Raw genomic sequence first — 56432 nt, forward strand, 5'->3', positions numbered from 1 at the left:
GCTCGGCATGCGCTTCGCCGTGTCCGGCGGACGCGAGGGCTGGACCCGTACGGCGCTGACCGCCGTCGGCGTCGGGCTCGGCGTCGCGCTGCTCCTCGCCGCCGCAGCCGTCCCGCATCTCCTCGACGCGCGCGAGAGCCGCGACGCGGCGCGCGCCACCTTGAAAGCCACCTCTCAGGCGGTCGACAAGGGCAGCACGCCCACCACCTTCCTCTGGGCCGAGGCGAGCACCGAGTACCGCGGCGACCCGGTCGGCGGCCGGGTGCTGCGGGCGGAAGGCGCCGACGCGCCCCCGCCGCCGGGGGTCGCGAAGATCCCCGGCCCCGGCGAGATGGTCGTCTCGCCCGCGCTGCGCGACCTGCTCGCCTCCTCGGAAGGCGCGCTGCTGGCGCAGCGGCTCGACGACCGGATCGTCGGCACGATCGGGGACGCCGGTCTGGTCGACCCCGGTGAACTGCTCTTCTACGCGGGCAGTTCGACGCTGAAGGTCGACGGCGTCGGCATCCGGTCGCCCGGCTACGGACTCGACGAGTCCACGCCCCCGCTCGACCCGCTGCTCGTCGCGCTGGTCAGCCTGATGTGCGTGGTGCTTCTCGTACCGGTGGTCATCTTCATCGCCACGGCCGTCCGTTTCGGCGGCGAACGCAGGGACCGCAGACTGGCCGCTCTGCGGCTGGTGGGGGCCGAGGTCAGGACGGTGCGGCGTATCGCGGCGGGGGAGGCCCTGGCCGGGACGGTGGCCGGGCTGGCCGTCGGCGTCGTGTTCTTCCTGATCGTGTGCCAGATCGTGGGCCACGTACGGCTCTGGGGGTACAGCGCCTTCCCGTCCGACATCACCCCGGTGCCGCTGCTGGCGCTGCTCATCGTGCTCGCGGTGCCGGTCGCCGCCGTCCTGGTCACCCAGGTCGCGCTGAGTTCGGTGGCCATCGAACCGCTCGGAGTCGTACGCGACACCGGACCGCGCCGGCGACGGCTGTGGTGGCGGCTGCTGCTGCCCCTGCTCGGCGTCGGCATCCTGTCGACCGCCGGGAGCCTGGACACCATGACGCAGACGGGCGGGGCGCTGCCCATCGCCGTCGGGTCCGCGTGTGTGCTGATCGGGCTCGCCGGGCTGCTGCCCTGGCTCGTCGAACTGGCCGTCTCACGGCTGCGCGGCGGGCCGGTGTCCTGGCAACTTGCCACCCGCAGGCTTCAGTTGAGCAGCGGTACGGCGGCGCGGGCGGTGAGCGGCATCACCGTCGCGGTGGCCGGCGCCATCGCCCTTCAGATGATGTTCGGCGTCATGCAGAAGGACTTCCTGGAGATCACCGGGCAGGACACCGACCGGGCCGACTTCTACGTCACCAGCGACTACGGCGACTCCGCGCTCGCGGAGCGGATGATCCAGGACTTCCGTGACACGAAGGGCGTCGACAAGGTCATCGGCACCGTCGAGGCCTATGTGGCCGGCACCGGCGCTCCCACGGAGCACGGCTGGCAGCCCATCACCACCCTCACGGTGGGCAGTTGCGCGATGCTGCGGGAGATCGCCGAACTGCCCACCTGCCGGGACGGGGACGCCTTCCTGGGGCACCTCGACGCCAGGGCCGCCAAGAAGGTCGGGTCGGACGGGGTGAAGCGGCAGAACGACAACACCGACCAGGCCGCAGCCCCGGGCAGGCCCATCGACCTGACCGGGGACTACGGGGAGGGGAAGGGCAAGCCCGTGCTGTGGACGGTGCCCGAGTCGGCCCGTACCGTCGTCACGTTCCCGGATCCGATGGGCGACGTGCACGACGGCATCCTCGCCACGCCGGGCGCGCTCGGCTCGGTGAAACTGCCCGGTGCCACGGCCAGGGCGTCCATCAAGATCGACCGGTCGGTGCCGGACGCGGCGGAGTACGTACGCGGCACGGCGGCGGCGATCGACCCGACGCTGCGCATCAACCCGCTGATGGACCTGGAGCGCGACAAGCAGTACGAGAGCGTGCAGGGCGGCCTCCTGGTGGGCGGCACCCTCACGATGATGCTGATCGCGGCCAGCCTGCTGGTCTCCCAGATCGAGCAACTGCGTGAGCGCAAGCGTCTGTTGTCCGTCCTGGTGGCGTTCGGTACCCGGCGCCGGACGCTGGTCTGGTCGGTGCTGTGGCAGACGGCGGTGCCGGTGCTGCTGGGCACGGCCCTCGCGGTCGCCGGCGGGCTCGTGCTCGGCAGATTCATGCTGGGCATCATCGACAAGTCGATGGGCGACTGGTGGGTCTTCGTACCGTACGCGGCGGTCGGCGCCTCGGTGATCCTGCTGGTCACGCTGGCGAGCCTGCCACCACTGTGGCGGATGATGCGTACGGAGGGTCTGCGTACGGAGTAGCGGGGGCCTGGGGCCGGGCCGGGTGCGGGCCGGGCCGTACGGACCCGGCCCGCCGCGTAATCCGGTCGACGCGACGGCCGCCGGTTCGGCAGGCTCTCGTCATGGAACCTGCCGTCTGGCCCCTGTACGACCTCCGGATCACCACCCCGCGCCTTGAGCTGCGCCTCCCGGATCTCGACGAGCTGTCGCGACTGGCGGCCGTCGCCGCGGCCGGGGTGCACGACGAGGACCGGATGCCGTTCGTCGCGGCGTGGACCGACGTGAGCCCCGAGGAGCGGGCGCGGGCGACCTTCCAGCATCTGCTCGGCACCGTCGCGGGCTGGACTCCCCGCAAGTGGTCGCTGGGCCTGGCCGTCAGCTGGGAAGGAAAGGTGGTCGGGCGCCAGGACCTGGGGGCGACGGACTTCGCGGTGACCGGTGAGGCGCACACCGGTTCGTGGCTGGGGCAGGCGTACCAGGGGCGCGGCATCGGTACGGAGATGCGGGCGGCGGTGCTGCATCTGGCGTTCGAGGGGCTGGGGGCCCGCTTCATGACATCGGGGGCGATGGCCGACAACGCGCGGTCGCTGCGGGTGTCGGAAAAGCTCGGCTACCGGCCCGACGGGCGGGAGGTGGTGAGCGTACGCGGGGAGGCGCGCGACCACCGGCGGCTGCGCCTGGACCGCGCGGGGTGGGAGGCGCATCGTACGGTGCAGGTCGAACTGCACGGCCTGGAGCCGTCGTTGGCGCTCTTCGGGCTGTAGGGGGAAGGGGCGTCCCCACGGCAGCCCTGCCCATCCGCTCCTTCGAAGACTCACCAAACATTCATGAACGGGCTAATCCATCAGCTTCCGGGTCGAGTTCGTACAACGCGATGGTCCGATACGTCCTTGACACGGCTATTGGTCTAAGCCAACATCCCGATTGGCCTGTACCAAGTTCCAAGGCGGTTCGCTGCGGCCGGCCGCCGAGCGATGCGCCTTCGGAGGACCCGCATGCAGTCGAGCAGCCGGCCGAGCAGCCGTCACCAGCAACTGACGCGTCTCGCGGGGACGGTGCTCCAGCCAGGGTTCGTGGGCACGACCGTGCCCGACTGGGTCCGCCGGGCCATCGCCGACGGTCTCACCTCCGTCGTCCTGTTCGGCCGGAACATCGTCGACCCCGAACAGGTCGCGCGCCTCACCGCCCAGCTACGCGCGGAGAACCGCGACCTGATCATCGCCATCGACGAGGAGGCCGGCGACGTCACCCGGCTCGAAGCCTGGACCGGCGCGTCCCGGCCGGGCAATCTCGCGCTCGGCGCCGTCGACGACATCGACCTGACCGAGTCCGTCGCCCGCGACATCGGCCGCGAACTCCACGCCGCCGGCATCTCCCTCAACTACGCGCCCAGCGCCGACGTCAACTCCAACCCCCTCAACCCCGTCATCGGCGCCCGCTCCTTCGGCGCCCGTACGGACGTCGTCTCCCGGCACACCGCCGCCTGGGTCCGCGGACTCCAGTCGGCCGGTGTCGCCGCCTGCGCCAAGCACTTCCCCGGCCACGGGGACACCGCCGTCGACTCCCACCACGGTCTGCCCCAGGTCTCGGCCAGCGCCGAGGAGATCGCCGCCACCGCCCTGCCGCCGTTCGTCGCCGCGATGGAGGCGGGCGTACGCGTGGTGATGACCGCACACCTCCTCGCGCCCGCGTACGACCCCGAACTGCCCGCCACCCTGAGCCCCCGCATCCTCGTGGACCTGCTCCGCGGCGAACTGGGCTTCGACGGCCTGGTGGTGACGGACGGCATCGAGATGAGCGCGGTCACCGCCCGCTACGGCATCGACGGGGCCACCGTACGGGCGGTCACCGGCGGGGCCGACGCGGTGTGCGTCGGCGGCGAGCACGCCGGTGAGGCCACCTTCCACCAGCTCACCGAAGCCCTCGTGGGGGCCGTGCTCGACGGCACCCTCCCCGAGGCCCGGATCTGCGAAGCGGCGGCGCGGGTCGCGGAGTTCGCCGCCTGGTCGGGCAGCCGGATGCGCGCCGTGGCCGCCGACGATGCCGCGTCCGACATCGGTCTCGTCGCCGCCCGGCGCGCGCTGCGCGTACGGACCGAGCAGGGCCGGGAGTCGGTGCTGCCGCTCGTCGGGGCGCCGCACGTGGTGGAGCTGTCACCGACGATGAACCTGGCCGTCGACGGGCAGACCCCGTGGGGCGTGGCGGCCCCGCTGAGCGATCTGCTGCCCGGCACGACATCCGTACGGCTGACGGAGGCCGACCTCGCCGAGTCCGGGGAACTGTCGGACCTGGCGGACCTCCCGGACCTGCCGGACCGGCCTGACCGGTCGGGTCTGCCGGATCTGCTGGAGCGCAAGGTGCTCGACCCGGCGGCGGAGCGTTCGCTGGTCGTCGTCGTGCGCGACGCGGCGCGCCACGACTGGATGTCGGCGGCGATGAACCGGCTGCTCGGCAGCCGGCCCGACGCGGTGGTCGTGGAGATGGGCGTACCGAACGGCACGGCGCCCGGCGCCGTCCACCTGATTACCCACGGCGCGACGCGCGTCTCGGGTCTCGCGGCGGCCGAGTTCCTGGCGGGGCGCCGCTGACCGCGTGTGGGGGAGCCCGGGCCCCGGGAATCCCCCACACACGCCGGCGGAGTCAGGCCCCGCCCTAGATGCCGCCCTGGATGTCTACTCGGCCGCGTCCGGTACGACGTTGTCGTACGGCTGCGTGATCACTTCCAGGTAGTGACCCGTCGGATCGAGGAAATACACGCCCCGTCCGCCGTGGTTGTGATTGATCTGGCCCGGCAGCTTGCCGTGCGGATCGCCGAAGAAATCGAGTCCGGCGTCCTTGATCCGCCCGAAGATCCCGTCGAAATCCTCTTCGGGCACCAGGAAGGCGTAATGCTGCGGAGTGATGGACTCCTGACCGACAGTCGCGAAGTCGAGAGTGACGCCGTTACCGGTGTCGACCGGAATGAAGGGGCCCCATTCGGTGCCGATCTCCAGATCCAGGATGTGCGCCAGGAATTCGGCGGAAGCCCGGTTGTCCCGGGAGTGAACGATCGTGTGATTCAGCTCTACTGACACAGTGGAATGCCTCCAGAGGCATCTCACGGGAACCTCCACGCTTCACCCAGCCGGTGACCAACGCGCGATGCCCACCGAGGATCGTAAACGCCCGGGGAGTACGGCTCCAACCCCTTTACGGCCAGTGTCCTCGCCTGCCTTCTTCCCTGCCTTCTCACTTGGCTTCCGAGTACCGCTCCACCGTCGCCGTCGTGAACGGAAACCGCACCGGCGTCGGGCCGAACGCGATCCGGCCCGCCAGCTCACCCGCCTCGCGGATCGCCACCGCCACCTCCGCCGCCTCCGCCAGCGGACAGTGCACGATCACCTCGTCGTGCTGGAAGAAGACCAGCTCGGCCCGCATGTCCGCAGTCGCGCTCCGCAGCGCCGCCAGCATCAGCAGCGCCCAGTCCGCCGCGCTGCCCTGCACCACGAAATTCCGGGTGAAGCGCCCCCGCGCGCGGGCGTTCGACGACGCGTACCCGGGGGTGAACCCGCCCCCGCCGGAGGGGACTTCACCGGACGACGGGTCGTCGGCCTCCTGCGGGATGCCCGCCTCGCCGCCGTCCTCCGAACCGGCCGCCGGCGGACTCGTCCGGCCCAGCCACGTCCGTACGAGGCGGCCCTCCTCGCCCGCCCGCGCCGCGTCGTCGACGTACGCGACGGCCCGGGGGAACCGTCTTCGCAGGGCGGCCAGATTCTTCAGGCCGTCGCCCGACGTCTGGCCGTAGATCGCGCCCAGCAGCGCCAGCTTGGCCTGCGCGCGGTCACCGGCGAACGCCCGGTCCGACAGCACCTTGTACAGATCGTCGTCGTGCCCGGCGACCTCCATCAGCCCCCGGTCGCGCGAGATCGCGGCCAGCACCCTCGGCTCCATCTGGTCGGCGTCCGCCACCACCAGCCGCCACCCGTCGTCGGCGACGACCGCTCCCCGTATGACGCGCGGGATCTGCAACGCGCCGCCGCCGTTGGTCGTCCAGCGGCCGGAGACCGTACCGCCCGGCAGATACTCCGGCCGGAAACGCCCGTCCCGCACCCAGTCCTGGAGCCAGCTCCAGCCGTGCGCGGTCCAGATGCGGTACAGCTTCTTGTACTCGATCAGCGGAGCCACCGCCGGATGGTCGATCTCCTCCAGCTCCCACCGCCGCGTCGATCTCACCTTGATGCCCGCCCGCGTGAACGCCTTCACCACGTCCGCCGGGAGGTCGGGCCGTACGCGACGCCCGAACGCCGCCGAGACCTGGTCGGCCAGCTCGGCCAGCCGCCGTGGCTCACCCCCGCCCGCGTACCGCTCGCCCAGCAGCCCGTCCAGCAGCTCACGGTGCACATCCGCCCGCCACGGCAGACCCGCGCCGTGCATCTCGGCGGCCACCAGCATGCCCGCCGACTCCGAGGCCGTCAGCAGCCGCATCCGGTCCGGATGCTCCGCCGCGTCGTGCCGCCGCTGCTGCTCCGCGTACACCTCCAGCAGCCCGTCGAAGGAGATCTCCGCCCCCGCCTGCGGCTCGAAGAGCGAGGACTGCGAACCCGGCTCGGCGGAGCGCGCCGGCGGATCCGGCGGTACGGGCCCCCGCCGCAGCCGCGCCCAGGCCGCCGCCGCCGACCTGGGCTCGCCGAGCCGCCCCTCGTGGCCGAGCAGCAGCAGCTCCGCCGCCTCGATGTCGTAACACCGCTCCACCCGCACCCCCGCGGCCAGCAGCCGGGGCGCCAGCTCGGCGGTGGACCGCCACACCCACCGCGTCACCTCGGGCAGCCGCGCTCTGACGGCCTCGGCGAGATCGGGCTCGCGCAGCACGGGACCGGCGGGGCGCCCGTCAGCGCCCAGCGGCGCGAGCCACGCGCCGCCGCCCTCCGCCGGGGCCAGAGCCCACCGTCCGATCACGGGTCCGAGTCTCCCAGCCGGGTCTGACAACGGGCCGGTGCGCGAGGGCGCCGGACGGACCCGTTTCGAGAGGCGGACGGGGCTGTCGACAGAGACCATCGAAAGGACTCACAAGAAAAAGACCCACCCCGGACACCTGACACCGAACACCGCACACATCGACATTGCTCTACGGAGGCCGACATGCAGGCGATCGTTTTCGAGGAGTACGGCGGTCCTGAGGTGCTTCAGCTCACGGACATCGAGCAGCCGGAACCGGCGCCGGGCCAGATCCGCGCGTCCGTGCGGGCGGCGGGCGTCAACCCGGCCGACTGGAAGATCCGTAAGGGCTGGATGGACGAGGTCTTCCCGACACATTTCCCCGCCGTTCCCGGCACCGAGTTCTCCGGAGTCGTGGACGCCGTCGGCGACGGCGTCATCGGACTCTCCGTAGGAGACGAGGTCCTCGGCTGGTCCGTCGGCGGTGCCTACGCGCAGTACGCGCTGGCCACCCTCGTCGTGCCGAAGCCGGCCGGGCTGAGCTGGGACGTGGCGGCGGCGCTGCCGGTCGCCGGTGAGACGGCCCGGCGGGTCCTCGACGACCTGGCCCTGAAGGAGGGCGAGACCGTTCTCGTGCACGGCGCGGCCGGCTCGGTCGGCTCGATGGCCGTCCAGCTCGCCGCCGCGCGCGGCGCGACGGTCGTCGGCACCGCGTCCCCGGCCAACCACGACTACGTACGGCTGCTCGGCGCCACCCCGGTGACGTACGGCGACGGCCTGGTCGAGCGCGTACGGGCCGTCGCGCCCCAGGGCGTGGACGCGGTCTTCGACGCCGCGGGCAAGGGCGCCCTGCCGGACTCGATCACCCTGCGCGGCGGCACGACCGACCGCATCATCACGATCGCCGACCCGACGGCCGCCGAACACGGCGTGGTGTTCTCCTCGGGCGGCTCGACCCCGGAGGAGAGCCGCGCCGGCCTCACCGAGCAGGCCCGACTGGCGGCGGACGGCACGCTGCGCGTCCTGGTGGCGCAGACGTACCCGCTGGCGGAGGGGGCCAGGGCCCAGTCGGCGAGCGAGTCGGGCCACACGCGCGGCAAGCTGATCATCAAGCCGTGACCTGACGGCCCCCGGGTGCGGGACGGGACGGGCGGAGCTGAGGCCTCGCGGCGTCGATGTCGGGGGTCTGTCAGCCCTCTGTCGGTCGCCGCTGCGAGCCTTGGAGCGGTGGGACGGGGTGCGGGCGCCGTGTGTGGGCGTCCCGCCCCGCCCACCTCCAGCCGGCCCGCCGGACAGCGGGCCGGCCGTTCCGAGTACGAGGAGCCCGCCACCCATGTCTTCCCGATCCGGCCCGTCCCGCTCCGGCGACCACCGCTGGGACGTTCACCGGCCGCCCGCGGCCCGGGGCCGGACCTTCCTGGTCACCGGCGGCAACGCGGGGATCGGCTACTTCGTCGCGGAGCAGCTCGCGGGCACCGGGGCCACGGTCGTGCTCGGCAGCCGCAGCCCCGACAAGGCGGCAGCCGCCCTGGTCTCGATCCGCTCCCGCGTACCCTCCGCCGACGTCCGCCATCTTCCGCTCGATCTCGCCGATCCGGCCTCCATCAAGACCTCGGTGGACAGCCTGGACGTCGACCGTCTCGACGCGGTCGTCCACAACGCCGGGGTGGCGCTCGACGATCCGCCGCGCCGCGAGACCGCGCACGGCGACGAGCTGATGTTCGGCACCAATCACCTCGGCCACTTCCTGCTGACCCAGTGGCTGGCGCCCCTGCTGGCCGCCGCGCCCGCCGGTCGCGTCGTGACGGTCGGCAGCTTCGCGGCGAAGTCCGAGCGGCTGGACCTGGCCGACCTCCAGTCCACCGAGGACTACCGGCCCAAGCGCACCTACGGCCGGTCGAAGCTGGCGCAGATGTACTTCGGCCTCGAACTCGACCGCCGGCTGCGCGCCGCGAACAGCACGGTGCTGAGCGTGCTGGCGCACCCGGGAGGCGCGCTGGACTCCCTCACCCCCTCCCGCCCGCCGGTCCACGTCCGTACCGCCGGTGCGCGCCTGCGCGCGCTGCCCGCCGGTCTCCTCGTCCAGGGCAAGGAGGCCGGCGCCTGGCCCGCCGTGCGTGCCGTCCTGGACCCCGAGGTGAGGGGAGGGCAGCTCTGGGGGCCACGGGTCTTCGGTCTGCGCGGCAGGCCCCGGGCCGAGCCGGTCAAGGGCCATCTGACCGACGCGGCCGTGGCGGCCCGTCTGTGGGACGCCAGTTGCGAACTGACCGGCGCCGACCCGTCCCTCGGATTCGGCCCCGGCCCCGGCCTTCGGTAGAGGTCCGGGCGCCAGGACCTACCCCAGTTCGCGGACCACCCGCGCCGGGTTGCCGACCGCCAGCACCCCGGCCGGGAGGTTCTTCGTGACCACGGATCCCGCGCCCACCACCGTGTTCTCGCCGATCGTCACGCCGGGGCAGACGATCACGCCGGCGCCCAGCCAGACGTTGTCGCCGATGGTCACGGGAGACGCCCGCTCCCAGCCCGCCCGGCGGCGCTCGGTGTCGAGTTCATGGGTGGGCGTGAGGAGTTGGACGTTCGGGCCGATCTGGACGTCGGAGCCGACGGTGATCGGCGCGCAGTCGAGGAAGACCGCGCCGAAGTTGATGAACGTACGGGCGCCGATGCTGATGTACGTCCCGAAGTCGCAGTTGAACGGGGGCCGGATCCGTACGTCCTCGGCCACCGACCCCAGCAGCTCGCCCAGGATCCGCTCGCGCCCCTCCGCGTCGGGCAGCCCCTGGCCGCTGGTGCCGTTGTACGCGGAGCACAGGTCGGCCCGCCGTCGCGACTCGGCCTCCAGCTCCTCGTCGTCCGGCAGATACCACTCGCCGGCCTGCATCAGCTTCTTGTTCTCGCCCATCTGCGTGCGCGTCCTTTCGTCGGGAGTTCCACCACGGTAGGACGAGGCGCCGGATCGCGGGACGGAACCCCCTCACCCTGTGGACAGACGGGCTACCGTGCAGGTCGTGCAGTAGTTCGATATGCACAACCTGTGGATAACTCGTCCTCTGGAACCATGGACGGTGGCCCGTCGCCGCGACGGCCAGGGGCGGCCGGTCAAGCGGCTGATCAGCCCTGACGATCAAGGGACAAGGGGAGACGGTTCTCATGCCAGGCACGGTCGAAGGCGCCTTCGCCGCCGCGCTCTACGCCGACCCGGCGGCGGACGACGGCAGGGGCCTGGACACCGGCGCCTCGCTGCTCGCCGCCGACCCGGCCGCCGACACCGAACTGCGCCGACGGGGTACGGAGTTCCTGCGCCGCGCCTGGGAGCGCGGCTGGCAGCCCGCCGACGTCGTACGGATCGTCCGCCGCGACCTCGACGAGCCGCACACGCGTCTGGTCGCCGAGCTGATCGCGACGGAGGCCGTCCGGTACGAACGGGTGGCCCCCCGCTGGGGCGCCCAGCTCACGGACATCGCGGCCGACCTCGAAGCCGACCGCGGGAGCGGCACCGCGCCCCGGTCCACCGACCGCTTCTCCTCCGCGACCACCGCCCTGGAGCTGTACCGGCTGCTCGTACGACTGCCGGCGATCGAGGCCGTGGGACCGGTGCCCGGCACCCCCGTCCACCTCCCGGCCGCCGACGGCGAGCCGCGCATGCTCACCCGCATCCGCGCCCTGCTCGCCAAGGCGGAGGGCACCGACTTCCCGGAGGAGGCCGAGGCGCTGAGCGCCAAGGCGCAGGAGCTGATGGCCCGGCACAGCATCGACGAGGCCCTGCTCGCCGACCGAGCCCACAGCGCCGACGTACCGGCCGCGTGCCGGATCGGGGTGGACGCTCCGTACGAGAGCGCGAAGGCGATCCTGCTCGACGCCGTGGCGTCCGCCAACCGCTGCCAGGCGGTGTGGAACAGCGGATTCGGCTTCTCCACCGTGGTCGGTTTTGAGCCTGATTTGGAGGTGGTGGAGCTGCTGTACACGTCGCTGCTCGTGCAGGGGACCGGAGCGATGACCCGTGCGGAAGCCGCCCAGCGGGCGTCGGGCCGCAAGCGGACGAAGACTTTCCGGCAGTCGTTCCTCATGGCGTACGCCCACCGGATCGGCGAACGGCTCGCGGCCACCGCCGAGCAGGCCACGGCCGAACAGATCGCCGCCGACGCGGCACGGGCCGCGAACGGCGAGACGGTCGGTCCGAGCACCGGGGACCCCGCTCTGACGGCCGGCGGGGGAGGGCGGTTGCTGCCCGTCCTGGCGGCACGGGACATGGCGGTCACCGATCGCGCGGAGCGGATGTTCCCCGAAACGGTGCGGACGAGGGTGCGTGGTGTGACCGACGGCGAAGGGTGGGCGCACGGCAGGGCGGCGGCCGACCGGGCCCGCGTCACCTCCTCATAAAGAGGGCGCCAGGTTCAGGTGACCCGGCGCCCCTTTCAAGAGAAAGCGGTCTCCGTCAGGGCGCCGGGATGCCGGTCGGCAGCTCATCGGGCAGTTTGCCGGGATCCGTTTTGGCGAGGCTGTCCTTCGTGCCGCCTTCCCACGAAAGCACCAGTGTCTTCCCGTCGTTGGAATCGATCGACCCCATCGTCCGGTCGGTGTTCCCGTCGGCGCACTTGAGCGACAGCATCGGCTCGCCGCCCATGTCCTCGACCGCGCCCTGGCAGATGTGCTCGTCGGCGATGAGAGCGGCCTTGCCCTCCTTGACGGACAGCGCGACGGCCTTGCCCTCCGTCATCCCCGCCCAGCTGCCTTCGAGGCTGTCGGCGGTGGTGGTGGCGTCCGGGGCGGCCTCGTCGCCACCGGCGTCCTCCGACGCGCTCGGGGCCGGTGCGCCACTGCTCTTGTCCTTGCCGGAGTCGTCACCGCTGTCACCGCCGCCACAGCCGCCGAGAGTGAGCGCGACCACGAGTCCGGCAGCCGCGACGCCGCTTCGTACGAGCTTGTGCATGTCTCTGTCCCCCTTCAGTTCCACGACCGCGCCAAGCTACCAGGACGGCCGCCGCGAACTGCGTCGGCGAGTTCCGGACGAGTACCGGAAACACTGGCACCGAAAGGGCTTTCCGTTCGTCTCAACGAATGAGGCAATACGTTCGCAAGCCTGTAGTCAAGGGAACACCCCCCGTGCACGTGCATCTGCTCATGCATTGGCATGTGAACACAGCTATGATCCGAGCTAGTTGACACTTGCACCATGCAACTCGGGGAGCGTCCTGTGCACCACGCGTACAACGGCATGGCGGCCACCGAGCTTCACGGAGTCGTCTGGCAGAAGAGCAGGCACAGCAATTCGCAGGGCTCCTGCGTCGAGTTCGCCAAACTGCCGGGCGGGGGAGTGGCGGTCCGGAATTCACGCCACCCCGAAGGACCCGCCCTCGTGTACACCCGGGCCGAGATCGTGGCCATGCTGGCGGGTGTCAAGGACGGGGAATTCGATCACCTGACGGCCTGAGACCACGCCGTCACGCATCGCGCGTCGCGTCTTCAAGCCGTCCGGTCTTCAAGCCGTCCGGCCGTCGACCGGCAAGCCGCTCGCCGTCACTCGGCCCGTAGCCGGAACAGCGCCCAGACCACCTTGCCGTGCAGCGAGCCGGCGAGCGGATGCCAGCCCCACGTATCGCTGAACGAGTCCACCAGGAACAGCCCCCGGCCGGACTCCGCGGCGAAATCCTCGTCCGACTCGCGCGCCGTGGGGCCTGCGTGACTGGGATCGCGTACCGCGCAGACCAGCCGGGTCGTCCAGCGCATCAGATGCAGCCGTACGGGCGGTTCCTGCGGTTCGCGCGGGGTGTCCGAGGGGAGGGCGTGCCGCAGCGCGTTGGTGACGAGTTCGGAGACGACCAGCGCGACATCGTCGAAACGGTCGTCAAGTTCCCACTGGCAGAGCGTCGTCCGGGTGAACTGCCGCGCGCCGCGCACCGCTTCGTAGCGGGCGGGCAGTGCGCAGGACGCCGAGCTGGAGACGGCTGCGGGATCGATCGGCGGAAGCCCCTGCCTTAACGGCTCGAGCACGGTCGATCCATTCGTCCCCATGCGAGGCACTCCCCGGGATTCGCGGCCGTAGCGATACTGCGGTGGTACAGCGTCACAACACGTCAAACACGAACGAGCACGCAGGTGCGGCGAGGACCATGGTTCCCAATGCGCAGGGCAGATGCAAGGGCAGATGCACGTGCACGCGCCCGACTCGTCCGAGAATGTGGCGTTCAGGATTATTTCTTCTCTTGACTACTTTCCCGCTCTTCCCAAAGGCTTCTCATTTCTGTAATCGAATGAGTACGGGCTGATGCGTTTGATGGCACAATCCGGCTCTCAGGGTTCGGGGGTGCTCCGAGGGCGACGTGGGACAAATAGTGGGAGATGGACCGTATGGGGAGGGTTGGAGACGTGACCGCAGTGGAACCGGGCGGATCCGTGGTGCGGCGCATACTGCTGGGCTCGCAGCTGAGGCGGCTGCGTGAGTCGCGCGGCATCACGCGCGAGGCGGCCGGTTACTCGATCCGCGCGTCCGAGTCCAAGATCAGCCGTATGGAGTTGGGGCGGGTGAGTTTCAAGTCCAGGGACATCGAGGACCTGTTGACGCTCTACGGAGTCGCCGACGAGATGGAGCGAGGGTCCCTGATCGGTCTCGCCCGTGAGGCCAACGTCGCCGGCTGGTGGCAGAGCTTCGGCGACGTCCTGCCCGGCTGGTTCCAGACGTACATCGGACTCGAAGGCGCCGCCTCGTTGATCCGGATCTACGAAGTCCAGTTCGTGCACGGCCTGTTGCAGACGGAGGCGTACGCGCACGCCGTCGTCAAGCGCGGCATCCCCAACGCCCCCCAGGCGGAGATCGACCGCCGTGTGGCGCTGCGCCAGGAGCGCCAGAAGGTGCTCGTCTCCGAGCGCGCCCCGCGCCTCCACGCGGTGCTGGACGAGGCCGCGCTGCGCCGCCCGTACGGCGACCGTGACGTGATGCGCGGCCAGTTGGCCCATCTCATCGAGATCTCCGAGCATCCGACGGTGACCCTCCAGGTGATGCCGTTCAGCTTCGGCGGGCACGCGGGCGAGAGCGGCGCCTTCACGATGCTGCGCTTCCCCGAGTCCGACCTGTCCGACCTCGTCTACCTGGAACAGCTCACGAGCGCGCTGTATCTCGACAAGCGGGAGGAAGTCACCCAGTACGAACGGGTGATGACGCGCCTGCACGAGGACAGCCTCGGGCCCGCCGAGAGCCGTGATCTGCTGCGAGGGCTGCTGCAACTCTCCTGAACGCGCTCCGCACGTGCCCCGAACACACCCTGAACGTGCTCCTGAGCGCGCGCGATCGAACGAGAACGACCGGCGGGCGATCGTGAATGATCACGAACGACCGATGTTGTACGGCCAAGCGAGAGACGGGATTCGGACGTTCTCGAAGACCCTTGACTCTGCTGGGGCGTAAGTATGATGACGTGACATCAGTTTCCGGTTCTGAGGTTAGGGATCACATGTCCTTCTTCGCCGAACTCGACCAGCAGTACATCGACGGCGAGTGGCGGCCCGGCAGTGGCTCGTGGGACATCATCGATTTCAATCCCTACAACGGCGAGAAGCTGGCCTCGATCGCGGTGGCGACGGCCGACGAGGTGGACCAGGCGTACCGGGCGGCCGAGCGCGCGCAGACGACCTGGGCGGCGACCAACCCGTACGCCAGGCGGCAGATCCTCGAACGCGCCCTGCGCGTCGTCGAGGACCGCGAGGAGGAGATCACCGAGGCGATCATCGCCGAACTCGGCGGTACGCGCCTGAAAGCGGCGTTCGAGCTGCGCCAGGCCAAGGAACTCCTTCGCGAGGCCGTACAGCTCACGCTGCACCCCGAAGGCCGGATACTCCCCTCGCCCGTGGACGGCACCGAGAACAGGCTCCACCGCGTGCCCGTCGGCGTGGTCGGTGTCATCAGCCCGTTCAACTTCCCGTTCCTGCTGTCCCTCAAGGCGGTCGCCCCGGCTCTGGCGCTCGGCAACGCCGTCGTACTGAAGCCGCACCAGAACACACCGATCTGCGGCGGGTCGCTGGTGGCCAAGGTGTTCGAGGACGCGGGCCTGCCCGCCGGACTGCTGAACGTCGTCATCACCGATATCGCCGAGATCGACGACGCGCTGATCGAGCATCCGATACCGAAGGTCATCTCCTTCTCCGGCTCCGACCGGGTGGGACGGCACGTCGCCGTCGTCTGCGCGAAGAACTTCAAGCGCTCCGTGCTCGACCTCGGCGGCAACAGCGCGCTGATCGTGCTCGCGGACGCCGACATCGACAACGCGGTCGAAGCGGCGGTCTTCAGCCGGTACGCGTATCAGGGCCCCGTCTGCATGGCGGCCAACCGCATCCTCCTCGACCGCGCGGTGGAGCAGGAGTTCACCGAGAAGTTCGTCGCCAAGGTCAGGACGCTGACCGTCGGGGACCCGGCCGACCCGAAGACGGTCGTCGGCCCGCTCATCAGCTCCCAGCAGGCCGACGCGGTCGGCGCGCTGGTCGACGAGACCGTCGAGGCGGGTGCGACCGCGCTGGTGCGCGGCACCGTCGACGGCAATCTCGTCACCCCGACCGTGCTGACCGATCTGGCGCCCGACTCGCCCGTTCTGACCCAGGAGATACTCGGCCCGGTCGCGATCCTGCTGGCGTTCGACAGCGTGGACGAGGCGGTCAGGATCGCCAACGACACCCGGTGCGGGCTCAGCGGTTCGATCCACACCGGTGACGTCGAGCGGGGCGTCCGGGTCGCGCGGCGGATCAACACCGCCATGCTCCACGTCAACGACGGCACCGGCCACGACGAGCCGGTCGTCCCCTTCGGCGGCGAGAAGTACTCCGGGCCCGAGTGGATGAACACCGACGGCCTGGTCGACGCCTTCACGACCAGGAAGTGGATCTCGGTGCAGCACGGGCGCTCCAGCTTCCCGTTCTGAGCCGGAGGCGGCCGGGCTACCGGTTCTCTTCCGGGACGTCTCGCCGCTCGGGGAGTGATTCCCGCACCTCCGCGGCCCGCCCCCGGTCGTCCCCCACCTCGGCGCGCTCCACCTCCGTCAGCTCGACGGCGGCGGCCCTGTCGAGGAAGCCGCGCGCCTCCTCCGTGTCGTCCAGGCGCTGCGCGATGTCGCCGCGCAGTACGAGCATCCGGTAGAGCTGGACGGGCGTCGGCGACGCGCCCTCCTTACCGAGGCCGTCGTCGCTCACCGCGGCGTCCGTGAGCGCACGGTCGAGGATCTTCACGGCGGCCCCGAGATCCTGCTTCGAATCGGCGAAGGCGACCGCCAGGTGGAGTGCGCGCGCGTACGGCTCCTTGGGAGGGGGCTGGTGGTGCCCGTCGCTCCCGGCGTCGTTCGGCTGCCCGATCCTGAGGGTGTTGCCGGCCGGATCCGTCATGAGGAACTGCCGTACGCCGTACGACATGTCCTTGACCGGCCCGATCCGGGGCAGCCCCCGCGTCGGGATCTTCCCGTACGCCGCCTTGAGCCCGGCCCGGAAGGCGCCGTACATCCCGTCGACGTCGTCGGTCAGCACGTAGCAGCCGCTGATCGACTCGGTGGGCTCGTACTTCTTCATTCCGAAGAACTGGAGCTCCACGTTCCCGCGCTCGACGACCGCGTAGGCGTAGGGGCTCTTCTGTATGAAGGTGATCTCGAAGCCGAGTGCCGAGTAGAAGTCGACTACGGGTTGGATGGTCTGACACGGGAGGAGCGGGATGGTCTTCTCTGTCATGTCGAGTAGTCTAGTCAAAGTTGAATAGAAGGGTACGGCGATGTCAGCGATCCGGCTGCTGGTGCTCGGCGCGGTGCGCCAGCACGGCCGCGCGCACGGCTATCAGATCCGCAACGACCTGGAGTTCTGGGGCGCGCACGAGTGGTCCAACGCCAAGCCCGGCTCGATCTACCACGCGCTGAAGCAGCTGGCGAAGCAGGGGGAGCTGCTCGCGCACGAGGTCGCGCCGAGCACCGCGGGCGGTCCGCCTCGTACGGAGTACGAGCTGACGGAGGCCGGGACGGCGGAGTACTTCCGGCTGCTGCGCGAGTCTCTGGTCGCCTACGACCAGAAGGCGGACGTGCTGACGGCCGGCGTCGGCTTCATCGTCGACCTGCCGCGCGCGGAGGCCGTCGAGCTGCTGAAGGAACGCGTGCGGGCGATCGAGGGCTGGCGGGCGTCCGTGACGGAGCACTACGTGCCCGAGGACGGCCCGGAGCAGCTCGGGCACATCGGCGAGATCATGAACCTCTGGATCAGCCAGGCCGACTCCGGTGTGGAGTGGACGCGCGGATTCATCGCGCGCATCGAGGCCGGCGCGCACGTCTTCTCGGGTGAGGGTGATCCCTTCGTCGGGGTGCTCGCCGACGGCGAGGAGAACCCGTATGCGACGGACGTTCGCGCCGAGGGTGACGACGACTGACGGCCGTCGGCGCGGGTCGGAATCTCCTCTAATCAAGTTTGATTAATCCAGCTCCCTGTGGTTACCCTTCGCCGCGTAGTCAAATTTGACTACGCGGCGAAGGGGCTGGAGGCGAAGACATTGACCGACGCGATCGTCATGGAAGGCGTACGCAAGCGGTACGGGGAGAAGGCGGCGCTCGACGGGTTGGACCTGGTGGTGGCGCGCGGCACCGTGCACGGGGTTCTCGGGCCGAACGGCGCGGGCAAGACGACGGCCGTACGGGTGCTCGCCACGCTCCTGCGGCACGACGAGGGTGTGGCCCGGGTCGCGGGGCACGACCTCCGTACGGAGGCGCAGGAGGTACGCCGGCGGATCGGGCTGCTCGGACAGCACGCGGCGGTGGATGAGGAACTGAGCGGGCGTCAGAACCTCGACATGTTCGGGCGGCTCCACCACCTGGGCGCCCGGCGCGCGGCGGCGCGCGCCGACGAACTGCTGGAGCGCTTCGGGCTCGCCGACACCGGACGCAAGTCGATCAAGCAGTACAGCGGGGGCATGCGGCGCCGCCTCGACCTGGCGGCGTCGCTCATCACCGATCCGGCGGTGCTCTTCCTGGACGAGCCGACGACCGGACTCGATCCGCGCGGGCGGGCCGAGGTGTGGGCCGCCGTGCGCTCACTGGTCGGCGGAGGCACGACCGTCCTGCTGACCACGCAGTATCTGGAGGAGGCGGACCAGTTGGCGGACCGCATATCGGTCGTCGACAACGGGCGCGTGATCGCCGAGGGGACGGCGGACCGGCTCAAGGCGGAGGTCGGCGGCGACCGGATCGACGTCGTCGTGCGCGGCGCGGGCCAACTGGCGGCGGCGGCACGGCTGTTCGGGGACGAGGCGACGGTGGACGCGGACCGCCGGCTGATCGGCGTGCCCGCCGCGGACCGGATGGCGGAGCTGACCAGGGTCGTACAGGCGCTGGAGGCGGCCGGGATCGAGGCGGAGGACATCGTGGTGCGCAGACCGACGCTGGACGAGGTCTTTCTGCGGCTGACCCACCGTACGAAGGAGGCCGTATGAGTACGGCGAACGCCTGGGTGATCACCGACAGCTGGACGATGACCCGGCGCGAACTGGCGCACTGGCGGCGACAGCCGGTCCAGGTGGTCGTCGGGCTGGTGTTCCCGGTGATGCTGCTGCTGATGTTCGGCTATCTGATGGGGGCGGGACGCGGCGTCGAGGGCGAGTACATCGGTTTCCTCGTCCCCGGAATGCTCGCGCTGACCATGGTCTTCGGGCTCGAGTCCACGATGCTGGCCGTCACCCAGGATCTGGGCAAGGGCGTCATCGACCGGTTCCGCTCCCTGCCGATGGCGACCTCGGCGGTGCTGGTGGGCCGGAGCGTCGCGGACATGATGCAGTCGGCGCTGAGCCTGGTGGTGATGATCGGGGTCGGGTTCGCGCTCGGCTGGCGCTGGCACGGCGGCACCGCGGCGCTGCTGGGGGCGGTGGGGCTGCTGCTCCTGCTGCGGTTCGCGATGCTGTGGCTCGGCATTCACCTGGCGATGGTGGCCGGCAAGCCGGAGATGGTGCAGGCGGTGCAGATCCTGGTCTGGCCGATCGGTTTCTTCTCCAACGCGTTCGCGACACCGGAGTCCATGCCGGGCTGGCTGGGGGCCGCGGTCGAGTGGAACCCGCTGTCGGCGACGGCCGCGGCGGTACGTGATCTGGCGGGCGTGCCGGGGCAGTTGAGCGGGTCGTGGGCGGCCGAGCACGCGCATCTGCTCGCGGTGGGGTGGCCGGTGGCGCTGATCGCGCTGTTCTTCCCGCTGGCGGTCGGGCGGTTCCGCAGGCTCAGCCACTGACCCTCCGGCCGTCGGCCCGGTCGCCGCACATCGACCGGCCGGCGGCTGGAACCTTTCCGGGGTTCGCGGTGTATCAGAGGCAGAACCGCACGCGGCGCACGGTGCTCCGCGGACCTCGGGGGGAATCCATGCGCATCATCTCCGCGCTCACGCGCCGCTCAATGGTGGAAGGCCGTGGCCGCCGACTTGTCCCGGCCCAAGGGGTGCGGCTGGCGCCGCAGTTCCGGCAGCAGCAGCCGCAGATCGGCGAGCAGCAGCGCGGCGAGATCGGCCGAGAAGCCGTTGCGGCACACCACGCGCAGGACGGACAGATCCTCGCGGTTGGCCGGGAAGGTGTAGGCGGGCATGAGCCACCCGTGCTCCCGCAGCCGCCGCGAGACGTCGAAGACGTCGAAGTTCGTCACCTGGGGCGCGGTGGTGAAGGCGAAGACGGGCAGTTGGTCGCCGCGGGTGAGCAGCCGGAAGTCGTCCATCGCCCCGATCTGGTCGGCCAGCCCGCAGGCCACGTCCCGCGCCGCCTGCTGGACGGCCCGGAAGCCGTCCCGGCCGAGCCGGAGGAACGTGTAGTACTGGGCGACGACTTGCGCGCCGGGCCGGGAGAAGTTCAGCGCGAAGGTGGGCATCTCCCCGCCCAGGTAGTTCACGCGGAAGACCAGTTCCTCGGGCAGTTCGGCCGACGTGCGCCACAGCGCCCAGCCGACACCCGGGTAGACCAGGCCGTATTTGTGCCCGGAGGTGTTGATCGAGGAGACGCGCGGGAGCCGGAAGTCCCACACGAGGTCCTCGTCGAGGAAGGGCGCGACCATCGCGCCGGACGCGCCGTCGACATGGACGGGGATGTCCAGACCCGTGCGCTCCTGGAGGGAGTCGAGGGCCGCGCAGAGTTCGGCGACGGGTTCGTAGGAGCCGTCGAAGGTGGAGCCGAGGATGGCGACGACGCCGATGGTGTTCTCGTCGCAGAGATCGGCGGCCGCCTGCGGGTCGAGGTGGAAGCGGTCGCCCTCCATGGGAAGGAGGCGGGCCTCGACCTCCCAGAAGTTGCAGAACTTCTCCCAGCAGACCTGGACGTTGACGCCCATGACGAGATTGGGCTTGGCGCTCCCCGGATAGCGGTCCCGGTTCTTCGCCGTCCACCGGCGCTTGAGCGCGAGTCCCGCGAGCATGCAGGCCTCGCTGGAGCCGGTGGTCGAGCAGCCGACGGCGGCGGTCGGGTCGGGGGCGTTCCAGAGGTCGGCGAGCATGGTGACGCACCGCCGCTCCAGCTCGGCGGTCCGTGGGTACTCGTCCTTGTCGATCATGTTCTTGTCCCGGCACTCCGCCATCAGCACCCCGGCCTGGGGCTCCATCCAGGTGGTGACGAAGGTCGCCAGGTTGAGCCGGGAGTTGCCGTCCAGCATCAGCTCGTCATGGACGAGTTGGTAGGCCGTGGACGGGGGCATGGGGCCGTCGGGCAGCCGGTGCGTGGGCGGGGCGGACGACATCCCGTTGGTCGGGTCGGCCTCGCCGAAGAAGGGGTTGAGCGACAGCCGGCGCCGCTCGCTGTGATCGTCCGCCGGATCCTCCGCCGGACCTCTCATATTGCCCTCGGCGCCCTGCGTGCCGCGGTGGAGTGCCATCGCTTTCCCTGCCTCCCGTGGTCTCTCGCCTCAGCCGCCGAGGCCGGCCTTGATGGCGCGGGTGAATCGCACGACCCGCTCCGCCTGGACGCGGGCGGCGGTCAGCGTCTGCTCGTTCACCGGGAGGTCGCCCGATCCGGAGACGTGCGACGTGCCGTACGGATTGCCGTCGACGAACTTCGACTCGTGCGTGTAGCCGGGAGTGACGAGGATGCCGCCGAAGTGGTGGATGGTGTTGTACAGGGCGAGCAGCGTCGTCTCCTGGCCGCCGTGCAGCGTGGCCGACGCGGTGAAGCCGCTGTAGATCTTGTCGGCGAGCTGCCCCTGCTGCCAGAGGCCGCCGAGGGTGTCCAGGAACTGCTTGAGCTGCGCGGTGACATTGCCGTAGCGGGTGGGGCTGCCGAAGATCACGGCGTCCGCCCAGATCATGTCGTCGGGCGTGGCCTCGGGGATGTCGGCGGTCGCCTCGATGTTGGCGACCCAGGCCGGATTGGTGTCGATCGCCGACTGCGGGGCGAGTTCGGCGACCCTGCGGAGCCGTACGGCCGCTCCGGCGGCCTCGGCGTCCCTGGCGATGGCCTTGGCCATCGTGGTGATGGTGCCGGTGGCGGAATAGTAGATGACAGCGACGTTCACGGACGCGGGCATGGTGGCTACCTCGGTGATCGACTAGGGATGTCAGGCGCGACGATACGGACAAAACGGTCCATCGGCTCGTCGGGTGTCCGTTCGGGTTGCCGCGTCGGCGCCCGTCACCGCAGAGCCGCGCCGTCGGCGTCGAGCTGCATCTTCGGGCGCCCGGTCACCAGCAGCCAGGCGGGCAGCGTGGCCACGCACAGCAGGGGGAGCAGATTCGGGTCGGCGGCCAGCACCGCCGCGGTGAACAGGCTCAGCCATCCCTGCCGGGTGATCGCGAGCAGGATCCCGAGCACCCCGCAGATGACCGCGACGGTCGGATGCACGGCCGGTACGAGCGCGTGCGCGCAGAGCCCGAGCGAGACTCCGACGAAGACGCCCGGGAAGATCCGTCCGCCCCGGAAGCCGCAGGCCGCCGCGATCGTCATGGCGACCAGCTTCACCACCGACATCAGCGCGAACTGCCCCGCCGACCAGCCGTCCGGGTCGGAGGCCAGCGTCTTCACCTCGTCCAGCCCCTTGAAGAGGGTGAGGTATCCGCCGAGCGCCCCGAGGAGGCCGAGCAGCAGTCCGCCGAGGGTCAGGGCGAGTACGGGACGCCCGACGCGCCGGAAGACGGCGTGGGCGTACGGGAAGGCGTACACGGCGGCCATACCCAGCGCCGCGGCGGTCGGTGCGATCACCAGCGCGCCCAGGGCGTCGGTCCAGCGGCCCCCCGGATAGTTGGGCAGCGACAGGTCGAAGGTCGGGTGGTCGATCAGTACGGTCATCAGCCCGCCGGCCCCGGCGGCGACCAGCGGTCCGAAGAGCTTGTCCCAGAGCGAGCCCGGCCCGGGCTGGGTCGCGAAGGTCTCCGTGAGGATGAGCGCGGCGGCCACGGGCGTGCCGAAGAGCGCCCCGATCGTGCCGGCGGCGGCCAGCGAGACCCAGAGCGCGGCCGGGGCGTCAGGGGCGATCTTGCGGCCGAGCCAGTAGGCGAGCGCGATGTTGGCCGCGGTGATCGGGTTCTCGGGGCCCAGACTCACCCCGCCCGCCAGGGCCAGTCCGGTGGCCAGCAGCAGACCGGGCACGACGCCGGGCGGCAGCGGGCGGTCGACGAGCCCGGTCGTGGCGGGGTCGGGTCCCGCGTGCCCGTGCACCTGCCGTACGACCAGACCCACCGCGAGCCCGGTCGCGGTGAGCATCACGATCATCCACAGGGAGGAGTGAGGGCCGATGCCGAGCGCGTCGGGCAGCGTCTGCCAGAGCACGTTCTTGAGCAGATCGGCCAGCCCGCTGATCCCGAGCAGGAGAAGGCTCGCGAGCACGCCGACGGCCAGCGAGGGAAGAATCAGCGGAAGGAGCGTGCGCCCGGAAGGGTCCGACGGGGCGGACGGAGTGTCAGTGGCCACGCGCACACCGTAATGGCACAAATGCGGCAAACCGTCCCCATGGGAAGAGGCTTGCACCTCACGTGGCGTGAGGACACAGGCTGATGCCGTACCGAACACCACCGGACGACACGGACCGGTGGACGGCAGGGAGCGAGGAAGGCCATGAGCTACTCCGTGGGACAGGTGGCGGTGTTCGCCGGAATCACGGTGCGCACGCTGCACCACTACGACGAGATCGCCCTGCTCTCCCCGAGCGGCCGCAACCACGCGGGACACCGGCGTTACGACGACGCCGACCTGGACCGCCTGCAACGGATCCTGTTCTACCGGGAGCTCGGCTTCCCGCTCGACGAGGTCGCGGTCCTTCTGGACGACCCCGACGCGGACCCGCAGGAGCACCTGCGCCGCCAGCACGAACTGCTGTCGGCCCGTATCGCCGAACTCCAGAAGATGGCCGAGGCAGTGGAGCACGCCATGGAGGCGAAGAAGATGGGCATCAATCTCTCCCCCGAGGAGAAGTTCGAGGTCTTCGGAGGCAAGGACCCCGAGCGGTACGGCGAGGAGGCCGAGCAGCGCTGGGGCGGGACGCCGGGCTACGAGGAGACCCAGCGGCGCGTCGCCCGCTACACCAAGGACGACTGGAAGCGGATGCAGGACGAGGTCGCCGACTGGGGCGCGCGCTACGACGCGCTCATGGAGGCGGGTGAGCCCCCGACCGGGGAGCGGGCCGTGGCCATGGCCGAGGAGCACCGCCGGCACATCACCAAGTGGTTCTACGACTGCACACCCGAGATCCACCGGGGCCTCGGTGACCTGTATGTGTCCGACGAGCGGTTCCGGGAGTTCTACGACTCGATGCGGCCGGGCCTGGCCGAGCACGTGAGGGCGGCGATACACGCGAACGCCGACCGGGTCGGATAGCCGCCGACGGGGAGCAGCGGCGTGGACCGGGGACGAAACGCGCGCTTCGGACCCGGCCACGCCCATCTCAAGCCGTGCGGCCCGGGTGGAACCTCAATGAGGGGCGGAGCGTTGATAGCTTTGGGCAGCCGACAACCGCTGATGGCGGCTGGACGACGCTGATGCAGCGACGGCCGATTTCGACGATCGACCGACTATCGACTCAGGAGCCCCGGACCTCGTGACAACCCTTGCGCTCGGACCGAGCTGGCTTGACCCGGACTATCTGATCGGGACCTTCGGCCTGATCGGCGTCCTGGTCATCGTGTTCGCCGAATCCGGCCTGCTCATCGGCTTCTTCCTGCCGGGTGACTCGCTGCTCTTCACCACCGGACTCCTGGTGACGTCCGGCACGCTCGACAGGCCGCTGTGGCTCGTCTGTCTGCTGATCGTGCTGGCGGCGATCATCGGCGACCAGGTCGGCTATCTCTTCGGCCGCAAGGTCGGCCCGGCGCTCTTCAAGCGCCCGGACTCCAAGTTCTTCAAACAGGAGAACGTGGAGAAGGCGCACGAGTTCTTCGAGAAGTACGGCCCCAAGTCGCTGGTGCTGGCCCGCTTCGTGCCCATCGTGCGGACGTTCACGCCGATCATCGCGGGCGTCAGCCGCATGAACTACCGGTCGTTCGTCACGTTCAACATCATCGGCGGTGTGCTCTGGGGCGCGGGCGTCACCCTGCTCGGTGCCGCCCTCGGCAAGATCGAGTTCGTGCACAAGAACATCGAGATGATCCTCATCCTGATCGTGCTGCTCTCGGTGCTGCCGATCGTGATCGAGTTCATGCGGGCGCGTTCCAAGTCCAAGAAGGCCGCCGCGTCGGGTGAGCCCACAGCGACCGCGGGGCACGTGCCGCCCGCCGACCACACCCAGGTGCCGCAGGACTTCCAGACCCAGCAGCTGCGGGTCACGCGCGACGAGTACGGGGCGCCCCGGCCGTACGGCCAGCAGGACGACCCCGAGGGCCCGTCGCGCGGGCGTCACGCCAGGCGGTAGGAGACACCGCACCCACGCCGTCAGAAGCCGCGCGTCCGCTTGGCCGCGCGGCGGCTCGAACCGCGTCCCGACCCCGGCACCTTCAGGAACAGCCGGGAGAGCTCGCCGCCGAAGTTGACCCCGATGGCGATCGCCAGGGCCAGCGCGGCGGCCGTGGACAGCGAGGCCAGCCCCACGTTCACGTTGTTCTGCGCGAAACCGAGCAGACCGAAGTACGTCGCGGAGCCCGGCAGCAGCGGCCCGATCGCCGCGGTGACGTACGGCAGCGCCGACGCGAACTGGTAGCGGGAGAACAACTGCCCGAACAGCCCCACCACACCGGCGGCCACCGCCGTCGACGCCACCGGCGAGATCCCGGCGGTGTCGTGCATCGCCCCGTACACGGTCCAGGCCACGCCCCCGTTCAGGGACACCATCAGCACGGTGGATCGTTCCTGCTGGAGCAGGATCGCGAAGGCGAAACTCAGCGCCACGGCGGCGCAGATCTGGAGCACCGGCCGCCCCTCCCCGGCCTGGAGCGGCACGTCGGGGTGGAGCTGGGCGTTCAGCTGGACGCCCAGATACAGCGCGATCAGCACCCCCATCACGATCGCGATGAAGAAGTACATGACTTCGAGCAGCCGGGCGGCGGCGGTGATGTAGTAGCCGGTCAGTCCGTCCTGGACACCCGCGACCAGGGCCCGCCCCGGCAGCAGCGCGAAGAGCCCACCGGTGATCACGGCGGACGGCCGGATGTCCCAGTTCGTGTGGGAGGCGCCCAGTGTCAGCGCGACGCCGATCGCGGCCGGCGGCATCGCGGCGGCCACGAATTGGTAGAACTCCGGAATCCCGCGCCCCGCGCACAGCCAGGCCAGCCGGTCGCCCAGCATCGCGCCGATCATCGCCGCGACGAACACCACCAGACCACCACCGACCAGTACCGACGCCGACCCGGCCAGCAGCCCGCTCGCGGCGGTCAGCGCCCAGCCGGGATACGGATGCCGGTTACGCCGGATCTCGGCCAGCCGCCGGTACGCCTCCTCCAGCGTGATGTCGGTGTCCTCGGTGGTGATGTCATCGACGAGCGTGTAGACGGCGGCGAGCCGGGTGTAGTCGGTGCCCCGTCTGCGTACGGTGCGACTGGCCGTCACCGGGTCGTCCACGAGCGACGGCTGGTAGGAGATCGACAGCAGCGTGAAGGTGACGTTCGGCTCGCAGCGGTCGAGACCGTACGCGCGGCTGACGGCGAACATCGCGGCCTCGACGTCCTCGGCCCCCTCGCCACCCGCCAGCAGCAACTCGCCGATACGCAGCGTCAGGTCGAGCACGCGCGGGACGGCGGGCCCCGCCTCGTCGTGCCGCTGCACGATCTCCGCCACCGGCCGGTCCCCGACCGGCATCCGCAGCAGCGTGCGCATCTGGTCCTGCCAGGGCACCTCCTTGCGCAGCCGGACGACGGGCACGCCCTCCGCGGGGGTGAAGGCGTGGGGCGACTGCCTGGCGCGATAGGTCCGCGGCGGATCGAAGGCCGACCGTTCGGTCTCCTGGGTGCTCTCCGGGCTCAGCCCTTGCGGAACCGCGAATTCCGAGGTGGGACTGTCCTCCTCCGGAACGTGCACCTGGTCCATGCCGGACGGCGGCGTGAACGCGCTGTGCGCCTCGTCGGACGGGGGCTTACGGTCCTCCGCCTCGTCCCGGTCGGCCACCACTGCTCGCCCTCACTCACTCTCGTCGGTGCCGCTCCGGCACGGTTCGCACAGTCATCCGTTCAGTATGGACACGCCCCTTCGTACGGGCGCACGCGAGCGGCGGACGGCGCACCCGTACGGTGCGCTGCCCGCCGCTCGTAGGAGCCTGTTCAGGCGCCTCGGGCCCTCCGGCCCATGTGACGCGCGCTCAGTGCGCGCCGCCCTGCGCCTCAAGGCGCTTGTACGAGGCCTCGATCTCGGCCTCCGCCTCGGCGCGGCCCACCCAGTCCGCGCCCTCGACCGACTTGCCGGGCTCCAGGTCCTTGTAGACCTCGAAGAAGTGCTGGATCTCCAGGCGGTCGAACTCCGACACGTGGTGGATGTCCCTCAGGTGCTCCACGCGCGGGTCCGAGGCGGGGACGCACAGCAGCTTGTCGTCGCCACCGGCCTCGTCCGTCATCCGGAACATGCCGATCGCGCGGCACTTGATGAGACAGCCGGGGAACGTCGGCTCGTCCAGGATGACCAGCGCGTCCAGCGGGTCGCCGTCCTCGCCGAGGGTGTTCTCGACGAAGCCGTAGTCGGCCGGGTAGCTGGTCGAGGTGAAGAGACGACGGTCAAGGCGGATCCGGCCGGTCTCGTGGTCCACCTCGTACTTGTTTCGCGAACCCTTAGGGATCTCGATGGTGACGTCGAACTCCACGGGTGGCTCCTCCATGATCAACACAACTGTCAGTGATGCTGCTGTCGGTGATACCGCACGTCACCGGGGCCGACCCCGGGCCGAGCAGGATCGGCCATCGCTGGCCGGGGCACCGTGCTCGTGGCAACGCGCAGTGATTAAGTGTCCCCCACGCAGCTGTGTGATCGCGAAAGGGGCTGATCAACCGTGCTTGAGCCGAAAGTGTGGCAGCTCACGGCAGGTTCCGCCGTGCTCGGCCTGGTACTGGCGGCCGGGGCGGTGGCCTTGGCCGGCCCCTGGGACTCCGGTCAGCGTAAGGCCGAGCGGGACTGGGCCGCCGCTCAGGGCCGTACAGGTGGCGCACATCACCCGGGTGGACACCCGGGCAAGCCGGCGCCCGCGCCCAGCGCCGCCGGAGTGCTCGACGAACTCGCCCCACCGGTCGAGTCCCTGTCCGCGCCCGCCGATCTGCCGGACGGCCTCAGGAAGACCCTCGGGCCGCTGCTCGAATCCCCCGACCTCGGACCGGCGCCCGCGGCGTCCGTCGTCGATGTGGCGACGGGCAAGCAGCTGTTCGGCGAGCGGGCCGACCGGCCGATGGCACCGGCCTCCACCATCAAGATCGCGACGGCGGTCGCCGCGCTGTCGGCACTCGGCCCCGACCACCGCATCGGCACCACCGTGGTCACGGCCGACGACAAGGCCAAGGGCGACGACCCGACTGAGATCACCCTCGTCGGCGGCGGCGACGCCACCCTCGATCGCAAGCGCCTGCGCGCCCTCGCCGAGGACACCGCCAGGGCGCTGCGCGACCGCGGCGTCCACGAGGTCGCCCTCCGCTTCGACGTCTCCCTGTACTCCGGGCCCCGCGAACACCCGATCGGCCCCAACGACAACATCGCCCCCGTCACCGCCCTGATGAACGGCCAGGGCCGCCTCGACGACTCCGCGCGCGACTCCTTCGGCGGCCCGGCACCGCGCAGCGGCGACCCGGCGGGCGACGCCGCCGACGTCTTCGCCGACCTCCTGCGCGAACGCGGCCTCAAGACCTCCGGGCCTCCGGTCATGCGCAAGGCGCCCAAGGACGCCGACCGTCTCGCGGTGACGTACTCGCGCCCCGTGTCCGCCCTGGTCGAACGGATGCTGACGAACAGCGACAACGACATCGCCGAATCACTCGTCCGGCAGACCGCCATCAAGGCGGGCAGGCCGGCGAGCTTCGCCGGCGCCCAACAGGCCGTGCAGGCCGAGCTGAAGGAGCAGAAACTGCCCGTCGGCGGCGCGCTCCTGCGTGACGGCAGCGGTCTCAACCGCCACGACAGGATCACCAGCGGCCTGCTCACCGCGCTGCTCGCCCGCGCGGCCGACCCCGACCGGCCCGAGCTGCGCCCGGTTCTCACCGGCCTCCCGGTGGCCGGATTCAGCGGCACGCTCCAGGGCCGGTACACCGACGCCGACGCGATCACCGGCAGCGGCATGATCCGGGCCAAGACCGGCACGCTGACCGGCGTGAACTCTCTGGCGGGCACGGTCGTCGGACCCGGCGGACGGCTCCTCGCCTTCGCCTTCCTGGCGGAGAAGGCCCCGGGCCCCGATACGGCCCAACGGGCGCTGGACCACCTCTCGGCGGAACTCACGTCCTGACCGCCCCCGCCCCCGCACGGCGACCGGCGCGGTCGGGGGTACCACCCGGGCGCCGGCCCGGACCGCCCAGGACGGCGAAGGCGCGGCCGACACCCCACCGCCTTTCGGCCCGAGCACGTACGGTTGACGCATGACGAGCATCGGTGGGGCCGAGATGGTGGACTGGAATCTCGCGGTGGCAACCGCGACCCGCCTCGCGCGGCCGGGACCGGAAGTGAGCCGGGACGAGGCCCGCGAGATCGTCGCCGAGCTGCGGCGGCACGCCAAGGCGGCCGAGGAGCACGTGCGCGCCTTCACGCGGATGATCCCCGAGGGCCATGAGCCACCGGACACCCCGGTCCTGGTCGTGGACCGCGCGGGCTGGATCAAGGCGAACGTCGCGGGCTTCCGCGAGCTGCTCAAGCCGCTCCTCGACAAGATGCAGGACCGCCGTTCCGGCACCCCGGGCGGCGCCGTCCTCGGCGCGGTCGGCGGCAAGGTGACCGGCGTCGAGCTGGGCATGCTGCTGTCCTTCCTCTCGTCCCGTGTCCTCGGCCAGTACGAGACGTTCGCGCCGCCGAGCCGCGACCTGCCTTCGAGTGACGGCGGTGGCGGCCGGCTGCTGCTCGTCGCGCCGAACATCGTGCACGTCGAGCGCGAACTGGGCGTCGACCCGCACGACTTCAGGCTCTGGGTCTGTCTGCACGAGGAGACCCACCGCACCCAGTTCACCGGCGTGCCGTGGCTGCGTGACCACCTTGAGGGCGAGATCCAGTCATTCCTGGAGGAGACCGACGTCGACCCCTCCACCGTCGTGGAACGCCTGCGTGAGGCGGCCCAGTCGCTCACCGGCAACCGCCCCGAGGGCGAGGAGGACGACGACGGCCGGAGCCTGGTCGAGCTGGTGCAGACCCCCGGCCAGAAGGAGATCCTCGGCCGTCTCACCGCCGTCATGTCGCTGCTCGAAGGCCATGCCGACTACGTGATGGACGGCGTCGGGCCCCAGGTCGTGCCCTCGGTGGCCGAGATCCGCGAGAAGTTCCAGCAGCGCAGGGCCAAGGGCGCGAGCCGGCTCGACCAGGCGCTGCGCAAGCTGCTGGGTCTGGACGCGAAGCTGCGGCAGTACCGGGACGGGGAGCGGTTCGTACGAGCCGTGGTGGACGAGGTCGGCATGGACGGCTTCAACCGCGTCTGGACCTCCCCCAACACCCTTCCCACCAAGGCGGAGATCGCCAAGCCGGCCGACTGGATCGCACGGGTGCACCGCAAGGCCGACTCCTAGAGCAGCGGCAGGGCCGCGGCCTCCTTGGGAGGGGGCCGCGAGGACCCGCCCTGGATGTCAACGTCCACATGTGTCCACCGGAATGGGACAGCATCACCCATCCGAGGGACCGTGGGCGGTGGGTAGGCGTGCAATGCTCGGGGAACGGCCCGGTTCTGTCACCATCGACGCACTCTGTGTGACTGAACCCCGTCCCCACTCCGACCGAGGCACCCCCCAAATATCACGAAGGGCACCGGACATGGGTCCCCATCCTGCGGTCGCGGCGATACGCCTGGCGGTCCGCCGCGTACTCCACGACGTCATCACCGAATGCTCCGAACGCGCGAGCTCCGACATCGAGCGCTCCCGGCTCACCACCGCGGCCGTCGCCGACCGCGCCGCCGCACCGCCCCCGGCCGACGAACGGCCGCTGGTGCTCGTCGCCTGTTCCGGAGGCGCCGACTCCATGGCGCTCGCCTCCGCCCTCGCCTTCGAGGCCCGCAAGCTCTCCGTCCGCGCGGGCGCCGTCACCGTCGACCACGGCCTCCAGTCCGGCTCCGACCTCCGTGCCGCCGAAGTCGTCTCCCGGCTCACCGCCATGCGACTCGACCCCGTCGAGTCCGTCGCCGTGACCGTCGGTCGCGACGGCGGACCCGAGGCAGCCGCCCGCGACGCCCGTTACGCCGCCCTGGACGCCGCCGCCGAACGCCACGGCGCCGTCGCCGTCCTGCTCGGCCACACCCGCGACGACCAGGCGGAGACGGTCCTGCTCGGCCTCGCCCGCGGCTCGGGCACCCGCTCGCTCTCCGGGATGGCCCCCGTCTCCGGCGCCACCGGACGCTACCGCCGCCCCTTCCTCCAACTCGACCGGCAGACCGCCCGCAAGGCGTGCCTGGTCCAGGCGATCCCGGTGTGGGACGACCCGCACAACGCGGACCCCGCGTACACCCGTTCACGTCTGCGCCACGAGGGACTGCCCGCCCTGGAGAAGGCGCTCGGCAAGGGCGTCGTCGAGGCCCTGGCCCGTACGGCGCAGCTCTCCCGCGACGACGCCGACGCCCTCGACGCGTGGGCCGCCGACGTCGAGTCCGCCGTACGGGACGACACCGGACAACTGGAATGCGCCAAGCTGTACGCGCTGCCGCCCGCCGTCCGCCGGCGCGTCCTGCGCCGGGCCGCCGTCGTCGCCGGGGCGCCCGCCGGATCGCTCTTCGCCCGGCACATCGAGGAGATCGACCGCCTGATCACGGGCTGGCGGGGCCAGGGCGCCATCAATCTGCCGGGCCGCGTCGAGGCCCAACGGCAGGGTGGCAGACTGGTCATCCGGCAGGGCTGACGCGCTGAAGCACGACGGCTGTGTCTCCGGGGTGGCGAGTTCCGGCCTCCTGGCCGACAACGAAAGTGATGCGGGTGGACCACAAGGACATGGGCGCCGACCTCCAGTCGGTGCTCATCACCAAGGAAGAAATCGACGCGAAGCTGGTCGAACTGGCCGCCAAGATCGACGCGGAGTACGCGGGTAAGGACGTCCTTCTCGTCGGCGTCCTCAAGGGCGCCGTCATGGTGATGGCGGACCTGGCGCGTGCCCTGTCCACTCCCGTGACGATGGACTGGATGGCCGTGTCCTCGTACGGCGCCGGGACCCAGTCGTCCGGTGTGGTCCGGATCCTCAAGGACCTGGACACCGACATCAAGGGCAAGCACGTCGTCATCGTCGAGGACATCATCGACTCGGGTCTGACGCTCTCGTGGCTGCTGTCCAACCTCGGCTCGCGCGAGCCCGCCTCACTGGAAGTCTGCACGCTGCTCCGTAAGCCGGATGCCGCAAAGGTCGCGATCGATGTGAAATGGATCGGATTCGACATTCCCAATGAGTTCGTCGTCGGCTATGGCCTCGATTACGCGGAGAAGTACCGCAATCTGCCATTCGTCGGCACACTCGCCCCCCATGTGTACGGCGGCTGAGCCGGGCACCGGGCCCGCCGGGCCGGGCCGGGAACCCCCGCACCGCTCCCGCCGTTGGAGCATGGGAAGACCGGTTTACCGGCAGTCCCGTGCGGTCGCGGGTGACAATGCTGGGGTACCGTCCGAAGAACAGTCTTTTCTCACAGCAGCATTTACCTACGGGCAGGAGGGACGGGGCGTTCTCGCTCCGTATGGATGGACGTGAAGCGATACTTCCGTGGGCCGGTCATGTGGATCGTGCTGGCCGTCCTCGCCGTGGTCGTGTTGATGCAGGTCGTCGGCTCGTCGGGCGGCTACAAGACGGTGGACACCGGCGAGGTCGTCCAGGCGATCGACAAGAACCAGGTCGACCAGGTCAAGCTGACCACAGGCGACGAACAGATCATCAAGATCGACCTCAAGGACGGCACCAAGGTCCAGGGCGGCGACAAGGTCCAGGCGAGCTACATCGGCTCGCAGGGCTCGCAACTGGCCGCCAAGCTCCAGGCCAAGTTCGAGAGCGGCGACATCAAGCAGGGCTACACGGTCTCGCCTTCGAAGCAGAGTCCGTTCGTCTCTGTGCTGCTCTCCCTGCTGCCGTTCGTCCTCATCGTCGTGGTCTTCCTGTTCCTGATGAATCAGATGCAGGGCGGCGGCTCCCGAGTCATGCAGTTCGGGAAGTCCAAGGCCAAACTCATTACCAAGGACACGCCCAAGACGACGTTCGCCGACGTCGCGGGGTCCGAGGAGGCCGTCGAGGAACTGCACGAGATCAAGGAGTTCCTCCAGGAGCCCGCGAAGTTCCAGGCCGTCGGCGCCAAGATCCCGAAGGGTGTGCTGCTCTACGGCCCGCCCGGTACGGGCAAGACGCTGCTCGCCCGCGCCGTCGCCGGTGAGGCCGGCGTCCCGTTCTACTCGATCTCCGGTTCCGACTTCGTCGAGATGTTCGTCGGTGTCGGTGCCTCCCGGGTGCGTGACCTCTTCGAGCAGGCCAAGGCGAACGCCCCGGCGATCGTCTTCGTCGACGAGATCGACGCCGTCGGCCGGCACCGCGGTGCGGGCCTCGGCGGTGGCCACGACGAGCGCGAGCAGACGCTCAACCAGCTGCTCGTCGAGATGGACGGCTTCGACGTGAAGGGCGGCGTCATCCTGATCGCCGCCACGAACCGGCCCGACATCCTCGACCCGGCGCTGCTGCGCCCGGGACGCTTCGACCGCCAGATCGCGGTCGACCGCCCGGACATGCAGGGCCGGCTGGAGATCCTCAAGGTCCACCAGAAGGGCAAGCCGGTCGCCCCGGACGTCGACCTGGGTGCTGTCGCCCGTCGTACGCCCGGCTTCACCGGAGCGGACCTGGCGAACGTGCTGAACGAAGCGGCGCTCCTCACGGCGCGCAGCGACAAGAAGCTCGTCGACAACCACTCGCTGGACGAGGCGATCGACAGAGTCGTGGCGGGCCCGCAGAAGCGGACCCGGATCATGTCCGAGAAGGAAAAGAAGATCACCGCGTACCACGAGGGCGGCCACGCCCTGGTCGCCGCGGCGTCTCCGAACTCCGACCCGGTGCACAAGATCACGATCCTGTCCCGCGGCCGGGCCCTGGGTTACACCATGGTCCTGCCGGACGAGGACAAGTACTCGACCACGCGCAACGAGATGCTCGACCAGCTGGCCTACATGATGGGCGGGCGCGCGGCGGAGGAGCTGGTCTTCCACGACCCGACCACCGGCGCCGCCAACGACATCGAGAAGGCGTCGGCGACGGCACGGGCCATGGTCACGCAGTACGGCATGACCGAGCGGCTCGGCGCGATCAAGTTCGGTGGCGACAACACCGAGCCCTTCGTCGGACGTGAGATGGGCCACCAGCGCGACTACTCGGAAGAGGTCGCCGCGCTGGTCGACGAAGAAGTCAAGAAGCTGATCGAGACGGCGCACAACGAGGCCTGGGAGATCCTCGTCGAGAACCGCGACGTTCTCGACAACCTGGTCCTCGCGCTGCTGGAGAAGGAGACGCTCAACAAGGAGCAGATCGCCGAGATCTTCTCGACGATCGTCCGGCGCCCGGCCCGTCCGGCCTGGACCGGCTCCTCACGGCGTACGCCTTCGACACGTCCCCCGGTGCTCTCGCCCAAGGAGCTGGCCCTCACGAACGGAGCGGCCGGCGGCAACGGCGCGCTGCCCGGTGTGACGACCGGCGACCCGGCGGCCGAGGCCGTTCCGGAGGAGCGTCCGGAGAGCTGATCCCGAGCTTCTCACCAGGCCCGGAATAGATGCCGCGCCCCACAGGTCTTAGCCTGATGGGGCGCGGCATTTGTGTGGTCGCGCATGGAACGGCAGAGGAACGAGGCCCAGATGACCAACCCCGTGAGGCTGGACGGCGAGGGTGTGATCGGCGAGTTCGACGAGAAGCGGGCCGAGGCCGCCGTACGAGAGCTTCTGATCGCGGTCGGGGAGGACCCGGACCGCGAGGGACTGCGCGAGACACCGGAGCGGGTGGCCCGCTCGTACAAGGAGATATTCGCGGGACTGTGGCAGCGGCCCGAGGACGTCCTGACGACGACGTTCGACCTCGGCCACGACGAGATGGTCCTGGTGAAGGACATCGAGGTGCAGAGTTCCTGCGAGCACCACCTGGTGCCGTTCCACGGCGTCGCGCACGTCGGCTACATCCCGTCGGCCGACGGGAAGATCACCGGGCTGTCCAAGCTGGCGCGGCTGGTGGACGTGTTCGCCCGCAGGCCGCAGGTCCAGGAGCGGCTGACCACGCAGATCGCGGACTCGCTGATGAAGATCCTCGATCCGCGCGGCGTGATCGTGGTCATCGAGTGCGAGCACATGTGCATGTCCATGCGCGGAGTGCGCAAGCCCGGCGCCAAGACGATCACCTCGGCGGTACGCGGGCAGCTGCGCGACCCCGCGACCCGTAACGAGGCGATGAGCCTGATCATGGCCCGCTGAACCACTGCGCTGAGCGAGGGGCGGCTCGGTCAGGCGTGGGCGGTGCCGTGGCCCTGGTTCTCGTCGTCGCGCCCGTCGGGGAGCTTGCAGACACGCTCCAGGAAGAACGCCGCGGCGATGACCGCGATCCCGGCGACCACCGAGGCACCCGCGTAGTAAGCCTGGTCCCGCCGGGCGGGCACGTCCAGCGAACCGAGCAGGAACACTCCCGTGCCGCCGTACATCCCGGCGACCAGCGCCGCGACCAGCGCGCTCGCGTGCCCGAACACGACCGCGCGGGCCGCCATCAGCGGATCCACACCCTTGGCTCCCGGCCTGCGCTCACGCTGGGCGCGCAGCCGGGAGCGCAGTGAGAGCGCCGTCGCCGCCAGGACGACGGCGATCGCCGCGAGCACGATGGGTGCGGCGAGGGGCACGCTGGGCAGGGTGCCGAGCGAGTCCCAGAGGCGGGCACCGCCCCAGGAGAGCACCCCGGCCACGGCGAAGACGCCCGCCAGAACCCTGATCCGCAACTGCGTCACCGCGAAAGCCCGCCCTTCACCCGTACTCGTCATCCACACACGCCGTCGGCACCCGGTCGATCGGCCGGCCTGTCGGCCGATTCGCAGAGACTAACGACTAGTCGGGCAGGCGAAGTTCCAGGTCCGCGCGCGGCTCCACGCCGGCCTGCTCCACGACGGCGAGCAGTTCGGAGACCGTACCCCGCCCGGTGAGCAGCGCCTCGGGCTCCACGTCGTGCCAGGGCACCAGCACGAAGGCGCGCTGATGGGCGCGCGGGTGCGGCAGGGTGAGCACCGGGTCGTCCGAGACGACGTCCGCGTACGCCACGATGTCGACGTCGATCGTGCGCGGCCCCCAACGCTCCACGCGGACGCGGTCGAAGGCCTCCTCGACGGCCTGGGCGCGCTCCAGCAGCGACGAGGGCGGCAGCGTGGTCTTCACCACGACGACCGCGTTGAAGTACGAGGGCTGGGTGCCCGGTTCGACGCCCCAGGGCACCGTCTCGTACACCGGTGACACCGCTTTGACCCGCAGGCCCGGGGTGTCCTCCAGCGCGTCGATGGCGCCCTGGAGGGTCTCCAGCCGGTTGCCGAGGTTGGAGCCGAGGCTGATCACGGCGCGCTTCGGATTGGACAGGGTGACGTCCGCCGCGTCGACCTGCGCCACCACCGAGGCCGGCACCGGCTGAACGGTCGGGTCGCTCTGGGGATTCATACTCGGCTCCGGGTGATGGTGATGGTCACATCGTCGAAGGGCACCGTGATCGGGGCGTCCGGCTTGTGCAGCGTCACCTCGACCTCGTCGACGCCGTCGTGCTTCAGACACTGTTCCGCGATGCGCTCGGCGAGCGTCTCGATCAGGTCGACGGGCTCGCCCCGCACGACGGCCACGACCTCCTCGGCCACGATTCCGTAGTGGACGGTTCTCGTCAGGTCGTCACCGGCCGCCGCGGGGCGGGTGTCGAGGCTCAGCACCAGATCCACGATGAAGGTCTGCCCCTCCTCGCGCTCGTGGGGGAAGACGCCATGGTGCCCACGGGCCTTGAGGCCGCGCAGCGCGAGACGGTCCACGCGAATCACTCCTGCTGTCGTTGGTCAAGTGGGGCACTATGCCGTATGCGGACGGCCGATGTCCCCGGTCGAATCTACTCGCGGGCACCGACAGGGCCTGCCCGTGGGGGCCTCGGGCGCCGCGGGCAGCGACCGCGACGGGCCCCGCGACTCCGGGAACCGCAGGTAGCACCAGCGGCGCGGGACCGGCCCTCGTACGTCGCATACCCAATCAGGCGGGAGTTTCGTCGTCCTGCTCGTCGTTGGTTTCGGCCAGAACGGGTGAGCCGTGGTGGGACCAGAGCCGCCAGCCCTCGGTGGTGCGGCGGAACACGTTCGTCGCCACCACGAGCTGGCCCACGAGCGGGCCGAGCGCGCCGCTCTCCTCGGCAGGGCCGCCGCTGAGGATGTTCTCGGTGCAGGTCACGAGGGCGGTGTCGCCCGCGACCGAGACCACGACATCCGTGAGGAAGAACTGGATGTACTCGGTGTTGGCCATGATCAGCGCGTACGAGCGCAGCACCTCGCCGCGGCCCGAGAGCACCTGCCAGCCCGGGTGGACGCAGCTGACGCCCGGGTTGTCGCCCGCCAGCCAGAGCTCGGACAGCGCGTCGAGGTCGCCGCGCTCCATGGCTTCGTAGAAGGCCGTGTTGAGGGCGTCGACCTGTTCCCTGTCGGTTCCGCTCGGCAGGCTCTTCACCGGGCTCCCTCGACGGCGCGCGAGACGCGGACGGCGTCGGCGGTCGCGCGTACCTCGTGCACCCGTACCGCCCAGGCGCCCTCGTGCGCGGCGATCGCCGACACGGCGGCGCTGGCGGCGTCCCGCTCGCGCGCCGGTGGCGGTCCGCCCTCACCGGCCAGTACGTGGCCGAGGAACCGCTTGCGGGACGCGGCGACCAGCAGGGGCCTGTTCAGCGCCCGCAGGTCCGTGAGGTGGGCCAGCAGCGCGAGATCGTGTTCGGCGCTCTTGGCGAAGCCGAGGCCGGGGTCGATCACCAGGCGCTCGGGGGCGATGCCGCCGGCGATCACCGCGTCCATGCGCTCGCGCAGTTCGGCCACCACCTCGGCGACGACGTCCGTGTAGATCGCGCGGCTGTTCATGTCCTGGCTGAAGCCGCGCCAGTGCATCACGACGAAGGGCACGCCCGCCGCGGCGACGGCGGGCACCATGGCCCGGTCCGCGAGACCGCCGCTGACATCGTTGACCAGGACGGCGCCGGCGGCCACGGCCTGCTCGGCGACGGAGGCCCGCATGGTGTCCACGGAGACGGTGACGCCCTCGGAGGCCAGGCCCCGCACGACGGGCACCACGCGCCGCAGCTCCTCGTCCTCGTCGACCCGAGGGGCGCCGGGACGCGTCGACTCGCCGCCGACGTCCACCAGGTCGGCGCCCTCGCCGACCAGGTCGAGGCCGCGCTTGACGGCGGTGGTGGTGTCGAACCAGCGGCCACCGTCGGAGAAGGAATCGGGCGTCACGTTGACGACCCCCATGACCGCGCAGCGGTCCCACTCCGGGAGGCCCTCGACCGTGCCCCTTCCGCCCTGTGCGCGCAACGTACTCATACGTCCCACCCTAGGCCCGTACGTGCCCCCGCCGCCCCGCACCGTGCGGGGGACGGCCCCGCGAGGGCGGCGCGGGCGGGGGCGCGGTCAGGGCGTGGCGATCTGGGCGACGGTCTCCAGTTCCACCTCGGTGCGGGGGATCGCGTGCGCGTCCGCGTCGATGGAGCGGCGCAGCGCCTCGTGCAGCCGGGCCGGGGTCAGCACGCCGAGGAAGCGCCCCGTCTCCTCCTTGTCGATGACCGCGATCCAGCCGGCGTCGTGCTGGAGCATCGTGGAGAACGCCTGCTTGAGCGAGGCGCCGACGGGCAGCCAGGCCTCCATGCGACGGGCGTGCTCCCGCACGGTGCCCGAGGAGCCGGTCTGCTCGGTGGAGATCCAGCCGTGCAGATTGTCCTCGGCGTCCAGGACGACCGCCCAGCGCGCGCCCTCCTTGGAAAGCTTCGCCGACGCGGCCCGCAGGGGGTCGTCGAGATGCAGGACGGGCGGCTGCTCCAGGTCGCCCTCCTCGATCGGGGTGACCGAGAGCCGCTTGAGACCGCGGTCCGCGCCGACGAAGTCGGCGACGTACGGCGTGGCGGGCGCGCCCAGTACGGCGGCGGGGGCGTCGAACTGCTCGATGGTGCCCTGCCCGTAGACGGCGATCCGGTCACCGAGCCGGACCGCCTCCTCGATGTCGTGCGTGACGAAGAGCACGGTCTTGTTGACGGCGGCCTGGAGTTTCAGGAACTCGTTCTGGAGGTGTTCGCGTACGACGGGGTCGACCGCGCCGAAGGGCTCGTCCATCAGCAGGACCGGCGGATCGGCGGCCAGCGCGCGGGCCACACCGACGCGCTGGCGCTGTCCGCCGGAGAGCTGCTCGGGGTAGCGGTCGCCGTAGACCGACGGGTCGAGGCCGACCAGGTCGAGGAGTTCGGCGGCGCGCGCCCGGCCCTTGTCGCGCTGCCAGCCCAGGAGATGGGGGACGGTCGCCGTGTTCTCCAGGATCGTCTTGTGCGGGAACAGGCCGACCTGCTGGATCACATAGCCGATCCGGCGGCGGAGTTGGACGGGGTCGATGGTCGATATGTCGTCCCCGTCCATGAATATCCGGCCTTCGGTCGGTTCGATCAACCGGTTGACCATCTTCATGGTGGTGGTCTTGCCGCAGCCCGACGGTCCGACGAGCGTGACCAGCTCGCCCGCTCCGACCTCCAGGTTGAGGTCGTCGACGGCCGTGGTGCCGTCCGGGTAGCGCTTGGTGACGTGCTCGAATCGGATCATGATTTCCCCATTGTGACGGGTCTTGTGTGAAGGCAATGTTGCTGGAATGTGGCGGCCTTCCGCGATTGTCAGTGGTCGGGGATAGGGTCGCCCAGACAAAGACACCAGACATACGTTCGGAGAGATAGGGGAGGCGGGGGTGGATGAGCACTCAAAGCTGTCTGGCGGCGAACGAATGGATCTGTGGAGAGTATCTCCGCTCACGTAGCCAGGAGTTGATCGATGCGACCGTCCAGCACATCTGGATCACCGTCGTCTCGATCCTGATCGGGCTGCTCGTGGCCTTTCCACTCGCCCTGCTCGCCCGCACCAAACCGGCTTTCGCCGGCCCCGTGCTCGGACTGACGACCCTGCTCTACACGATCCCGTCGCTGGCGATGTTCTCGCTGCTGCTGCCGTTCTTCGGGCTGTCGTCCGCGCTGGTGATCACGGGTTTGGTGCTCTACTCGCTGACGATCCTTGTGAGGAACATCATCGCGGGCCTCGAATCGGTCCCCGCGGAGGCGAGGGAAGCGGCCCGCGGGATGGGGTACGGCTCCGGGCGGCTGCTCTGGGAGGTCGAGCTGCCGCTCGCGCTGCCCGCGCTGATGGCGGGCGTCCGGATCGCGACCGTCTCCACGATCGCGCTGACGACCGTCGGCTCGATCGTCGGGCGCGGCGGACTCGGCAATCTCATCGAGGACGCGCTGCCCAGTCTGTTCAAGGCGCAGGTGCTCGCCGCCTCCGTACTGTGTGTGCTCCTGGCGATCACCGCCGACCTGCTGCTCCTCGGACTCCAGCGACTGCTGACGCCCTGGACACGGATACGTACGGGCGAGGGCCGCGCGTCCCGCCCGGCGCGCACGGGCCGGCCCGGCCGCGCCGTGAAGGTGGGGGGCTGACCCATGGGTGTTCTGGGCGACGCGTGGACCTGGCTGATGACCGGGTCCAACTGGTCCGGCGAGAGCGGGGCGCTGACCAGGCTCGGTGAGCATGTGTACGTCAGCGGGATCGCGCTCGCGCTCGCCTGCGCGATAGCCCTGCCGACGGCCTTCTACCTCGGGCACATCGGCAAGGGCGGCGCGCTGGCGATCAACATCTCCAACGTGGGGCGGGCGGTGCCGGTCTTCGCGGTGCTCGCCCTGTTCATGCTCTCGCCGCTGCGCAACGCCGGCTATGTGCCGACGATCGTCGCGCTGGTGCTCTTCGCCGTGCCGCCGCTGCTGACCAACGCCTACGTGGGCATGCGGGAGGTGGACCGCGCGGTGCTCGAAGCCGCGAGGGGCATGGGGATGTCCGGCCGCCAGCTCTTCCTGCGGGTCGAGCTGCCCCTCGCGTACCCGATGGTGATGACCGGCCTGCGGTCGGCGTCCGTCCAGGTCGTCGCCACCGCCACGATCGCGGCGATGGTCGGGCAGGGCGGCCTCGGCCGGATCATCACGGCCGGGTTCAACACGTACGACACCCCTCAGGTGGTCGCGGGCGCGCTCCTGGTGGCGCTGCTCGCGCTGGTCGTCGAAGGCGTACTGGTCGCGGTGCACCGGGTGCTCGACCCGTCCCCGTCCCCGGCCGCCGTGCGGGCAACGGTGCCCGGCGCGCGCGACGGCGCGGCGGACAAGGCCGCGGACAGCGCCGGGGGCGACGCGCTCCGTACCGATGACGCGCTCCCACAGGACCGGGTGAAGAAGACCGTGTGACACGACGACGTGCGCATCAACGACCGCGTGACGACCGACTTTTTCCGGCCTCCTTCGCAGGCCCCCTCTACGGATGGTGAATTCTCATGAGCAAGACCTCGCGCATGGCGGGTGCGGTAATCGGCGTAGTGGCCCTGACCGGGTCGCTCGCCGCGTGCGGCGGCGACAGCCTGGAATCGGACGGCGGCTCGGACAAGGGCTCAGGCTCCGACAAGAAGGGTTCCCTCGTCGTCGGTGCCGCGGCCTTCACCGAGTCCAAGGTGCTCGCCGAGCTGTACGCGCAGATCCTCGGTGACGGCGGATACGACGCCTCCGTCACCACGGTGAAGAACCGCGAGCTGTACGAGCCGTCCCTGGAGAAGGGTGAGATCGACGTCGTCCCCGAGTACGCGGCGACGCTCACCGAATTCCTCAACGCCAAGGTGAACGGCGCGGACGAGGCCGTGAAGAAGCCGCTCGCCTCCAGCGACGCGGACGCCACGGTCGCCGCCCTGCGGAAGCTGGCCGAGCCGCGCGGACTCAAGGTGCTCCCCGCCGGCAAGGCCGTCGACCAGAACGCCTTCGCGGTCACCAAGGAATACGCCGAGAAGAACAACCTCAAGACCCTTTCGGATCTGGGTGCCTCGAAGCTCAAGGTCAAGATCGCCGCGGGCGACGAGTGCGAGGTCAGGCCGTTCTGCGCGCCCGGTCTCAAGGAGACGTACGGGATCGACGTCACCGGTATCGACCCGCAGGGTGTCGGTACTCCCCAGGCCAAGCAGGCGGTCAAGGACGGCAAGGACCAACTGGTCCTGAGCACCACCACCGACGGCACGCTCGACAGCTTCGGTCTGGTGGTCCTGGAGGACGACAAGAAGCTCCAGAACGCGGACAACGTACTTCCCGTGGTCAATGCCAAGGACGCCGGTTCTCAGGAGATAGCGGACCTTCTCGGCAAGCTCACCGACACCCTCACGACAGAGGATCTCGCGAAGCTCAACCTGAAGGTCGACGCGGAGCGCGCGAAGCCCGCCGATGTCGCCAAGGAGTATCTGGAGTCCAAGGATCTGATCGGCAAGTAGGCAGGAACCGGGGGGAAGTCGGACGGGAAGTCCGACGGGAAGTCCGACGGGAAGTGGAGGGGCGGGAGTGGAGTCGGCAACGGACGGGGAAAGATTGTCCGGCCGACCCCCATTCCGCGTCGACGCGCGGTAAATTTCGGGCCATGCCACGTGGACGCCACCGCCATTCCCCGCCCCTCCACAGGATTCTGCCGCCGTCGGCCGTAGCCGGGGCCGCGGCCCTGTGCGCCGCGGGCGCCTGGCTCCTCGCGGAGCCCGTGGCGCTTCGCGGTCTGGTGGCGGTCACCGCTGCCGCCGCCGTCACCGGCGCCTATCTGATGCGCAGTTGGGACCGGGCGGCGGGCCGGCGCGTCGCGGAGCTGTTGCGCGCGCAGGTGAGCGAGGAGTGGAAGACCGAGGAGCGAATAGCGGAACTCGAAGCCGACGTCGAGGAATCGCGCGAGATTCGCACCCGGCTCGACAGCAAGCTGCGTGCCAAGCGGGTCGAACTCGCGAAGCTGCGCGGTGAGCACGCCGCGCTGCTGCGCCGGTACGCGACGGCGGAGACGGCGCGCGCCAGCGCGCTGGAAGGTACCCGTCAGCTCGCGATCGAAGCGGCCCGCGAGCCCAAGGCGCTGCCGCCGGCGGGCAGTACGCCCACCGCGTCGGTGTACTTCCGCGCCGCGCAGGCGCTGGAGGACCTGACGCGCAACGGCGCCGCGCAGCACACGAGGGGCATCCTCGAAGAGGCCCGGCGGCGTGAACTCGCCGCGCGCGCGGCCCGCGAGGCCGCGGCGCAGGAGGAGCGGGCGAAGCAGGCGGCGCGGGCCGAGGAGAAGGCGCGCGCCGAGCAGGCCGAACGGCGGAAGGCGGCCGGCGAACACACGCGCACCTCGTCCCCGCTTCCTTTGAAGTCCCGCCCGACGTCGTCCCTGCCCGCGACCCGTCCGCACCCCGGCGCGTCGGCGATCGTCCCGTACAACCGGCGCCACCGGTTGCAGCGGGGCCCCGAGGGTGGGTTCGACTTCTTCGGTACGCAGAAGGACGGCCCCGAGACGGCCGACGCGCCCGCCGAGGACACCCGGTCCGGCCGGCCCGAGCCCGCGCAGCTGGAGCGGGCGCAGCGCGAGGACCTCGCCGACGTGGCCGGCGAGGAGGCCCTGGCCGTCCAGCAGAGGGCCGATGACCGGGCGGTGGGCCAGGTCATCGACCTGACCGAGCACGACGAGACCGAGCCGCTGCCACTGGGCCAACTGCGCAGCGCCATCGGCTCCTAGGGGCGCGTTCGCGAAGCCCCGCCCGACCGCGTGACAGGTGAAGGATCCCCGGCCCCGCCCCGGTGATCCCCCGGGCGCTACTTGTCGATGTCGCCGACGACGAAGAACAGCGATCCGAGGATCGCGACCATGTCGGCGACCAGCGTGCCGGGCAGCAGTTCGGTGAGGGCCTGGATGTTGTTGAAGGACGCCGAGCGCAGCTTCAGGCGGTACGGCGTCTTCTCGCCCTTCGACACCAGGTAGTAGCCGTTGACGCCGAGCGGATTCTCGGTCCAGGCGTACGTGTGTCCCTCGGGCGCCTTGAGGACCTTCGGCAGCCGCTGGTTGATCGGACCGGGCTCCAGGTCCGCGATCCGGTCCAGGCACGCGTCCGCGAGGTCCAGCGAGTTGTGGGTCTGCTCCAGCAGGCACTCGAAGCGGGCCAGGCAGTCGCCCTCCTCGCGGGTGACGACCCTGAGCGTGTCCTGGAGTTCGGCGTACGCGAGATACGGCTCGTCGCGGCGCAGGTCGAAGTCCACGCCCGAGGCCCGCGCGATCGGCCCCGAAACCCCGTACGCGTGAACGGCGTCGGCCGTCAGGACCCCCACACCCCGGGTCCGGCCCCGGAAGATCTCGTTGCCGAGGACCAGCCTGTCGTACACGTCCATCCGCGAACGGACCTCGGCGACCGCGTGCCTGGCGCGGCCCAGCCACCCCGCGGGCAGGTCCTCCTTGAGACCGCCGACGCGGTTGAACATGAAGTGCATCCGGCCGCCGGAGACCTCCTCCATGACGGCCTGCAGCTCTTCGCGCTCCCGGAAGGCGTGGAACACCGGGGTGATCCCGCCCAGTTCGAGGGGGTACGAGCCGAGGAACATCAGATGGTTCAGCATCCGGTTCAGCTCGGCGAGCAGGGTCCGGGTCCAGACGGCGCGCTCCGGCACCTCCATGCCGAGCATGCGCTCGACGGCCATCACCACACCCAGCTCGTTGGAGAACGCCGACAGCCAGTCGTGGCGGTTGGCCAGCATGATGATCTGGCGGTAGTCGCGCGCCTCGAACAGCTTCTCCGCGCCACGGTGCATATAGCCGATGACCGGCTCGGCCTCCCGGATCACCTCGCCGTCGAGCACCAGCCGCAGTCGGAGCACACCGTGCGTGGAGGGGTGCTGAGGCCCGATGTTGAGCACCATGTCCGTGCTCTCGGCCGCGCCGCCGATGCCGACCGTCGTGCGGGTGGTCTCCGTCATGCGGCCCAGTCTCTCAGAGCCGTACCCACGGGACGCAGCAGCCAGCCGAAGTCCCCGAGGCCGCCGCGCGCGGTCAGTTCGGCTGCCTCGCCCGCGGCGGCGAGCGCGCGTACGTAGGAGGCGGGGTCGTTCACGGCGAGGGTCAGCGGCGGGCGTTCACCGCTGACGCCGAGCCGGTGCAGCGCCTCGCGCTGCTTCAGTACGAAGGAGCCCGCGCCGGCCGTGCCGTCGGGGACGTCGCCCGCCGCCGCGCACGCGTCGAGCGCCACATGGGCGGTGATGTCGCAGCCGCCGTCCGGCACCGGCCGGACCTCGTGGCCGTCCCGGAACCCGGTCAGCGTCCCGAACGGCGGCCGTTCGCCCCGTACATGCGCGTAGTCGACGGCCACCGCCAGCCCCCGGTCCAGCGTCGCCACGGCGGCGGCCCACGCCTCGTCGCGCGCGCGGCCGATCTCCGCCCGCGTCCCCGGCTCCGTCAACGGCCACCAGCGCGCCAGCCAGTCGGCGTCCGGGCCTTCGACGGGGGCGCCGGGGCGCTCCGTACCGTCGGGGCCGACCAGGACGTACCGCACCGTCCCGTCGGGCCCGGTCTCGGCGACGTCCACCGGTACGTTGTCCAGCCACTCGTTGGCGAACAGCAGCCCCCGCACACCCGGCGGGGGCCTGTCGGTCCACTCGACGCGGGGATCGAGCCCCGGCGGGCGCGCGGCGCGTTCGACGGCGTACGGCCTCACGGCCAGCCCGTCCGGTACGGCGGCCAGCACCCCCGTCAGCAGCTCCCCGCGCCCCGCTCCGACGTCGACCAGGGCGACCTCGTCGGTGTCCAGAGCCTCGGCGGTCGCCACCAGCAGCCCCGCGACGGCCGAAGCGAAGAGCGGGGAGGCGTGGACGGAGGTGCGGAAGTGCCCCGCAGGGCCCTCAGGGCGCCGGTAGAAGCCCTCGGGGCCGTAGAGTGCGCTCTCCATGGCCGCGGCCCAGCGGCGGGGCTCCACGGCGCACGGAGCCGCGTGGGCCTCGTGGCACTGACACGTCTCATCCGTCACAGTGGCAAGTCTCCACCTTGGGGAGTACGTTCCCTCCGACCGGATCGGCCCTCCGGTTGACCCTTCCACCTCTTCCGCTTCCCTACGCTGGGTTACGTGCAGCGCCTCTACGATTTTCTCCGCAGACACCCGACGGGCGTCGACAGCTTCTGGGCTGTGGTCCTCGTCGGGCTTTCCGCGCTGTGGGTCGGGACGGAGGCGGACGGCACCCCGCACGCCGCCGTCTCCACGGTGGTCGTCCTGCTGGTGTCGCTCACCGTCGTACTGCGGCGACGGGCCCCCGAGAAGATGCTGCTGGCCGTCGCCGTGCTGGGAGTGGTGCAGCTCCTGGCGGACGTGCCGTCCAATCCGAGCGACTTCGCCATGCTGGCGCTCATCTACACGGTCTCGGCGCGGGGCGGCCCGCGCTGGGCCGTCCAGCTCGGGCTGATCGGCGGTCTGGCCGCGGCGCCGCTGGCGCAGCTGCGCTGGCCCACGCCCGAGGCCGGCTTCGCCGGCCAGATCTTCCTCACCGTCGTGCTGGCCGTGCCCTTCGTACTCGCCTGGGTGCTCGGCGACTCCGTACGTACGCGCCGTGCCTACTTCGCCCAGCTGGAGGAGCGCGCCTCCCGGCTGGAGAAGGAGCGCGAGGCGCAGGCCAAGGTGGCCGTCGCCGCGGAGCGCGCGCGGATCGCCCGTGAGCTGCACGACGTCGTCGCGCACAACGTGTCGGTGATGGTCGTGCAGGCCGACGGCGCCGCCTACGTCCTGGACACCGCGCCCGAGCAGACCAGGCAGGCCCTGGAGACCATCTCCGGCACCGGACGGCAGGCGCTGGCGGAGATGCGCCGGTTGCTCGGTGTGCTGCGGACCGGGGACGTCAAGGAGAGCGGCGAGTACGTGCCGCAGCCCGACGTCCGGCAGATAGAGGATCTGGTCGAGCAGGTGCGGTCGGCGGGGCTCACCGTGGACTTCAAGGTCGAGGGCACCCCCCGGTCGCTGCCGAGCGGCGTGGAGCTGACCGCGTACCGGATCGTGCAGGAAGCCCTGACGAACAGCCGCAAGCACGGCGGACCCGATGTGGGGGCCAGTGTGCGTCTGGTCTACTTCGACGACGGGCTCGGACTTCTGGTTGAGGACGACGGGCGCGGCGCGGGCCACGAGCTGTACGTGGACGGTGGCGCGGACGGCCGGGGGCACGGTCTCATCGGGATGCGGGAGCGGGTCGGCATGGTCGGCGGCACGCTCGACGCGGGGCCGAGGCCGGGGGGCGGCTTCAGGATCAGCGCGCTGCTTCCACTGAAGCCCGCGCATTGAGCCGCTGAAGCCCGTGCTTTGAACCACGTACCGAACGCGACCTGCCACCGACCCATGACTGCCGGACTTACGACTGCCGGACTTACGACTGCCGGACCCAACGGACAAGGAACCCGCCGATGTCGATCCGCGTGATGCTCGTCGACGACCAGGTGCTGCTGCGCACCGGTTTTCGCATGGTGCTGGCCGCACAGCCGGACATGGAGGTCGTCGCGGAGGCGGGCGACGGCGCGGAGGCGATCGACAATCTGCGCACCACGGCCGTGGACGTCGTCCTCATGGACGTACGTATGCCGCGACTGGACGGCGTGGAGGCGACCCGGCGCATCTGCGCCGAGCCCGGTGCGCCCAAGGTGCTCATCCTGACGACGTTCGACCTCGACGAGTACGCCTTCTCCGGGCTCAAGGCGGGCGCCAGCGGCTTCATGCTCAAGGATGTGCCGCCGTCCGAGCTGCTGACCGCGATCCGCGCCGTGCACAGCGGGGACGCGGTCGTCGCGCCGTCCACGACACGGCGGCTGCTCGACCGCTTCTCGGCGATGCTGCCGAGCGCCAAGGAGAGCAACGCTGCCGACGGCGCGCTGGAGCGGCTGACGGGCCGCGAACGCGAGGTCATGCTGCTGGTCGCCCAGGGCCTGTCGAACGGCGAGATCGCCGCCCGGCTGGTGCTCTCCGAGGCGACCGTGAAGACGCACGTCGGCCGGATCCTCACCAAGCTCGCCCTGCGCGACCGGGTGCAGGTCGTGGTGCTCGCGTACGAGTCGGGGCTGGTGCGCGCCGGGGGCGGCGCCCTCTGATGCTCCTGTGGATCAACGGGCCCTTCGGCGGCGGGAAGACGCAGACCGCGCACGAGATCGCGCGGCGGCTGCCGGGCAGCGTGATCTGCGACCCCGAGCGGGTCGGGTTCGGGCTGCACCGCATGATGCCCGCAGGGCTCCGGGGGGACTTCCAGGACCTGCCCGCCTGGCGGCAGGGGGTCCACGACGTGCTCGACCTGGTGCTGCGTGAGCACGAGGGCACGGTGATCGCGCCCATGACGCTCGTCGAGGGCGGCTACTTCGAGGAGATCATCGGCCGGTTGCGCGAAGAGGGCCACGACGTACGCCACTTCGCGCTGCTCGCCGGGCGGGAGACCGTCCTCAAGAGGCTCACCGAACGCGGGCTGGGGCTCGGGCTCAAGCGGGAGAGCTTCGCCGTCGCCAAGCTGGACCACTGTCTGGAGCGGCTGTCCCGGCCGGAGTTCGGCGAGCACATCCGTACCGACGACGTGACGGTCCCTCAGGTCGCCGACACCGTCGCCGCGTCGGCGGGGCTGCGGCTGGCCCCGAACACCGACGGCGCGCTCCGCCACCGGCTGCGACGGGCCTGGACCGGCGTCAAGCACATCCGCTTCGACTGAGTACGCGCTGCCGGGGGCGCCGGGACGTCAGCGCAGCACGCCCTCAAGGAAGTCGCTGCCGAGCCTGGCCACGATGGTCACATCCAACTGATGCAGCACATAGCGCCCCCGGCGACGGGTCGTCAGCAGACCGGCCTTGCGCATGACGGACAGATGCCGGGACACCTCCGGGGCCGATATCCCGTACGTGTCGGCCAGCTCGCCCGTCGTGTACGAGCCACGGGCCAGACTCCGGCAGAGCCTCATCCGCATCGGATGCGCGATCGCCTCCAGGCGCAACGTGACCTCCTCCACGGAGGGCGCGCCGCCCGACGGCTCCGGGCTGCCCACCGGGTACTGCACGACCGGCTGCCAGCCGGGCGCGTGCAGCGCCAGCAGATGCGGCCAGCCGAAGGCGGTCGGCAGGAAGGTCAGGCCCGATCCGGCGGCGCTCGTGCGGCCCGAGGAGAGCTTGTCCACGACGACGGCGGTGACCGGGCCCGTCTCCTGGAGACACACGGCGGACGAGACGGCGGCGACGGCCTCCGCGAGGCCCTTGCGCCGCAGCAGCTCGGTCTTGTGCCGGGCGTCGGCGGCCAGTTGGACCCGTACACGCCGCCAGGTGTCGGCGAAGAACGCCTCGTCGCAGTCCTCCAGCAGCCGCCGTATCCACGCCCGGACGGCGGGCGGGTCGGCCAGCATGCGCCGGATGAACGCGGACTGGCGCGGCCCGCGCGCCGCCGCCAGCTCCAGCACACGCCCGCGCGTCCCGGCGTCGACCAGCGGTGACGGCACACCCGTGTCGTACTGACTGGCGCAGGAGATCTCCAGCGCCGCCGCCACGTACTGCTCGTCAGGCATCGTGTCGAGGTCGTCCAGCTCCTCGGCCAGCGTCTCGCGGGGGCGGGCGGGCAGCAGGATGTCGGCGCGGGTGGAGCGCCACAGGAAGTCCGCCTCGTGCAGCCGGTCGGCCAGCTCGGGCTTCAGACCGGCGGACGTGGAGGTGACCCAGCCGTGGAGACGGGCGTGGTGACCGGGCTCGGACAGGGCGTGCAGGGCGGCGCCCAGCTCGGCGAGCGGGGACGGTCCGAAGACGATCCGCTCGTGGGGCAGCCCCGTGATGTCGATGGTCACGCTCATGCACCCATGCTGCACGGCGCCACTGACAACGCGCCGGACGATTGACGGCCCCGGTCAATCGGCGGGCCCGTCGGCGCGGGTCCGCTCCGTCTCCACGCGCGCCAGGAACTCCCGTAGGGCCTGCCGGACGTCGTCCGCCGTCCACTCCAGCCCCGCCGACCCGACGGTCACCTCCGTCATCGCCACCCCCGGCGGCCCCGCGCCCGAGTCGAACCAGCGGCGGAACAGCGTCACCCCCGTCTCCTCGGCCTGCCGCACCGCCGCCTCGCTCAGCACGCGCGCGTCGTACGGAAGCCACACCTGGAACTGGTGGGTGTGGGGTTGCCGCGGGTGCACCCGGAACCACGGCGGCGGCGACGCGTCGGCCCCGGCACCCGCCGGCTCCGCGAAGGCGTCCGCCAGCGCGGCCGCGACCACGCGCGCGTGCGCGACGTACGAGGGCAGCCGCGGCAGCTCCCGCTCCAGCCCCAGCAGCGCGGACAGCGCCGCCGGATACTGCTGGAAGACCTGCCCTCCGTACCGATGGCGCCACACCCGCGCCTCCTCGACCATCGCCGACGGCCCCACGAGCATCGCCCCGGACAGCCCGTCCAGCGACTTGTAGAACGACACGTACACGCTGTCCGCGAGCCCGGCGATCTCCTCCAGCGGCCGGCCGAAGTGCGTCACGCACTCCCAGAGCCGCGCGCCGTCGAAGTGCACCACCACGTCGCGCTCCCGCGCCGCCGCCACCACGGCGACGAGTTCGTCCCACGTCGGCAGCACGTACCCCGCGTCGCGCAGCGGCAGTTCCAGCATCAGCGTGCCGAACGGCTCGTCCGTCGCGTGGATCTCGTCGGCCGTCGGCAGCCGGGGCTCGGACGTCGGGTGGATCGTACGGAGGCCGCTGACGGCCGACAGGGCGCCGCCCTCGTGCACCTCCGGGTGCGCCAGCGGGTGCAGTGCCACGGTCGCGTTCCCGGTGCGCCCCGCCCAGCACCGCAGCGCCACCTGCTGCGCCATGGTCCCGGTCGGGAAGAACGCGGCGGCCGGGAACCCGAGCAGGGCCGCCACCTTGCTCTCCAGGTCGGCGACGACCCCGCCGCCGTACACGTCCGTCCACTCGTCCAGGTCGTAGACCGACGACGCGTCGTCGGCCAGCGCGGCCAGCCGCTCACCGACGGACCGGTCGGCGGAGTTGCGCCACAACGTCCGTCCCGACGCCTGCCAGGCGGCCAGCCGCCGCCGTCGTTCGTCCTGCTCGCTCGTGTCTGCCATGGACCGATCATCGCCCACGGCGAGCGGGTCCGACGAGCGGTTTCTCCGGGGCCGCCCACAGCCTGTGGACAGTCGCGGAATGCCACGAAACGCTGGCGTAGCATGGCGAGAAATCGTCCGGTACCCGTCGCGGACTGGAACGGAAGGCCCCACCGCGTGAACGCATCATCAGCTCCCACCGATCCTCGTGACCCACGGGACAGGCCCGCCCGGCTGACGGTCGGAGTCGTCGGATCCGGCCGCGTCGGACCGGCGCTGGCCGCCGCTCTCCAGCTCGCCGGGCACCGCCCGGTCGCCGCGTCGGGCGTCTCCGACGCCTCCGTACGAAGGGCGGCCGTCCTCCTTCCCGACGTGCCCCTCGTGACGCCCGCCGATGTGCTCGCCCGCGCCGAACTGGTGCTGCTGACCGTCCCGGACGACGCGCTGCCCGGCCTGGTCGAGGGGCTCGCCGAGACCGGAGCCGTCCGCCCGGGACAGCTGCTCGTCCACACGTCGGGGCGGTACGGCGCGAACGTGCTGGCGCCCGCCCTGCACGCGGGCGCGCTGCCGCTCGCGCTCCACCCCGCGATGACGTTCACCGGCACCTCCGTGGACGTCCAGCGGCTGGCGGGCTGCTCCTTCGGCGTCACGGCCCCCGACGAACTGCGCCTGGCCGCCGAGGCGTTGGTCATCGAGATGGGCGGCGAGCCCGAGTGGATCGAGGAGGACGCCCGCCCGCTCTACCACGCGGCCCTGGCGCTCGGCGCGAACCACCTGGTCACGCTGGTCGCCCAGTCCATGGAGCTGCTGGGCAAGGCGGGGGTCACGGCCCCGGACAGGATGCTCGGCCCGCTCCTCGGTGCCGCCCTCGACAACGCGCTGCGCTCCGGCGACGCCGCCCTCACCGGCCCCGTGGCGCGCGGCGACGCGGGCACGGTCGCCGCGCACATCGCCGAGCTGCGCGAGCACGCGCCCGCGGCCGTGCCCGGCTATCTGGCGATGGCCCGTACGACGGCCGACCGGGCGCTCGCCCACGGCCTGCTCAAGCCGGCGCTGGCGGAGGACCTGCTGGACGTCCTCGCCGACGGCGACCACCACCGGGGGAGCGACGACCGATGAGCCTCGAACTGGCCTCCACGCGCGCGGAGCTGGACGGACTGCTCGCCCGGCACGGCGCCGCGCCGGCCGCCGTACGGGACAGGGCACCCGCCGTCCGTACCGCCGTCGTCATGACGATGGGCGCCCTCCACGACGGTCACGCCGCGCTGGTACGCGCCGCCCGCGCGCACGTCGGCCCGGCCGGCTTCGTCGTCGTCACCGTCTTCGTCAACCCGCTCCAGTTCGGCGCGGGCGAGGACCTCGACCGCTACCCCCGCACCCTCGAACACGACCTCAAGACAGCCGAGTCGGCGGGCGCCGACGCCGTGTTCGCGCCGGCCGCCGACGAGGTCTACCCGGGCGGCGCGCCCCAGGTACGGATCTCCGCCGGACCCATGGGGGAGCGCCTCGAAGGCGCCGCGCGGCCCGGCCACTTCGACGGCATGCTCACCGTCGTCGCGAAGCTGCTGCACCTCACCCGCCCCGACGTCGCCTTCTACGGACAGAAGGACGCCCAGCAACTGGCGCTGATCCGGCGGATGGCCCGGGACCTGAACTTCCCCGTCGAGATCGTCGGTGTGCCGACGGTCCGTGAGGAGGACGGCCTCGCGCTGTCCAGCCGCAACCGTTTCCTCTCCACCGCCGAACGCCGGACCGCGCTCGCGCTCTCCCGCGCGCTGTTCGCCGCGCGCGACCGCCTCGGCGCCCAGCACGCGCTGCGCGCCCGCGCCGAGTCCGCGCCCACCCCCACGGCCCGCGCGGCGGCCCTCTCCGCGCTCGGCGAGGTCCGGGCCGCCGCCGACTCCCACGCCGTGGCGCAGGCCGCCTCACGTACGCCCCGGACGCCCGGCTGCGGCGCGCACGCCGTACGGTCGGCGGCCCGCGTCGTCCTCGACCAGGCGGTCAGGGACAGCCTCTCCTTCACGGTCGACTACCTCGCCCTCGTGGACCCCGCCGACTTCACCGAGGTCGCCGACGACCACACCGGCGAGGCGATCCTCGCCGTGGCCGCGCGGGTCGGCACGACGCGGCTGATCGACAACATCCCCCTGACGTTCGGAGCCGCCCAGTGACCGCCGAGTCCGCACCGGAGCCGGGTCCCGCCCTGCCGGCCGGCATCCAGCTCACCGCGCCCGTGCCCGGCTGGGCCATCGACGCCGACGTGGTCGTCGTCGGCTCCGGTGTCGCCGGACTCACCACCGCGCTGCGCTGTACGGCGGCCGGACTGAGGACCGTCGTCGTCACCAAGGCCCGCCTCGACGACGGCTCCACGCGCTGGGCTCAGGGCGGGATCGCCGCCGCGCTCGGCGAGGGCGACACCCCCGAACAGCACCTGAGCGACACCCTCGTGGCGGGCGTGGGCCTCTGCGACGAGGAGGCCGTACGCACCCTGGTCACCGAGGGCCCCGACGCCGTACGCCGTCTGATCGGCACCGGCGCGCGCTTCGACACCTCGGAGACCGGCGATCTCCAGCTGACCCGCGAGGGCGGTCACCACCGCCGCCGTATCGCCCACGCGGGAGGCGACGCGACCGGCGCGGAGATCTCCCGCGCCCTGGTGGACGCGGTGCGCGACGCGGCCCTGCGTACGGTCGAGAACGCGCTGGTCCTCGACCTCCTTACGGATGAGCACGGCAACACCTCCGGCGTCACCCTCCATGTGATGGGCGAGGGCCAGCACGACGGCGTCGGCGCCGTCCGCGCCCCCGCCGTCGTCCTGGCCACCGGCGGCATGGGGCAGGTCTTCTCCGCGACGACCAACCCGCCCGTCTCCACCGGCGACGGCGTGGCCCTCGCGCTCCGCGCCGGGGCGGAGGTCTCCGACATCGAGTTCGTCCAGTTCCACCCGACGGTGCTCTTCCTCGGCGCCGGATCGGAGGGCCAGCAGCCGCTGGTGTCCGAGGCGGTACGGGGCGAGGGCGCCCATCTCGTGGACGCCGACGGTGTCCGCTTCATGCTCGACCAGCACGAACTCGCCGAGCTGGCGCCGCGCGACATCGTCGCCAAGGGCATCATGCGCCGGATGCGGGAGCAGGGCGCCGAGAACATGTATCTGGACGCCAGACACTTCGGCGCCGACATGTGGGCCACCCGCTTCCCCACGATCCTCGCCGCCTGCCGAGCCCACGGCATCGACCCGGTCACCGAGCCGATCCCGGTCGCCCCCGCCGCGCACTACGCCTCCGGCGGCGTCCGCACCGACCTGCGCGGCCGTACGACCGTGCCGGGCCTGTACGCGTGCGGCGAGGTGGCCTGCACGGGCGTGCACGGCGCCAACCGGCTGGCGTCCAACTCCCTGCTCGAAGGGCTGGTGTTCGCCGAGCGCATCGCGGCCGACATCGCCGCGGTCGCGGCGGCGCCCCGCCCCGCGCCGCCCGCCGTCCGGCCCGCGGCGGCACGGGCCGAGTCCGCCGCGGTGCTGCCGCTCATCGCACCCGAGGCACGCCTGAGGATCCAGCGGATCATGTCCGAAGGCGCGAGCGTCCTCAGGTCCGCCACCAGCCTGGGCGTGGCCGCCGAGGCCCTGGAGGCCGTGTACCAGGACGCGCTGCGTCCCGCGGACCCCGCAGGCCCCGGAAAGCCCGCCCAGCCGGGCGTCGAGTCGTGGGAGACCTCCAACCTCCTGTGCGTCGCCCGGGTCCTCGTGGCCGCCGCCCTGGAGCGTGAGGAGACCCGCGGCTGCCACTGGCGCGAGGACTTCCCCGAGCGGGACGAAACCGACTGGCGCCGCCATCTCGTCGTACGCCTCGGTTCGGGCCGCGCCCTGGAGCTGAGCCGGACAGCGACCCCCGCTTTTCCCGCCGTACATCCCGTAGATCCCCCAGTCCCCAGGGAGCCGTCACCGTGAGCACGCCCGAAGACAGTCCACGCCCCGAGGCCGTGGACGTACCGCTCATCCAGATCGGCGCCCCGGCGTCCGCCGCCGGGGGCTGCGGCGACGGCTGCGGCTGTTCCGACGGCTCCGACGGCGAGGACTCCCTTGAGTGCGGGCTCGACCCCGCGCTCGCCGCCCTGCTGGCCGAGGCCGGGCTCGACCCCGTCCAGGTCGAGGACATCGCGCACGTCGCCATCGGCGAGGACCTCGACCACGGCCTGGACGTGACGAGCGTGGCGACCGTCCCCGCCGACGCCGTCGCCACCGGCGACTTCACCGCCCGCAAGAGCGGCACGGTCGCCGGACTGCGCGTCGCCGAGGCCGTCCTGTCCCTCGTCTGTACGGAGGACTTCGAGGTCGAGCGGCACGTCGAGGACGGCGACCGCGTCGAGGCCGGCCAGAAGCTCCTCAGCGTCACCACCCGCACCCGTGACCTCCTCACGGGCGAGCGCAGCGCGCTCAACCTCCTGTGCAGGCTCTCCGGCATCGCGACCGCCACGCGCGCGTGGGCCGACGCGCTCGAAGGCACCGGCGCGAAGGTCCGCGACACCCGTAAGACGACGCCCGGTCTGCGCGCCCTGGAGAAGTACGCGGTGCGCTGCGGCGGCGGCGTCAACCACCGGATGTCGCTCTCGGACGCCGCGCTCGTCAAGGACAACCACGTGGTGGCGGCCGGCGGGGTCGCGGAGGCGTTCAAGGCCGTACGGGACCAGTTCCCCGACCTGGCGATCGAGGTGGAGACCGACACGCTCCAGCAGGTCCGCGAGGTCCTCGACGCGGGCGCCGATCTGATCCTGCTGGACAACTTCACCCCGGCCCAGACCGCGGAGGCCGTCGCGCTCGTCGCCGGCCGGGCGGTGCTGGAATCGTCCGGCACGCTGTCCCTGGAGAACGCCCGCGCGTACGCCGAGACCGGCGTGGACTACCTCGCCGTCGGCGCCCTCACGCACTCCTCCCCGATCCTCGACATCGGCCTCGACCTGCGCGAGGCGAGCGTCTGATGCTGCTCACCATCGACGTCGGCAACACGCACACCGTGCTCGGTCTCTTCGACGGCGAGGAGATCGTCGAGCACTGGCGCGTGTCCACCGACGCGCGCCGTACGGCCGACGAACTCGCCGTCCTCCTTCAGGGACTCATGGGGATGCACCCGCTGCTCGGTGACGAGCTGGGCGACGGCATCGAGGGCATCGCGATCTGTTCCACCGTGCCCTCCGTCCTGCACGAACTGCGCGAGGTGACCCGCCGCTACTACGGGGACGTCCCCGCCGTCCTGGTCGAGCCGGGCATCAAGACCGGCGTCCCGATCCTGGTGGACAACCCGAAGGAGGTCGGCGCCGACCGGATCATCAACTCGGTCGCCGCCGTCGAGCTGTACGGCGGTCCGGCGGTCGTCGTTGACTTCGGCACGGCCACCACGTTCGACGCCGTCAGCGCGCGCGGGGAGTACACCGGCGGGGTCATCGCGCCCGGCATCGAGATCTCCGTGGAGGCGCTCGGCATCAAGGGCGCCCAGCTGCGCAAGATCGAACTGGCGAGGCCGCGCAGCGTCATCGGCAAGAACACGGTCGAGGCGATGCAGTCGGGCATCG

Annotated in this window: 53 protein-coding genes (1 of these 53 running past the window's edge); 32 read left to right on the plus strand and 21 right to left on the minus strand. The window is 71.1% G+C overall.

Annotated elements, in window-relative coordinates:
* The 3 genes from BHU15_RS03730 to BHU15_RS03740 all read left to right on the plus strand — a co-directional run.
* Positions 1 to 2347, plus strand: a 2347-nt coding sequence (locus tag BHU15_RS03730) for an ABC transporter permease (protein ID WP_069625842.1), incomplete at its 5' end; no start/stop codon positions are given.
* A 101-nt stretch (positions 2348 to 2448) separates the two neighbouring features.
* On the plus strand, positions 2449 to 3090 hold the full coding sequence (locus BHU15_RS03735) for a GNAT family N-acetyltransferase (protein ID WP_069625843.1): 642 nt from the start codon (positions 2449 to 2451) through the stop codon (positions 3088 to 3090).
* Positions 3091 to 3321: 231 nt separating this feature from the next.
* Complete coding sequence (locus BHU15_RS03740; RefSeq protein WP_069625844.1) at positions 3322 to 4914, plus strand: glycoside hydrolase family 3 protein; 1593 nt, start codon at positions 3322 to 3324, stop codon at positions 4912 to 4914.
* A gap of 84 nt (positions 4915 to 4998) precedes the next feature.
* Here the strand turns inward: BHU15_RS03740 and BHU15_RS03745 are convergent, their stop codons facing one another.
* Together BHU15_RS03745 and BHU15_RS03750 are read right to left on the minus strand one after the other, a co-directional pair.
* Entirely contained in the window at positions 4999 to 5400 is a 402-nt protein-coding gene (locus tag BHU15_RS03745) for a VOC family protein (RefSeq protein ID WP_069625845.1), read from the minus strand.
* Positions 5401 to 5554: 154 nt separating this feature from the next.
* Positions 5555 to 7261, minus strand: coding sequence for a bifunctional 3'-5' exonuclease/DNA polymerase (locus BHU15_RS03750; protein WP_069625846.1), 1707 nt, complete (start codon positions 7259 to 7261; stop codon positions 5555 to 5557).
* Between the two features lie 183 nt (positions 7262 to 7444).
* On the opposite strand from BHU15_RS03750, the gene BHU15_RS03755 reads away from it, so the two are divergent.
* Both BHU15_RS03755 and BHU15_RS03760 read left to right on the plus strand, forming a co-directional pair.
* Entirely contained in the window at positions 7445 to 8359 is a 915-nt protein-coding gene (locus BHU15_RS03755) for an NADP-dependent oxidoreductase (RefSeq protein ID WP_069625847.1), read from the plus strand.
* Between the two features lie 214 nt (positions 8360 to 8573).
* Positions 8574 to 9557: an SDR family NAD(P)-dependent oxidoreductase gene (locus BHU15_RS03760; protein WP_069625848.1), complete on the plus strand. Its 984-nt coding sequence runs from the start codon at positions 8574 to 8576 to the stop codon at positions 9555 to 9557.
* Between the two features lie 18 nt (positions 9558 to 9575).
* On the opposite strand, the gene BHU15_RS03765 is transcribed toward BHU15_RS03760, so the two are convergent.
* Positions 9576 to 10142, minus strand: coding sequence for a sugar O-acetyltransferase (locus tag BHU15_RS03765; protein ID WP_069625849.1), 567 nt, complete (start codon positions 10140 to 10142; stop codon positions 9576 to 9578).
* A gap of 248 nt (positions 10143 to 10390) precedes the next feature.
* On the opposite strand from BHU15_RS03765, the gene BHU15_RS03770 reads away from it, so the two are divergent.
* Positions 10391 to 11620 (plus strand): DUF2786 domain-containing protein, encoded by a 1230-nt coding sequence (locus tag BHU15_RS03770; RefSeq protein ID WP_069625850.1) that lies wholly within the window; start codon positions 10391 to 10393, stop codon positions 11618 to 11620.
* Positions 11621 to 11675: 55 nt separating this feature from the next.
* On the opposite strand, the gene BHU15_RS03775 is transcribed toward BHU15_RS03770, so the two are convergent.
* Positions 11676 to 12170 carry a hypothetical protein gene (locus BHU15_RS03775; protein WP_069625851.1) on the minus strand — a complete coding sequence of 165 codons (495 nt, stop codon included), beginning with the start codon at positions 12168 to 12170 and terminating at the stop codon, positions 11676 to 11678.
* 264 nt (positions 12171 to 12434) lie between these two features.
* Between BHU15_RS03775 and BHU15_RS03780 the strand changes: the two genes are divergently transcribed.
* On the plus strand, positions 12435 to 12671 hold the full coding sequence (locus BHU15_RS03780) for a DUF397 domain-containing protein (protein WP_031230206.1): 237 nt from the start codon (positions 12435 to 12437) through the stop codon (positions 12669 to 12671).
* Positions 12672 to 12757: 86 nt separating this feature from the next.
* Here BHU15_RS03780 and BHU15_RS03785 read toward each other — a convergent pair whose 3' ends face one another.
* Entirely contained in the window at positions 12758 to 13252 is a 495-nt protein-coding gene (locus tag BHU15_RS03785; protein WP_031230204.1) for an ATP-binding protein, read from the minus strand.
* Positions 13253 to 13588: 336 nt separating this feature from the next.
* Here BHU15_RS03785 and BHU15_RS03790 point away from each other — a divergent pair, with 336 nt between their 5' ends.
* Together BHU15_RS03790 and BHU15_RS03795 are read left to right on the plus strand one after the other, a co-directional pair.
* Entirely contained in the window at positions 13589 to 14470 is an 882-nt protein-coding gene (locus BHU15_RS03790; protein ID WP_247748555.1) for a Sco1979 family transcriptional regulator, read from the plus strand.
* 218 nt (positions 14471 to 14688) lie between these two features.
* A complete protein-coding gene (locus BHU15_RS03795; protein ID WP_069625853.1) occupies positions 14689 to 16146 on the plus strand; it encodes an aldehyde dehydrogenase family protein in 1458 nt (485 codons plus the stop codon).
* Between the two features lie 16 nt (positions 16147 to 16162).
* On the opposite strand, the gene BHU15_RS03800 is transcribed toward BHU15_RS03795, so the two are convergent.
* On the minus strand, positions 16163 to 16939 hold the full coding sequence (locus tag BHU15_RS03800) for a bleomycin resistance protein (RefSeq protein ID WP_069625854.1): 777 nt from the start codon (positions 16937 to 16939) through the stop codon (positions 16163 to 16165).
* Positions 16940 to 16979: 40 nt separating this feature from the next.
* On the opposite strand from BHU15_RS03800, the gene BHU15_RS03805 reads away from it, so the two are divergent.
* The 3 genes from BHU15_RS03805 (at position 16980) to BHU15_RS03815 (ending at position 19462) form a co-directional block, all read left to right on the plus strand.
* On the plus strand, positions 16980 to 17621 hold the full coding sequence (locus BHU15_RS03805) for a PadR family transcriptional regulator (RefSeq protein ID WP_069625855.1): 642 nt from the start codon (positions 16980 to 16982) through the stop codon (positions 17619 to 17621).
* A gap of 120 nt (positions 17622 to 17741) precedes the next feature.
* Entirely contained in the window at positions 17742 to 18677 is a 936-nt protein-coding gene (locus BHU15_RS03810; RefSeq protein ID WP_069625856.1) for an ATP-binding cassette domain-containing protein, read from the plus strand.
* Positions 18674 to 19462, plus strand: a complete 789-nt coding sequence (locus BHU15_RS03815) for an ABC transporter permease (RefSeq protein ID WP_069625857.1) — start codon at positions 18674 to 18676, stop codon at positions 19460 to 19462. The genes BHU15_RS03810 and BHU15_RS03815 overlap by 4 nt, the downstream gene beginning before the upstream one ends.
* A gap of 158 nt (positions 19463 to 19620) precedes the next feature.
* Here the strand turns inward: BHU15_RS03815 and gad are convergent, their stop codons facing one another.
* The 3 genes from gad to BHU15_RS03830 all read right to left on the minus strand — a co-directional run bounded on the left by gad (position 19621) and on the right by BHU15_RS03830 (position 23105).
* Complete coding sequence (gad, locus tag BHU15_RS03820) at positions 19621 to 21078, minus strand: glutamate decarboxylase (RefSeq protein WP_079127869.1); 1458 nt, start codon at positions 21076 to 21078, stop codon at positions 19621 to 19623.
* Between the two features lie 30 nt (positions 21079 to 21108).
* Positions 21109 to 21726, minus strand: coding sequence for an NAD(P)H:quinone oxidoreductase (wrbA, locus tag BHU15_RS03825; RefSeq protein WP_069625858.1), 618 nt, complete (start codon positions 21724 to 21726; stop codon positions 21109 to 21111).
* 104 nt (positions 21727 to 21830) lie between these two features.
* On the minus strand, positions 21831 to 23105 hold the full coding sequence (locus tag BHU15_RS03830; protein ID WP_069625859.1) for an ion channel protein: 1275 nt from the start codon (positions 23103 to 23105) through the stop codon (positions 21831 to 21833).
* Positions 23106 to 23249: 144 nt separating this feature from the next.
* Between BHU15_RS03830 and BHU15_RS03835 the strand changes: the two genes are divergently transcribed.
* The gene (locus tag BHU15_RS03835) at positions 23250 to 24008 is read left to right on the plus strand and encodes a MerR family transcriptional regulator (protein WP_069625860.1); all 759 of its coding nucleotides are present in this window, start codon (positions 23250 to 23252) and stop codon (positions 24006 to 24008) included.
* A 220-nt stretch (positions 24009 to 24228) separates the two neighbouring features.
* Positions 24229 to 25038, plus strand: coding sequence for a DedA family protein (locus BHU15_RS03840; protein ID WP_079127870.1), 810 nt, complete (start codon positions 24229 to 24231; stop codon positions 25036 to 25038).
* Positions 25039 to 25058: 20 nt separating this feature from the next.
* Here the strand turns inward: BHU15_RS03840 and BHU15_RS03845 are convergent, their stop codons facing one another.
* Complete coding sequence (locus BHU15_RS03845) at positions 25059 to 26726, minus strand: threonine/serine exporter family protein (protein ID WP_069625861.1); 1668 nt, start codon at positions 26724 to 26726, stop codon at positions 25059 to 25061.
* Between the two features lie 187 nt (positions 26727 to 26913).
* A complete protein-coding gene (locus tag BHU15_RS03850) occupies positions 26914 to 27408 on the minus strand; it encodes an inorganic diphosphatase (protein ID WP_003968257.1) in 495 nt (164 codons plus the stop codon).
* Positions 27409 to 27594: 186 nt separating this feature from the next.
* Between BHU15_RS03850 and dacB the strand changes: the two genes are divergently transcribed.
* The 6 genes from dacB to folE all read left to right on the plus strand — a co-directional run bounded on the left by dacB (position 27595) and on the right by folE (position 35179).
* Complete coding sequence (gene dacB / locus BHU15_RS03855; RefSeq protein WP_069625862.1) at positions 27595 to 29031, plus strand: D-alanyl-D-alanine carboxypeptidase/D-alanyl-D-alanine endopeptidase; 1437 nt, start codon at positions 27595 to 27597, stop codon at positions 29029 to 29031.
* A 130-nt stretch (positions 29032 to 29161) separates the two neighbouring features.
* On the plus strand, positions 29162 to 30292 hold the full coding sequence (locus tag BHU15_RS03860) for a zinc-dependent metalloprotease (protein WP_069625863.1): 1131 nt from the start codon (positions 29162 to 29164) through the stop codon (positions 30290 to 30292).
* Between the two features lie 241 nt (positions 30293 to 30533).
* Positions 30534 to 31610: a tRNA lysidine(34) synthetase TilS gene (gene tilS / locus BHU15_RS03865; RefSeq protein WP_069625864.1), complete on the plus strand. Its 1077-nt coding sequence runs from the start codon at positions 30534 to 30536 to the stop codon at positions 31608 to 31610.
* 68 nt (positions 31611 to 31678) lie between these two features.
* Positions 31679 to 32239 carry a hypoxanthine phosphoribosyltransferase gene (gene hpt, locus BHU15_RS03870; protein WP_023539606.1) on the plus strand — a complete coding sequence of 187 codons (561 nt, stop codon included), beginning with the start codon at positions 31679 to 31681 and terminating at the stop codon, positions 32237 to 32239.
* Between the two features lie 195 nt (positions 32240 to 32434).
* Positions 32435 to 34462: an ATP-dependent zinc metalloprotease FtsH gene (gene ftsH, locus BHU15_RS03875; RefSeq protein ID WP_069625865.1), complete on the plus strand. Its 2028-nt coding sequence runs from the start codon at positions 32435 to 32437 to the stop codon at positions 34460 to 34462.
* A 111-nt stretch (positions 34463 to 34573) separates the two neighbouring features.
* Positions 34574 to 35179, plus strand: a complete 606-nt coding sequence (folE, locus tag BHU15_RS03880) for a GTP cyclohydrolase I FolE (RefSeq protein WP_031230190.1) — start codon at positions 34574 to 34576, stop codon at positions 35177 to 35179.
* A gap of 29 nt (positions 35180 to 35208) precedes the next feature.
* On the opposite strand, the gene BHU15_RS03885 is transcribed toward folE, so the two are convergent.
* The 6 genes from BHU15_RS03885 to BHU15_RS03910 form a co-directional block, all read right to left on the minus strand.
* Positions 35209 to 35700, minus strand: coding sequence for a DUF3180 domain-containing protein (locus BHU15_RS03885; protein ID WP_023539603.1), 492 nt, complete (start codon positions 35698 to 35700; stop codon positions 35209 to 35211).
* Positions 35701 to 35797: 97 nt separating this feature from the next.
* On the minus strand, positions 35798 to 36394 hold the full coding sequence (gene folK, locus BHU15_RS03890) for a 2-amino-4-hydroxy-6-hydroxymethyldihydropteridine diphosphokinase (RefSeq protein ID WP_023539602.1): 597 nt from the start codon (positions 36392 to 36394) through the stop codon (positions 35798 to 35800).
* Complete coding sequence (gene folB, locus BHU15_RS03895; RefSeq protein ID WP_023539601.1) at positions 36391 to 36750, minus strand: dihydroneopterin aldolase; 360 nt, start codon at positions 36748 to 36750, stop codon at positions 36391 to 36393. Before folB ends, folK begins: the two co-directional genes overlap by 4 nt.
* Before the next feature lie 211 nt (positions 36751 to 36961).
* Positions 36962 to 37420, minus strand: coding sequence for a nuclear transport factor 2 family protein (locus tag BHU15_RS03900; RefSeq protein ID WP_031230187.1), 459 nt, complete (start codon positions 37418 to 37420; stop codon positions 36962 to 36964).
* A 5-nt stretch (positions 37421 to 37425) separates the two neighbouring features.
* A complete protein-coding gene (gene folP, locus BHU15_RS03905) occupies positions 37426 to 38292 on the minus strand; it encodes a dihydropteroate synthase (RefSeq protein ID WP_079127871.1) in 867 nt (288 codons plus the stop codon).
* Between the two features lie 87 nt (positions 38293 to 38379).
* Complete coding sequence (locus tag BHU15_RS03910) at positions 38380 to 39552, minus strand: ABC transporter ATP-binding protein (protein ID WP_069625867.1); 1173 nt, start codon at positions 39550 to 39552, stop codon at positions 38380 to 38382.
* A 143-nt stretch (positions 39553 to 39695) separates the two neighbouring features.
* On the opposite strand from BHU15_RS03910, the gene BHU15_RS03915 reads away from it, so the two are divergent.
* From BHU15_RS03915 to BHU15_RS03930, 4 genes are all read left to right on the plus strand, one after another.
* Complete coding sequence (locus BHU15_RS03915) at positions 39696 to 40433, plus strand: ABC transporter permease (RefSeq protein WP_069625868.1); 738 nt, start codon at positions 39696 to 39698, stop codon at positions 40431 to 40433.
* A 3-nt stretch (positions 40434 to 40436) separates the two neighbouring features.
* Entirely contained in the window at positions 40437 to 41228 is a 792-nt protein-coding gene (locus BHU15_RS03920; RefSeq protein WP_079127872.1) for an ABC transporter permease, read from the plus strand.
* An 86-nt stretch (positions 41229 to 41314) separates the two neighbouring features.
* Entirely contained in the window at positions 41315 to 42289 is a 975-nt protein-coding gene (locus BHU15_RS03925; RefSeq protein WP_069625869.1) for an ABC transporter substrate-binding protein, read from the plus strand.
* A 143-nt stretch (positions 42290 to 42432) separates the two neighbouring features.
* Positions 42433 to 43545: a hypothetical protein gene (locus tag BHU15_RS03930; protein WP_171908305.1), complete on the plus strand. Its 1113-nt coding sequence runs from the start codon at positions 42433 to 42435 to the stop codon at positions 43543 to 43545.
* A 77-nt stretch (positions 43546 to 43622) separates the two neighbouring features.
* Here the strand turns inward: BHU15_RS03930 and BHU15_RS03935 are convergent, their stop codons facing one another.
* Entirely contained in the window at positions 43623 to 44774 is a 1152-nt protein-coding gene (locus tag BHU15_RS03935) for an NADH-quinone oxidoreductase subunit D (RefSeq protein WP_069625871.1), read from the minus strand.
* Positions 44771 to 45739, minus strand: coding sequence for an SAM-dependent methyltransferase (locus tag BHU15_RS03940; RefSeq protein WP_079127873.1), 969 nt, complete (start codon positions 45737 to 45739; stop codon positions 44771 to 44773). Before BHU15_RS03940 ends, BHU15_RS03935 begins: the two co-directional genes overlap by 4 nt.
* Before the next feature lie 174 nt (positions 45740 to 45913).
* Here BHU15_RS03940 and BHU15_RS03945 point away from each other — a divergent pair, with 174 nt between their 5' ends.
* The 3 genes from BHU15_RS03945 to BHU15_RS03955 all read left to right on the plus strand — a co-directional run bounded on the left by BHU15_RS03945 (position 45914) and on the right by BHU15_RS03955 (position 48512).
* The gene (locus BHU15_RS03945; RefSeq protein ID WP_079127874.1) at positions 45914 to 47113 is read left to right on the plus strand and encodes a sensor histidine kinase; all 1200 of its coding nucleotides are present in this window, start codon (positions 45914 to 45916) and stop codon (positions 47111 to 47113) included.
* A gap of 119 nt (positions 47114 to 47232) precedes the next feature.
* The gene (locus BHU15_RS03950) at positions 47233 to 47910 is read left to right on the plus strand and encodes a response regulator transcription factor (RefSeq protein ID WP_069625874.1); all 678 of its coding nucleotides are present in this window, start codon (positions 47233 to 47235) and stop codon (positions 47908 to 47910) included.
* Entirely contained in the window at positions 47910 to 48512 is a 603-nt protein-coding gene (locus tag BHU15_RS03955; protein ID WP_069625875.1) for an AAA family ATPase, read from the plus strand. Before BHU15_RS03950 ends, BHU15_RS03955 begins: the two co-directional genes overlap by 1 nt.
* Before the next feature lie 27 nt (positions 48513 to 48539).
* On the opposite strand, the gene BHU15_RS03960 is transcribed toward BHU15_RS03955, so the two are convergent.
* Both BHU15_RS03960 and BHU15_RS03965 read right to left on the minus strand, forming a co-directional pair.
* Positions 48540 to 49631, minus strand: a complete 1092-nt coding sequence (locus BHU15_RS03960; protein WP_069625876.1) for a DUF5937 family protein — start codon at positions 49629 to 49631, stop codon at positions 48540 to 48542.
* 54 nt (positions 49632 to 49685) lie between these two features.
* Positions 49686 to 50888: a threonine aldolase family protein gene (locus tag BHU15_RS03965; protein WP_069625877.1), complete on the minus strand. Its 1203-nt coding sequence runs from the start codon at positions 50886 to 50888 to the stop codon at positions 49686 to 49688.
* Between the two features lie 156 nt (positions 50889 to 51044).
* Between BHU15_RS03965 and BHU15_RS03970 the strand changes: the two genes are divergently transcribed.
* The 5 genes in view from BHU15_RS03970 to BHU15_RS03990 are tightly spaced (each overlapping or abutting the next) and all read left to right on the plus strand, a layout consistent with a single transcriptional unit that may run on beyond the window.
* A complete protein-coding gene (locus BHU15_RS03970; RefSeq protein WP_069625878.1) occupies positions 51045 to 51986 on the plus strand; it encodes a Rossmann-like and DUF2520 domain-containing protein in 942 nt (313 codons plus the stop codon).
* Complete coding sequence (gene panC / locus BHU15_RS03975; RefSeq protein WP_069625879.1) at positions 51983 to 53038, plus strand: pantoate--beta-alanine ligase; 1056 nt, start codon at positions 51983 to 51985, stop codon at positions 53036 to 53038. Before BHU15_RS03970 ends, panC begins: the two co-directional genes overlap by 4 nt.
* On the plus strand, positions 53035 to 54813 hold the full coding sequence (locus BHU15_RS03980) for an L-aspartate oxidase (protein WP_247748554.1): 1779 nt from the start codon (positions 53035 to 53037) through the stop codon (positions 54811 to 54813). Before panC ends, BHU15_RS03980 begins: the two co-directional genes overlap by 4 nt.
* Positions 54810 to 55841, plus strand: a complete 1032-nt coding sequence (gene nadC, locus BHU15_RS03985) for a carboxylating nicotinate-nucleotide diphosphorylase (RefSeq protein WP_031230171.1) — start codon at positions 54810 to 54812, stop codon at positions 55839 to 55841. Before BHU15_RS03980 ends, nadC begins: the two co-directional genes overlap by 4 nt.
* On the plus strand, positions 55841 to 56432 hold the 5' portion of the coding sequence (locus BHU15_RS03990; RefSeq protein ID WP_023539581.1) for a type III pantothenate kinase. 206 nt of this gene lie beyond the right edge of the window; 592 of the gene's 798 nt are visible here — the first part of the coding sequence; it begins with the start codon at positions 55841 to 55843; the stop codon falls past the right edge of the window. The genes nadC and BHU15_RS03990 overlap by 1 nt, the downstream gene beginning before the upstream one ends.

The sequence above is a fragment of the Streptomyces niveus genome, from assembly GCF_001723055.1.
In the GTDB taxonomy this organism is placed as follows: domain Bacteria; phylum Actinomycetota; class Actinomycetes; order Streptomycetales; family Streptomycetaceae; genus Streptomyces; species Streptomyces niveus.

Excerpts from the sequence above, each read along its gene's own strand:
- hpt (WP_023539606.1), top strand. The coding sequence starts at position 31,679 with ATGCGGGTGGACCACAAGGACATGGGCGCCGACCTCCAGTCGGTGCTC.
- folK (WP_023539602.1), bottom strand. The coding sequence starts at position 36,394 with ATGAATCCCCAGAGCGACCCGACCGTTCAGCCGGTGCCGGCCTCGGTG.
- wrbA (WP_069625858.1), bottom strand. The coding sequence starts at position 21,726 with ATGCCCGCGTCCGTGAACGTCGCTGTCATCTACTATTCCGCCACCGGC.
- BHU15_RS03940 (WP_079127873.1), bottom strand. The coding sequence starts at position 45,739 with ATGGAGAGCGCACTCTACGGCCCCGAGGGCTTCTACCGGCGCCCTGAG.
- BHU15_RS03795 (WP_069625853.1), top strand. The coding sequence starts at position 14,689 with ATGTCCTTCTTCGCCGAACTCGACCAGCAGTACATCGACGGCGAGTGG.
- BHU15_RS03765 (WP_069625849.1), bottom strand. The coding sequence starts at position 10,142 with ATGGGCGAGAACAAGAAGCTGATGCAGGCCGGCGAGTGGTATCTGCCG.
- BHU15_RS03860 (WP_069625863.1), top strand. The coding sequence starts at position 29,162 with ATGACGAGCATCGGTGGGGCCGAGATGGTGGACTGGAATCTCGCGGTG.
- BHU15_RS03960 (WP_069625876.1), bottom strand. The coding sequence starts at position 49,631 with ATGAGCGTGACCATCGACATCACGGGGCTGCCCCACGAGCGGATCGTC.
- BHU15_RS03755 (WP_069625847.1), top strand. The coding sequence starts at position 7,445 with ATGCAGGCGATCGTTTTCGAGGAGTACGGCGGTCCTGAGGTGCTTCAG.
- ftsH (WP_069625865.1), top strand. The coding sequence starts at position 32,435 with ATGGACGTGAAGCGATACTTCCGTGGGCCGGTCATGTGGATCGTGCTG.
- BHU15_RS03930 (WP_171908305.1), top strand. The coding sequence starts at position 42,433 with ATGCCACGTGGACGCCACCGCCATTCCCCGCCCCTCCACAGGATTCTG.
- BHU15_RS03770 (WP_069625850.1), top strand. The coding sequence starts at position 10,391 with ATGCCAGGCACGGTCGAAGGCGCCTTCGCCGCCGCGCTCTACGCCGAC.
- panC (WP_069625879.1), top strand. The coding sequence starts at position 51,983 with ATGAGCCTCGAACTGGCCTCCACGCGCGCGGAGCTGGACGGACTGCTC.
- BHU15_RS03935 (WP_069625871.1), bottom strand. The coding sequence starts at position 44,774 with ATGACGGAGACCACCCGCACGACGGTCGGCATCGGCGGCGCGGCCGAG.
- gad (WP_079127869.1), bottom strand. The coding sequence starts at position 21,078 with ATGGCACTCCACCGCGGCACGCAGGGCGCCGAGGGCAATATGAGAGGT.
- BHU15_RS03915 (WP_069625868.1), top strand. The coding sequence starts at position 39,696 with ATGAGCACTCAAAGCTGTCTGGCGGCGAACGAATGGATCTGTGGAGAG.
- BHU15_RS03950 (WP_069625874.1), top strand. The coding sequence starts at position 47,233 with ATGTCGATCCGCGTGATGCTCGTCGACGACCAGGTGCTGCTGCGCACC.
- BHU15_RS03925 (WP_069625869.1), top strand. The coding sequence starts at position 41,315 with ATGAGCAAGACCTCGCGCATGGCGGGTGCGGTAATCGGCGTAGTGGCC.
- BHU15_RS03920 (WP_079127872.1), top strand. The coding sequence starts at position 40,437 with ATGGGTGTTCTGGGCGACGCGTGGACCTGGCTGATGACCGGGTCCAAC.
- folE (WP_031230190.1), top strand. The coding sequence starts at position 34,574 with ATGACCAACCCCGTGAGGCTGGACGGCGAGGGTGTGATCGGCGAGTTC.
- BHU15_RS03955 (WP_069625875.1), top strand. The coding sequence starts at position 47,910 with ATGCTCCTGTGGATCAACGGGCCCTTCGGCGGCGGGAAGACGCAGACC.
- BHU15_RS03775 (WP_069625851.1), bottom strand. The coding sequence starts at position 12,170 with ATGCACAAGCTCGTACGAAGCGGCGTCGCGGCTGCCGGACTCGTGGTC.
- BHU15_RS03785 (WP_031230204.1), bottom strand. The coding sequence starts at position 13,252 with ATGGGGACGAATGGATCGACCGTGCTCGAGCCGTTAAGGCAGGGGCTT.
- BHU15_RS03910 (WP_069625867.1), bottom strand. The coding sequence starts at position 39,552 with ATGATCCGATTCGAGCACGTCACCAAGCGCTACCCGGACGGCACCACG.
- BHU15_RS03815 (WP_069625857.1), top strand. The coding sequence starts at position 18,674 with ATGAGTACGGCGAACGCCTGGGTGATCACCGACAGCTGGACGATGACC.
- tilS (WP_069625864.1), top strand. The coding sequence starts at position 30,534 with ATGGGTCCCCATCCTGCGGTCGCGGCGATACGCCTGGCGGTCCGCCGC.
- BHU15_RS03760 (WP_069625848.1), top strand. The coding sequence starts at position 8,574 with ATGTCTTCCCGATCCGGCCCGTCCCGCTCCGGCGACCACCGCTGGGAC.
- BHU15_RS03965 (WP_069625877.1), bottom strand. The coding sequence starts at position 50,888 with ATGGCAGACACGAGCGAGCAGGACGAACGACGGCGGCGGCTGGCCGCC.
- BHU15_RS03740 (WP_069625844.1), top strand. The coding sequence starts at position 3,322 with ATGCAGTCGAGCAGCCGGCCGAGCAGCCGTCACCAGCAACTGACGCGT.
- BHU15_RS03800 (WP_069625854.1), bottom strand. The coding sequence starts at position 16,939 with ATGACAGAGAAGACCATCCCGCTCCTCCCGTGTCAGACCATCCAACCC.
- BHU15_RS03835 (WP_069625860.1), top strand. The coding sequence starts at position 23,250 with ATGAGCTACTCCGTGGGACAGGTGGCGGTGTTCGCCGGAATCACGGTG.
- folP (WP_079127871.1), bottom strand. The coding sequence starts at position 38,292 with ATGAGTACGTTGCGCGCACAGGGCGGAAGGGGCACGGTCGAGGGCCTC.
- BHU15_RS03735 (WP_069625843.1), top strand. The coding sequence starts at position 2,449 with ATGGAACCTGCCGTCTGGCCCCTGTACGACCTCCGGATCACCACCCCG.
- BHU15_RS03790 (WP_247748555.1), top strand. The coding sequence starts at position 13,589 with ATGGGGAGGGTTGGAGACGTGACCGCAGTGGAACCGGGCGGATCCGTG.
- BHU15_RS03805 (WP_069625855.1), top strand. The coding sequence starts at position 16,980 with ATGTCAGCGATCCGGCTGCTGGTGCTCGGCGCGGTGCGCCAGCACGGC.